Here is a 56,446-nt window from a genome sequence, read left to right as displayed (position 1 = left end):
AAGGGGGCATGGACAGCGCGACGGGGCGCGGGCTTCAACTCCGTACTCCCTGACTTGAAGCCCGCGCCCCGTGCTGGGTACGTCGGTCAACTCGCCTCGGGGGCGGGCTCCTTGGCCAACCGCGCGGGTACGTCGGCCTCGACCGGCACGGACTGTGCGGGTACGTCGGCCTTGGCCGCCTCCGCCTCGGACCGGGATGGCAGTTCGGCCTTGGCCGGCCCAGGCCGCGCGGGCCCTGCGCCCTGCGGCTCGTCGTCCTCCTCCACGAACGCGATCTCCCCGTCCAGCACCTTCTTCGCCCGCTCCATGTCGAGCGCGCCCTCCCAGCGGGACACCGCGAAGACCGCGACGCAGTTTCCGAGGAGGTTCGTCGCGACGCGCATCGAGTCCATGATGCGGTCCACGCCGAGGAGGAGGGCGACGGCGCCGGCGGGGATGACGCCGAGGGAGGAGGCCGTCGCCGACAGGGCGAGGAAGGCCGAACCCGGCACGCCCGCCATGCCCTTGCTGGTCAGCATGAGCACCAGGATCACGGTGATCTGCTGGCTCAGGCTGAGGTCCACGCCCACGGCCTGAGCGATGAAGAGCGTGCCGATGGAGAGGTAGATCGAGGCGCCGTCGAGGTTGAAGGAGTACCCGGTCGGCAGGACCAGCCCCACTGCGTCGTCACGGCAGCCCGCCTGGCGCAGTTTCTGCATCATGCGGGGCATCACGGTCTCGCTTGAGGCGGTGCCGAGCGCGAGCAGCATCTCCTCGCGGGTGTACCGGACGAACTTCCAGAGGCTGAGCCCGGTGACCGCCTTGAGGGCGATGGCGAGCAGAGCGAGGAACAGCAGTGCGACCGCGTAGCACAGGATGATCAGCTTGCCGTACGTCGTGATGACGCCGAGCCCGTACTCCCCCACCAGGTGCACCATCGCGCCGAACACCGCGAGCGGGGCGAGCTTCATGATGAAACCGACAATCGCGAAGACGACGTCCTGGACCTGCTCGATGGCCGGCAGGATCTTCGGCACCTTGGTGGTGCCGAGGTGCAGTAGCGCCGCGCCCACCAGGCAGGCGAGGACGAGGACTTGGAGCAGTGAGTTCTCGGCGAAGGCACCGACCGCGCTCTGTGGCAGCGCCTCCAGGATGAACTCACTGGTCGAGGGCAGCGAGCCGCCCCCGGTCTTGCCGTCGACCGCCGAGGCGTCCAGCGTCGACGGGTCGACGTTCATGCCGGAGCCGGGGCTGACAACGTTGGCGGCGATCAGGCCGAGCAGCAACGCGGCCGTGGTCGCGACCTCGAACCAGATCAGGGCCTTGAGCCCGATCCGGCCGAAGGCTTTCAGGTCACCGGCCTTGGTGATGCCGACGACGACCACGCAGAACACGAGCGGTGAGATCACCGCCTTGATGAGACGCACGAAACCGTCGCCGAGCGGCTGGAAGGTCGTGGCCGTGTCCGGCCACAACCTTCCGACGACGATTCCGAGCACGAGCGCGCAGAGGACCTGCGCGAACAGTGAGGTACGCAGTATGCGTGCGACGCGTCGCGGGGACGGTACGGACGGCGGCACGGGGCACTCCTCCGTGGGGGGCTTCCAGAGCGGATTCCAGAGGGGACTTCTGGTATGCGGAAAAGTACTTCCGCGTCGATCACTATTGAGGAGTTCCTTATGCCACCGGATACTTCTGTGTCACGTCCATGTAAATCATGGAACTGACGTGCCGTTCCGCATCGATGGACTCGGAGGGCTCAGCAGCCGCCACGGTCCTGCGTCAGCACACCCTGCGCAGTGACCAGCTCCCGGTCGTAGCAGCCGTCCGAGCCGTACAGGCGGTAGCGCTCGCTGGTCGTGCCGACGGCGTGCCGCTGATCGCGCGGCACGTTCGCCGTATACGTCGCGTCGCCGACGTATGTGTCGTCGAGCCGTGACCACGCGGTACGCCGCCCGCCGCGCGTCTCGTCGACCGCCGTCAGGTCGCCGAGCGTCAGCACGGTCCGCAGCCGGTCGCCCGCGCCGAGCGTCGTCGTGCCGTCCATCGTGTACGTGTGACGAGTACGTGTCGCCCTGGCCGGTCCACGCCCGTCGACGGTGACCGTCTCGTCGTCGGTCCAGGTGGCCTTGAGCCCGTCCGTGTTCTCACCGTCGGTCCAGCGATGCACGGAGGCGTTGGTGAGCGTTCGCCCGACGGTGGTCGTCACTCGTCCGTGCGAGGTGTCGACGTACCCGGCGACCGTCAGTCGGTGACCGCCCTCGGTGTCGAGGCGGTGTTCCGAACCGGGTGTGTACGTCGCTGAGTTGGCGAGGTCACCCGTCTCGACCCGGGTGACCTCGCCCGTGACGTGAGCGCGCCGCGCGTCCTGCCAGACGAGGACGTTGACCGGCGCACTCCAGCCCGTCTGCCCCTCGGGGACGCCCACGACGGATACGTCGACCCGGTGCGGGCGGCCGTCGTTGAGGAGCCCGGCGAAGGGCGTGAGGTCGTACTCGATCGGCTTGATGTCGAAGGCGCGCGGGCCCGGAATCACGTACCAGAGGAAGGGGTTGGACCAGCCGCCGGTCCACACGGTCGGGAACGGCTCAGCGATGCCCGCGAGTTGGCCGTCGACCTTGATCTGCACTTCGCGGTAGGGGCCGCCCGCGGCCTTGCAGGAGTACGGGGCGGAGTCCGGCACCGTCAGATACCAGTACTCCTCACAGCCGCCGCCGGACCCGGTCGCGTACACCTCGGCGACGATGCGCTCGCTGTTGCGCGGGGTGGTGAGGGTGCCGTTCTGGAGGGTGAGGACGCGGCCCGGGGGCGTCGCGGCGGCCGGCTTGGCGGTCTTCTCGGCGGCGTAGAAGGTGAGCGTGACCTTCACATCGAGGACTCCGGTGTACGTGTCGTCGACGACGTTCCCGATGAGCATCTCGACGTCGCGGCCGCCGCGGAACGTGTCGCTGTAGCGCGTCACGTCCTTCTCCACGGACCACTCGATTCCGTCGGGCGAGGGCTGCGGGGTGGACGTGCGGAAGATCTCCACGCCGCCGACGTGCACATAGCCGAGCCGGTCGAACTGCCGTCCCTTGACCTTGCCGTCGAGCCGCAGGACGACCTTGCTCCAGCGGTCGCCGCAGCCGCTGGGCGGTGCGTATGTGCCCCGGTACGGCGTGAAGTCACGGAACTGCGCCTCGGCGACCGTCACTTCGCAGGACTTGGTGGCGGGCTTCTCGATGGGCGGGGCGGCGATCAGGGGGTCGTGCCAGTCGGTGCCGAACTCGGCGGGCGCGTCCGCGGTCACCGCTGCGACCGGTAGCTGTGCCGCCGAGGCCTGGACCGGGCCCGCGCCGAGGAAGGTGCTCGCCACGAGGGTCGCCCCGGCGAGCATGGACATGATGATCGGTCTTCTCATGTGCGGTGTTCTACGGGGGAGTCGGCCCGCCCCGCAATGGGCACTCGGGATCCCCGCGTCGTGGTGCACCCCGGTCGGCCACGACGACTACGCCTTCAGATTCTCCCTGTCCCCCATCACCATCACAGGGTGCTGATCCGGGTCGAGCGTCTGCAGCAGATACTCCATGGCCTCCCTGGACACGCTCACACACGCCAACGTCCCGCTCCCGTGGTCCACGTGCAGCCAGATGCCGCCGCCCTTCGACTGACCGAGGGGGCGGATCGGGTCGTCCGGCGGGGTACCCGCGCGGCGGTTGTAGTTGATGGCGATGACGTAGTCGAAGTCGTGCCAGTGCGACTCGTCCCAGTAGTAAGGGGATTGATAGGACTCCGACTGGTCGTACGGGAACCGGGTGCCCGGGTCGTCGAGCAAACCGCCGGCGTCGCTGAGCGTGAACACCCCTACAGGACTGCGCTTGTCGTCCTCTTGATGGTCCGTGGTCCACCCCCTCTTCCCGTTGTGCGCCGGCCATTTGGCGGTCTCGACCCAGGTGGAGCCAGACTTCACATACAGGACGGCCATGGAGTCGGCGGAGTCCTTGCCGTCTCCGTACACCGCCAGAACTTGGCGGGAACGGGACGGGATTCGCGCCTGCATCCGGTCCCCGATGCCCGGGATCCGTGGGCGCTCGACCGCGGGCGCCGGAGGGACCGCGGCCTTGCTGCCGGCCCCGCCGCGCCCCTTCACGACCTCATTCCCTCCTTCCGGACCACCGCAGGCCGACAGGAGCACAGCAAGGACAGCGCACGCTGCCGTGACAAGCCCCCAACGCATCGCACCGTCTTTTCGCATGCGGCCCATCGTTTCACCACATATCGGATAAACACACTTTTCCTTACGCCGCTCGGGCCAGTGCCCGCTCCGGGCACGTGGCGGGCAATCGGGCATGGGCGCGTGGCTGGGTATGCGGTGCGTGCCTGAGCATCTGACGGAGTGCCGGGAACTGACGGGGTGCCGGGCAGCCGGCAGGCGGTCGGGCATGCCGGGGTACTGATCACGTGCGGGCGTCCCGCAGCGCCCCAGGCATGTTGCGGGCTTCCCCGAGCTGGGTCGCCGGCAACGGACCCCCGGTTAGGGACCCCCGGTTACGGGCGTAGCCGCAGCCAGGGCCGAATCCTTGCCCTGGGGAGAAAACCGCTTGCTTTCGGCTACGTCGTGACGCGACCCTTTCACGGTTTGTTGGCGACCTCCGCGGGCGGCCGGTCGCCGGAATTCCACGGTCGCCCTCCCCCCTGACACGAGCCACTGGGACGTCATGCAGATTCAAGACCTTCCGTATCCCGACCCAGGTGTGCCGGACGCCCGCTCGGGTCCCCGATTCCTGTGGTGGCTCGGCCGGAATCAGCTCGGCGGGCAGTTCAAGTCCCTCGCCTGGGGGCTGCTGCACTTCGTAGCCGTCTCCGCGCTGCCGTTCTGCGTCGGTCTCGGCGTCCAGGCCGTCGTCGACCGCTCCGGCGCGCGACTCGCTCTGACCGGCGGGCTGATGGTGCTGTGCGGCGTCGGCGTCGCGCTGGGCGAAACCATGCTGCACCGCGCCGCGGTCACCAACTGGATCACCGCCGCCGCGCGCGTCCAGCAGTTGCTGGCCCGCAAGACCGCTCAGCTGGGCGCCGCGCTGACCCGGCGTGTCGCGGCGGGCGAGGTCGTCGCCGTGTCCACCGGCGACGTCGAGAAGATCGGCTGGTTCGTGGAGGCCCTGTCGCGGTTCGCGGCGGCCGCGCTGACCGTCGTGCTGGTCTGTGTCGGCCTGGTCGTCTACCAGCCGGCGCTCGGCGTGATCGTCGCCGTGGGCGTGCCCGCCCTGGCCCTCGCCGTACTGCCGCTGCTGCCCCGCGCCACCCGGCGTGCCGACTTCCAGCGCGAGAAGGCCGGACGCGCCACGGAGCTGGCCTCGGACACCGTCGCGGGCCTGCGGGTGCTGCGCGGCATCGGCGGCGAGGAACTGTTCCTCGACCGCTACCGCCGCGCCTCCCAGGAGGTCCGCCGGGCCGCCGTGCGCAGTGCCCGGATGTGGTCGCTGATCTCGGCCATTCAGGTGCTGTTGCCCGGACTACTACTGATCGCTGTCATCTGGCACGGCGTGCACCTGGCCCGCGACGGCCGGATCACGGTCGGGGAACTGGTCACCGTGTACAGCGCGGTCATGCTGCTCACCTACCCGCTACGGCACTTCACCGAGATCGCCATGGCGTATTCCTTCTCGCGCCCGTCCGCCAAGCGAGCCGCCCGGGTGCTGTCCCTCGAACGGGCCATGGACAGCGGCGGATCTCGCTCGGCCGAGGTGCCGCAGGGCGATCTGTACGACCCGGCGACCGGACTGCTCGCACCCGCCGGACGGCTCACCGCCGTGGTGTGCGGCGATCCGGACGCGGCGGGTCTGCTCGCCGAACGGCTGGGCGGCCACCCCGCCGAAGAGGGCACCTCGGTGCTCCTCGGGGGCGTACCGCTCGACGAGTTGCCGCTCGGTTCCGCGCGCACGGCCGTCCTCGTCCAGGACAAGGATCCGGTGCTGCTGTCCGGCTCGCTGCGCGAACTGCTCGACGTGCCCTCCTCGGGTGCGGTGAGCGCCGCCGAGGCGCTGGCCGCCGCGCAGTGCGGCGACGTCCTGGACGCACTCGCCCAGGGGTCGCTGGACGCCGAGGACCCGATGGACGCCGGCATCACGGAACGCGGACGGTCCCTGTCGGGTGGCCAGCGCCAGCGGCTGGCACTGGCCCGATCGCTGATCACGGATCCCGGGGTGCTCGTCCTGGACGAGCCGACGTCCGCCGTCGACTCGCACACCGAGGCACGTATCGCCGACGGCATCCGCTCCCTGCGCGCCGGGCGTACGACGGTCGTCTTCACCTCCTCGCCCCTGCTCCTGGACCACGCGGACCGGGTCGTACTGGTGCACGAGGGTGAGGTCGCGGCGGTCGGCGTACACCGCGAGCTGGTGCACAGCGAGCCCCGGTACCGGGCCGTGGTCACCCGGGAGACCGAGGACGAGCCCGCTCCGGGCGGCGCGCTGGAAAAACTGGAAAGCCTGGAAGCCCTGGAAAAACTGGAAGAAATCGAGGAGACCGCATGATCGGCGTGGCGCCACCGACGTACGACCCGGCGGCCCCGACGACGGCGAACACCCTGCCCGTCGGTGCCCCCGCGACCGTACGCGCCTACGTGGCCGAACTGTTCCAACGGCACCGCCGGGCCTTCGTGCTGCTCATCACCGTCAACACGGTGGCCGTGGTGGCCTCGATGGCCGGGCCCTATCTGCTGGGCTCCGTCGTCGAGCGGGTCTCCGACCATGCTCGGGAGCTCCATCTGGAGCGCACCGTCGCCCTGTTCGTTGTCGCGCTCGTCGTCCAGGCCGTGTTCGTACGAGAGGTGCAGCTGCGCGGCGCCGTGCTCGGCGAGCGGATGCTGGCCGATCTGCGCGAGGACTTCCTCGTACGGTCGGTGGGGCTGCCGCCCGGCGTCCTGGAGCGGGCCGGGACGGGCGACCTGCTGTCCCGCATCACCACGGACATCGACCGGCTCGCCAACGCGATGCGCGAAGCCGTGCCGCAGCTCGCCATCGGCGTGGTGTGGGCGGCACTGCTGCTCGGCGGACTCGCCGTGACCGCGCCGCCCCTCGCCCCCGCTGTACTGATCGCCGTACCGATCCTGGTGGTCGGCTGTCGCTGGTACTTCAAGCGGGCGCCGTCCGCCTATCGGTCGGAGGCCGCCGGCTACGCCGCCGTCGCCGCCGCCCTCGCGGAGACCGTGGACGCCGGACGCACCGTCGAGGCCCACCGCCTGGACGCGCGCCGCATCGACCTGTCGGAGCGCCGGATCAAGGAATGGACGGCCTGGGAGCGCTACACCCTCTGGTTGCGCTCGGTGCTCTTCCCGGTCGTCAACGTCACGCACGTGACCGTCCTCTGCTCGGTCCTCGTGATCGGTGGCGTCTTCGTCCTGCAGGGCTGGATCAGTGTGGGTCAGCTGACAACGGGCGCGCTCATCGCGCAGATGCTCGTCGACCCGGTGGGCCTGATTCTGCGCTGGTACGACGAGCTGCAGGTGGCCCAGGTCTCGCTGGCCCGGCTGGTCGGTGTCCGGGACATCGAGCCGGCCGCGGGCGACCCGTCGGTGGCCCCGGACGGACGTGACGTGCGCGCGGACCAGGTGCACTTCGGCTACCGCGCGGGTGTGGACGTGCTGCGCGAGGTCTCCCTGGAGGTCGCGCCCGGCACCCGGCTCGCCCTGGTCGGCCCGTCCGGAGCGGGCAAGTCCACACTGGGCAGGCTGCTCGCCGGGATCTACGCGCCCCGCGACGGCCGCATCACGCTCGGCGGGGCCGAACTGTCCCGGATGCCCGCCGAAGAGGTCCGCTCCCACGTGGCCCTGGTCAACCAGGAGCACCACGTCTTCGTGGGCCCCCTGCGCGACAACCTGCTGCTGGCCCGGACCGGAGCGGTCGACGCCGAGCTGTGGGCGGCGCTCGGCGCGGTCGACGCCGACGGCTGGGCCCAGGCCCTCGACGGCGGCCTGGACACCGAGGTCGGCTCGGGCGGGCTCGCGCTCACCCCGGCCCAGGCCCAGCAGATCGCGCTGGCCCGGCTGGTGCTGGCCGATCCGCACACACTGGTCCTGGACGAGGCGACCTCGCTCCTGGACCCGCGCGCGGCCCGTCACCTGGAACGCTCGCTGGCCCGCGTTCTCGACGGCCGCACCGTCGTCGCCATCGCGCACCGGCTGCACACCGCCCACGACGCGGATGTCATCGCCGTCGTGGAGAACGGCAGGATCAGCGAGCTGGGCAGCCACGACCAGCTGGTCGCCGCGGACGGTGCCTATGCGGCGCTGTGGCGGTCCTGGCACGGCTGAGCAAGCCGTACGTTCCCTCGGCTGAGGGGCGGGTGCCGGCGCCCCGGCCGTCGCCCCGGCCGCCTTCTGCCCGTCCCCTCCGACCGGCCCTCCGGTCGTCCCTCCGTGGGCGGACGGGTGCCATGGTCCGACCGTGTGGCGTTGCGCGGTGCCGAAGGGGGGTGGAAGGCTGGATGTGGCACCGGCTCGGGGCACGCCTGGGAACCACCCGGTTCGCGAGGGGCGCGGCCTGCGCACAGTGGCCCGCGCGCCTGCCGTGGAGCGCGGCGGGACCGGGTTCGCCCGCATCACCTGGAGGTACCCGTGGACAGCGCCGACGGATGGGGAGACGACGTCTACCAGCCCGACGGATCCGAGGTACAGGACGACGCGGGTCTGCTCGATGCCGAGGACACTCTGCTCACCGACGGCGTCGGTGACCCCCTCGACCGGGGCTGGTCCCCGCCGGAGCGGCCGTGGGCGGTGGAGGGGTACGGGGTGACCGCCACGGAACGTCGACAGGGCGAGACCCTGGACCAGCGCCTCGCGGAAGAACTTCCCGATATCGCCGAACCCGGCGGTGACGGCATCGGCGACTGCCAGGGCACCGACGGCGAGCCCCTGGACAACGAGGTCGGCGCCACCCGCTCCGGCCGTCTCGTCGCCCCCGATGAAGGGGCGCACGAGGACGAGGAGAGCGGGCTGATCGCCACCGACGTGGGCATCGACGGCGCCGCGGCCTCGGCCGAGGAGGCCGCGATGCACATCGTCGACGAGGAAGAGGAGGAAGGGCAGGGAGGGCAGGAAGAGGAGGAAGAGGACACCCTGTCCGGCTGACCGGCCCCCGCACCCTCTAGGAGCATCCATGCAGCAGGACAAGCAGCCCGACTACCACCCCGTCGTCTTCCGCGACCGTGCCGCCGGCTACGCCTTCCTCACCCGCTCCACCGCGACGAGCGACCGGACCATCGAGTGGGACGACGGCGAGACGTACCCGGTCGTCGACGTCGAGATCTCCTCGGAGAGCCACCCGTTCTACACGGGCAAGGCCCGGACCGTGGACTCGGAGGGCCGCATCGCCCAGTTCGAGAGGCGCTACGGGGGTGCGGGGCAGGAAGCCCCCGGAGACAAACCGGCGTAAGGGACCACGCCCATCACGTCCGTAGCCGAGCAGCGCGGCGCGGCGCGGCGCGGCGGGCGGCGATCGGCAACGGATGAGCCACGATCCGCGCCCCGTAACCGTCCTGTCCGACGCAGACGCCGTCGCCATGTCATCCGATCGTGTGATGCCCTCGGCGTGATCGGTCTGGCACACAGCGCCCATGGGGACCCGCCGCGTGGAACGATGAGCAGGGAGGTGTACGTGGTGGACTGGCAGCCCCAGGAGATGCTCCAGGAGTGGCTGGAGACAAGTACCTATCCGGCGCGTGTTCGTGAGAACTACCGTCGTTCCGCCGCACGTTGGTTGGCCCACTGCGTCGAACAGGGCCTCGGGTGGGACAGGGTCGCCCCGCAGCACATCGCGCTGTGGGCCCACGAGCCCGGAGCGCCCCATAGGTCAACCGCGCAGAGCATCTCCGCAGTTCGCTCGTTCTACGCTTACGCGGTACGCCAGAACGCGATCCCGTACAACCCGGCTGCACACGGCCCCCGGTTGACCAGTGCCGCGCAACTCACCCCGTCCCGTCTGGACCCCTGGCAGGCCGCGGTCCTCCTCGCCGCCTTCGACGAGCGCGGCCGGACCGACTCACCACAGCCTCACCTGGACCGCGTCTGCGGCTACCTCCAGGTCGGCCTCGGGCTTCGGTCCGCCGAGATCTTGCGGTTCACTCTCGACGACCTCGCCACGACCCGCGACATCGGCGGCGGCCCCGACACCCTGCGGCTGTACGACTCCGGCGGCCACCAGCGTTTCCTACGGCTCCCTGAACTGATCCGTGGCGCCATCGACGCATATCTCCCCCATCGGCGTCCTCCCCGCGAGGCCGCGCATGGTGGTCCGCTCCTCACCAGCCGGGCAGGAATCAAGATCCCGCATCACTATCCGATCGACCTGCTCCGTAACGTGGCCAAGGCGAGCGGGCTGCTGCGGATGTCTGACTCCCCCGTCGGCACGAGCACCCCACAAGTCAGTCACCACTGAGCGGACCATCAGCCGCACAGCAGGGGGCGCCCGCACGGGCACAGATCCGCGAATCGCCGCGACGCACGCAGGGTCAGGCGTCCGCCACGAACCGCGACCACCCCACACGCGCAACCGCGAAGTGAAGCTGCGTCACATCTTCGGAGTCCCGTACGTGGACGGCCTGTTCGGCGACCGCGACCTCCACGCAGTCGTCGCCCTGGCGCCGCTGCAGCTGGACTTGAACCAGACGAGTTCCGTCGCGCTCGTAGCCCTCCTCGCAGTCTGTCCCACAGGCCCGAGATTCTTGGTGGTTGAGGGCCTGCGAGCGCAATGCGTCATAGCACCGGCAGCGGAGGCTCACCTCTTTCGCGTCGCTGATCAGGCGGCCGTTCTGCTGCCGTTCCGCGCACGGGAACCTCCGACGTTCCGCCCCGCCACCCTCCTCCGCCCCCTCCTTCGCCGCCCTGCAGCTTCGTCAGGCTCACGAACTGCTGCAGAGCCTGCATGTTGCCGTCCGGCAGCCGAGCAGCCAGGTCGAACTCCGTCGGTGCCGCCCGCAGCCGGGCCGCCGTGCGTGGACCACTCGATGACTATGCAAGCCGCCGGGCGGAGGGGTACGACCGCTTCCGCGAGTTCTGTCTCACTCCGCCCAGGGCGCCTACACGGTCTCCGCCCATCAGGTGGCCCTCCGGGAGTCCGACTCCGTCAGCGGCAACGCGAAGATGCGCGCCGAGCGCGAGCTGCCCGTCCCGGTGTCGGTGAGCACGAGGCGAGGTGATCTTCATGGGTGCCCACATCAAACTGGATCACCGAGGCACCGTCTCCCCTCGGCTGCACTTCCACGACGACACCGGCGGCGGTTCGCGGAAGATCTGGATCGGATACCTGGGCCGACACCTGACGACCACGTTGTCGAACTGGGGGGCGCCGCAGACCGAGTCAGATGACGTTGAGCGCCGCCGCGCAGCCCACCCCGCCCAGCAGCATGAACACCGGCATCAGGACCTTGAGCTCGACCCAGCTGCCGGCCCGGAAGCGCATCGCCTTGGGCGGGCCGATCGGGTACCAGCGCTTGCGGCCGATGGGGATCGGCCACAGGACCGGGCACCCGGACACTGTCAGCGCGTCCCCGATGTCGTGTACCAGGGCGCCCAGGACGATCGGGAGCCCGAGCCACAGGTACTCCTGGCCCGGCGCGGTGAACAGCCAGTCCGAGCCATTGCCCGACTTGTCCAGGACTCCGGCGAGGATCCAGGCGCTGGTCGCGGCCAGCAGCCAGACCAGGATGTCGCTGCTGGAACCACGGGCGGCCCGCCACAGCAGCCCCTCGATGGCCAGCACCATGTGCACAAAGAGGATGGCCAGGACCGCCCAGCGTCCGCCGGTGATCGCCAGGACCGAGGTGCCCGCGCCTATCAGCACCGCCCACAGCCAGGTGTGCGTCAGCGTACGGTGGCCGCCCGAACGCCGTGGGTCGCCGGGCTTGCGGGTCGACTTGTAGACAGCGTACGAGAGCTTGTCGACGATCTCGCACAAACCCCGTGAGACCGGTCCGAATGCCCGCGAGATGGTCGCCGCCTTGTGGTCCAGGTCGGGGGCGAGCGCGGCACCGGCGCAGATCAGGGCGCCGACGAGGAGAACCGGCCAGGGCATGGTGTGACCGGCTGCGGCCGCCGCCGCACCGACGCCGAGCCAGGCCGCGGCTCCCGAGAGTGAGTGTGCTGGTCCCATCATGGCCGTTCCCCGCCCCATTCCTCTTGTGCCGCTGTCCAGTTGCCCACGTACGTTGACGTTTCGCCGGTGCCACAGCGTAGCGTTCGTGATCTTCGGACAAGCATCCGATTCCCCCATCGAGACGGTTGGCAGGCAAGATGGGGGCGTGACCCTTATCGATCAGCTGCCGCAGACCGCAGATCCCGACGCCCTCTACGAAGCCTTCGAGTCGTGGGCCGGGGAACGCGGTCTCACGCTCTACCCCCACCAGGAGGAGGCGCTGATCGAGGTGGTCTCGGGTGCCAACGTGATCGTCTCGACGCCCACCGGCTCGGGCAAGAGCATGATCGCCGCGGGTGCGCACTTCGCGGCGCTCGCCCGTGACGAGGTCACTTTCTACACGGCACCGATCAAGGCGCTCGTCTCGGAGAAGTTCTTCGAGCTGTGCAAGATCTTCGGCACCGAGAACGTCGGCATGCTGACCGGCGACGCCTCCGTGAACGCCGACGCCCCCGTCATCTGCTGCACCGCCGAGGTGCTGGCGTCCATCGCGCTGCGCGACGGCAAGCACGCCGACGTCGGCCAGGTCGTGATGGACGAGTTCCACTTCTACGCGGAGGCCGACCGCGGCTGGGCGTGGCAGATCCCGATCCTGGAACTGCCGCAGGCGCAGTTCATCCTGATGTCGGCGACGCTCGGTGATGTCTCGATGTTCGAGAAGGACCTCACCCGGCGCACCGGCCGCCCCACGTCGGTGGTCCGCTCGGCAACCCGGCCGGTGCCCCTCTCCTACGAGTACGTGCTGACTCCGCTGACGGAGACGCTCACCGAGCTGCTCGCGACCAAGCAGGCTCCGGTCTACATCGTCCACTTCACCCAGGCGCAGGCCGTGGAGCGGGCGCAGGCTCTGATGAGCATCAACATGTGCACGCGGGAGGAGAAGGACCGGATCGCCGAGCTGATCGGCAACTTCCGCTTCACCACCAAGTTCGGCCAGAACCTCTCCCGGTACGTACGCCACGGCATCGGCGTGCACCACGCGGGCATGCTGCCGAAGTACCGACGGCTGGTGGAGAAGCTGGCCCAGGCCGGTCTCCTGAAGGTCATCTGCGGTACGGACACCCTCGGTGTCGGTGTCAACGTCCCCATCCGCACCGTGCTGTTCACGGCGCTGACGAAATACGACGGCAACCGGGTACGAACGCTCCGCGCGCGCGAATTCCACCAGATCGCCGGCCGCGCCGGGCGTGCGGGTTTCGATACTGCGGGCTTCGTCGTGGCGCAGGCGCCCGAGCACGTCATCGAGAACGAGAAGTCGCTCGCCAAGGCGGGCGACGACCCGAAGAAGCGCCGCAAGGTGGTACGCAAGAAGGCTCCCGAGGGCTTCGTCGGCTGGACGGAGAACACCTTCGAGAAGCTCATCGCCTCCGAGCCCGAGCCGCTCACCTCCCGCTTCCGGGTCACCCACACCATGCTCCTTTCGGTGATCGCCCGACCGGGGAACGCCTTCGAGGCGATGCGGCATCTGCTGGAGGACAACCACGAGCCGCGCAGGCAACAGCTGCGGCACATCCGGCGGACGATCGCGATCTACCGCTCGCTCCTCGACGGCGGCATCGTCGAGAAGCTCAACGAGCCGGACGCCACGGGCCGCGTCGTGCGACTCACCGTCGATCTGCAGCAGGACTTCGCGCTCAACCAGCCACTGTCCACCTTCGCGCTGGCCGCGTTCGAGCTTTTGGACCCCGAGTCCCCCTCGTACGCCCTGGACATGGTGTCCGTCGTGGAGTCCACGCTGGACGATCCACGGCAGATCCTCGCGGCCCAGCAGAACAAGGCGCGTGGCGAGGCTGTTGCCGCGATGAAGGCGGACGGCGTGGAGTACGAGGAGCGCATGGAGCGGCTCCAGGACGTGTCGTACCCCAAGCCGATGGAGGAACTGCTCTTCCACGCCTACAACACCTACCGCAAGAGCCATCCGTGGGTCGGCGACCATCCGTTGTCGCCGAAGTCCGTGATCCGTGACATGTACGAACGCGCCATGTCCTTCACCGAGTTCGTCTCCTTCTACGAGCTCGCCCGCACTGAGGGCATTGTCCTGCGCTACCTCGCCAGTGCCTACAAGGCCCTCGAGCACACCGTCCCGGACGACCTCAAGTCCGAGGACCTGGAGGACCTGATCGCCTGGCTCGGCGAAATGGTGCGCCAGGTCGACTCCAGCCTCCTCGACGAGTGGGAGCAGCTCGCCAACCCCGAGGAGATGACAGCCGAGGAGGCGCAGGAGAAGGCCGACCAGGTCAAGCCGGTCACCTCGAACGCACGCGCCTTCCGCGTCCTGGTCCGCAACGCGATGTTCCGCCGGGTCGAGCTCGCCGCGCTCGACCACGTCGACGAGCTCGGCGAGATGGACGCCGACTCCGGCTGGGACGCCGATGCCTGGGGCGAGGCAATGGACAAGTACTGGGACGAGTACGAAGACCTCGGCACCGGTCCCGACGCCCGTGGTCCCAAGCTGCTGTCGATCGTGGAGGAGCCGCAGAACGGCCTGTGGCGCGTCCGTCAGACCTTCGCCGACCCGAACGGCGACCATGACTGGGGCATCAGCGCGGATGTCGATCTCACGGCCTCCGACGCGGAGGGCCGTGCCGTCGTCAAGGTCACCGACGTCGGCCAGTTGTAAGCACAGGAGAATCCCACCCATGACGAACCCAGCCGAGAGGCTCGTCGATCTGCTCGACCTGGAGCAGATCGAGGTCAACATCTTCCGAGGCCGCAGCCCGCAGGAGTCCCTGCAGCGCGTGTTCGGCGGCCAGGTGGCCGGCCAGGCCATGGTCGCCGCCGGGCGCACCACGGAGGGCGACCGGCCGGTGCACTCACTGCACGCGTACTTCCTGCGCCCGGGCATCCCGGGCGTGCCGATCGTGTACCAGGTCGAGCGGGTCCGTGATGGCAGGTCGTTCACGACCCGTCGTGTCACGGCCGTGCAGCAGGGCCGCACGATCTTCAATCTGACCGCCTCCTTTCACAAGCCTGAGGAAGGGAGCTTCGAGCACCAGCTGCCGCCGGCCCGCGAGGTCCCTGATCCTGAGTCGCTGCCGACGGTGACGCAGGAGATCAAGGAGCATCTGGGCGCGCTCCCAGAGGCGCTGGAGCGTATGGCACGGCGCCAGCCGTTCGACATCCGGTATGTGGACGGGTTGCGCTGGACCCCCGAGGAGATCAAGGACGCCGAGCCGCGCAGCGCGGTATGGATGCGTGCCGTGGGGCCACTGGGTGATGACCCGCTCGTGCACACCTGCGCGCTCACCTACGCGAGCGACATGACCCTCCTTGACGCCGCCCGCATCCCGGTGGAACCGCTGTGGGGTCCGCGTGGCTTCGACATGGCCTCGCTGGACCACGCCATGTGGTTCCATCGGCCGTTCCGCGCCGACGAGTGGTTCCTGTACGACCAGGAGTCGCCCATCGCGACGGGCGGACGCGGACTGGCCCGCGGGCGCATCTACGACGTGGAGGGACGCCTACTCGTCTCGGTCGTTCAGGAGGGGCTGTTTCGGGCGCTGTAGGGCCAGCCCGGCAGTCAGGCGTTTCTGCGGCGGCTCAGCCACCCGAGCAGCCTCCGCGGGCGCTCGGGCCGCTCGGTCACGGGCCGAGCCTCCGGGACTTCTGGCCCCGGCCGTGAGGGCACCGGCGGTGAGACCACCAGTCGTGATGTCTCGGATGGTGACGCCTTCGGTGCCGGGCGCGGAGCAGGGCGGAATTCCCTGGCTTCGGCGACTGCTTGGCCCAAGTCGGCCCGGAGCCAGCTGATCTCGTCGGGGTCCTCCGCCGTCATGATCCGCGAGGCGAGGTGCGCGGCGGGAGAGTCCGGCGTGCCGTGGGAGGCTCGCTCGGGCCGGAAGCGGTTCAGATAGGCGCGTTCGTACGGATCCCTGACGATCTCCGCCACCTGAAGGGCGTCGAGCAGGGAGGCCACGGCCGCGGCCCGTGCCCAGGGGTCCTCCGTCTGCCGCAGCAGGAAACCCATGTGCCGTCCCCGCCAGTTGCGGGGGCGGAGGTCCAGGCCGGCCTCCAGTTGATCGCGGAGTCCCTCAGGCGTACGGCCGCTCAGCACCGCGACGTTCCGCTCGTCGGCCGCGAACTGGCGTAGCTCCTCGGCCAGATACAGCCAGACCACGGCCCTATAGCGATTCAAATAGAAGGTCACAGGAACCACCAGACCCAAGCGCGCGAGCCGCGTGAACCGGGCAGTCGTCACGTCCATGAGCGCGGCGCCCTGCGTGGTACCGACGGCCTTGACACGCTCCCGCAGTGCCTCGGGAAAGCCGTCCTCGGACCGCACCCGGTCGATCTCCGCACGGGCGACCCGGCGTCCTCCACCCCCTTCATCGGGCACCGTACGGATGCACCCGAGCTGCACAGCGAGGTCGAACTCCCGGCGCTTGAGCTCGAGTTCTCGCGCGGCACGGCTGAGCGACGACGTGGCGGACTGCGTGATGGTGTTGCCGGACATGGCGGCTCTCCCCCGTGGAGTGAGGTGCTCGCGCTGGCATGCGCTTGCTTCGAGAAAAACCGTAGCCGGTTCGGCGGATCTCGCGGCGAGCCTGTGGATAACTCCGACCGTGACGAGATATCAGCAGGTCAGAGATCTACAGTGGGTGTGCGATCGGGCTGCCGCGCGTCCACGCCGAGGTGCTCGCCGACTCGATTCACGAGCAAAGTCATCTCGTAGGCGACCTGGCCGATGTCGGCTTCCGCGGCGCTGAGGACGCACAGACAGCTGCCGGCGCCCGCCGCGGTGACGAAGAGCACCGCGTCGTCGAACTCGATCATCGTCTGGCGCACTTGGCCCGCGCCGAAGTGGCGTCCGGAGCCCTTGGCCAGACTGTGCAGACCCGCCGAGACCGCGGCGAGGTGTTCGGCGTCCTCACGCCGAAGTCCTGTGCTCACGCCCGTCACCAGCCCGTCGTTGGACAGCACCAAGGCGTGCCGGACGTGTTCGACGCGCTCGGTGAGGTCGTCCAGTAGCCAGCCGAGTCCCGTGTTCTGCGCCATGGTCCGTCTCCCCGTGTCGTCACTCCCCCCGGCCGGAGGATTCGACCAGCCAGCCTTCCCCACAGCTGCCGCCCGGGCAAGGAGGATGGGGGCATGGCACAGAAGATGACCGACGAGCAATGGCGGGCCTTCATCTCGCACGGCACCCGCACCGGAAAGTTGTCGACCGTTCGGGCCGACGGGCGTCCGCACGTGACGCCGATCTGGTTTCTGGTGGACGGGGACGACGTGGTTTTCAACACCGCGAAGGAGAGTGTCAAGGGACGGAATCTGGCCCGCGACGGCCGAGTCGCCCTCTGCGTGGACGAGGACCGGCCGCCGTTCGATTTCGTGGTACTGGAGGGCCGGGCCGAACTGTCGGAGGGACTTGACGAGTTGCGTCACTGGGCCGCTCGGATCGGCGCACGCTACATGGGTGAGGACCGCGCCGAGGAGTTCGGGGAACGCAACGGGGTTCCTGGCGAACTTCTCGTCCGCGTAAGGATCGAGAAGGTTCTGGCCTACTCCGCGGTGGCGGATTAGATCCCTGTCTCGGCGGCCTCAGCCGACGGAGTCGAGCAGCCGGGCGGTGTGCACCCGCCCGGCATACTCCACGAGCCGGATCAGCACCTCCTTGCCGGAGTCGCGGTCACGGGCGTCGCAGAGGACCACGGGTGTCCCTTGGTCGAGGTCGAGTGCGCGGGACACGTCCTGGGCACCGTAGGCGCGGGCGCCCGTGAAGCAGTTGACGGCCACCACGAACGGGATGTGCCGGTGCTCGAAATAGTCCACCGCTGGGAAGCAGTCCTCGAGACGCCGGGTGTCCGCAAGGACGACGGCGCCGAGCGCGCCTTGCGACAGCTCGTCCCACAGGAACCAGAACCGGTCCTGGCCCGGCGTGCCGAAGAGGTAGAGGGAAAGCCCGGACCGGATGGTGATGCGTCCGAAGTCCATGGCGACGGTCGTCGTGACCTTCTGATCCACGCCGTCGGTGTCGTCCACCGTCTGGCCCGCCTCGCTCAGCAGTTCCTCGGTGCGCAGCGGCCTGATCTCGCTGACCGCGCCCACCAGGGTGGTCTTGCCCACGCCGAACCCGCCGGCGACCAGTATCTTCAACGCCAGGGCGGTCGTCTCGCCATCCGCGGCGTCGGAGTTTTCGGAGACCATCGATCACTTCTCTCGGGTGAACGGAATGGTGCGGATGCTCGGAGTCAGCATCATGGCAACTGCGGCTCCTGTTCGAGGCATTGGACTACTATTTGACCGTTGTGATCGACTCGCGCCCGTTCGATGCCTGGATATATCCACGACGAGGCGCAGGACGAGCCGACGTGGTTCATCTAGAGCGCCCTCAATCCCTCGATCACCTCGCGGAGGATGCGCTCGTCGGGCAACTGCGCGGGCGGCACCGGGAGGCTGACGGTGACGCAGCCCAGTTCCAGAAGGTCGCCGAGCAGCACTCTGACCACACCCACCGGCAGATCCGCGCCCGCGGCGAGTTCGGCCAGTGATTGTGTCTCTATACGGCACAGGTCGATGAGGGTCCGGTGTTCCGGCCCGAGCAAGGTGTCGTCGTCGACTCCGGGTGCGCCCTTGTCGAGGGTGACCAGCGCGATCAGGTCGAAGCGCACTCCGGTGGGGCCTGGTTTGGTGCGGCCGCCCGTCATCGCGTAGGGGCGGACGAGCGGTCCCGCCTCGCTGTCGTACCACTGGCTGCCCGGCATGTCCTCGGTCATCTGCACCGACCGCCCGCAGTCATCCGGCGGCGGGCGGCTGCGCGGCTGCGCGCGGCGCCGCGTAGAGGTGCTCGCCGACACGTTTGACCAGCCGTGCCATCTCGTACGCCACCAGGCCGATGTCGGCCGTGACGCCGGTGAGGACGGCAAGGCACGAGCCATCGCCCGCGGCTGCCACGAACAGAAAGCCGTCGTCCATCTCCACCATCGTCTGGCGCACGCCTCCGGCACCGAAGTGGCGACCGGCACCCTTGGCCAGGCTGTGGAAGCCGGAGGCGACGGCGGCCAGGTGTTCGGCGTCCTCTCGCCTCAGGCCGGTTGACGCGCCCACCGCGAGTCCATCGTTGGACAGCACCACCGCGTGCCGCACTTCGGCGACGCGCAGCACCAATTCGTCCAGCAGCCAGTCGAGTTCGCCGGACCGCTGGTCGGCCCTCGTGCTCGGGTCCTGGATCATGCGGGGTCTCCTTCGCTGCTGTCGCGGCCCGCCTCGGGACCGGGGGTGGCGCCGAGACCGGGTGTTCTGCCGCCGCCGCGTGTCCAGCCGGCGCGGTAGGCCGCCATACGGTCCCGTACGAGTTCGGGGGTGCGCTCGTCGTCGCCTTGGGGGCCCGCGGCTTGTGCCGGCTCCTCGGGCCGCTGTTCTCGCAGTTGGGGTGCGAGGTTCGCCTGCCGCACGCGCCGTGGGAGGTCGTCGGACTCTTCGGAGTCGTCCGCAGGCCGGTGCAGCCGCAAGGTGGTGACTCCAGGTGGCGGGGGTTCGGGTGAGCCGTTCGCTGAGGATTCGACAGCGGTGTGCAGGGGAGGCACCAGTGCGGGTCGCTCGGTGGGTGCCTGGACGGAGTCCTGTTCCGTGGCGGCCGACACGCGCGCGTACTCGCGTTCCGTGGGCCTGCCGTTGTCGTTCCTCTGGGGGGAACGTTCCGCCGCACCCCCGTGCAGCAGCGCCGTGGGCAGCAGGACGACCGCGGTGGTGCCGCCGTAGGGCGAGGTCCGCAAGTGCACCTTGATGCCGTGCCGGGCCGCGAGCCTGCTGACCACGAAGAGGCCGAGCCGGTCGCTGTCGAACAGGTCGAGCGCCTCGGACTGTTCGATGCGCCGGTTCGCCTCGTCGAGTGTCTCCTTGCCCATGCCGAGCCCTCGGTCCTCGACCTCCACGGCGTAGCCGTTGCCGACCGGCTCGCCGGAGATCCGCACGCGGGTGTGCGGCGGCGAGAACTGTGCGGCGTTCTCGACGATTTCGGCGAGGAGGTGAGTCAGGTCGGCCACCGCGGCACCCACGACAGACGCCTCGGGGAGCTGTCGTACCTCCACGCGCGCGTAGTCCTCGACTTCGGACACGGCAGCGCGGACCACGTTCGTCAGGGAGACAGGCATGCGCCAGGCCCGGCCGGGTGCGGCGCCGGAGAGGATGATGAGACTCTCCGCATGGCGCCGCATCCGGGTGGTGAGGTGGTCGAGCCGGAAGAGGTCGCTCAGCTCGTTCGGGTCCTCGGACCGGCGCTCCATGCTGTCCAACAGGTTCAGTTGTCGGTGTACGAGCACCTGGCTGCGTCGGGCGAGGTTGACGAAGACCCCGGAGATTCCGCTGGCGAGCTCCGCGCGTTCGACGGCGGCGCGCAGGGCGGCCCGGTGCACGGTGCCCAGGGCCTCTGCGACCTGTCCGGCCTCGTCCTCCGAGGGCGGCCCGGGCGGGGCCTCGGCACGGACGTCGATCTCCTCTCCCGCGCGCAGCTTGCGCATGGCTTCGGGGAGTTTGCGTCGGGCGATCTCGAGGGCGCTGTTGCGCAGGCTCACCAGCTCGACGACGAGGCCGCGTCCAATGCGTACGGAGATGACGAGCGACGCGGCGACGGCGGCGAGACCGAGCAGCACGGCGGCGCCGGCGGGTGTCAGCAGACCGCGGGTCAACGGGTCGGCCCGGTCCGCGACTCCGCGGCCCGCCTGCGCCTCGATCGTGCGCATTTCGTCCTGCACACGCGCGTGGGCCGTGCTCCAGTCGGCTTCCGGTGCGGCGTCGATCGCCTTGGCGCCGGGCTGGGACGCGAGCACCTTGTCCTCGACAGCGCGTACGTCGGCGTACGCATTCCCCTCCACGAGGTGGCGCCAGGCGTCTCGTTCGGGGCCGCGCAGGTCCGCGGCGGCGGCGTCGGTCAGGGTGCGCCGGGTGTTGACCGCCCCGGTGAACAGCCGCAGTCGCTCTCCGTCGAGGGTGTGCGCGAGGCGGGCGCCGGCCAGTACCGCGTCCTCCTGGGCGAGTGCCTCCCCCGCCCGGGAGAATTCGAGTAGCACGCGCGCGTCGGAGCCCAGATCGGCGTCCTGGATGCCGGTGAGCGCGCCGCCCACCGCGAAGGCCGTCGAAATGGTCTTGGTGTACTGCCCGTACGCCACGTCCCATCCGGTGCGGCGGTCCAGGACAGCGGTTCGTAGGGTCCGTAGTTGCTCGGCGCCGGTGACGAAGGCGCCCAGACGCCCGGCCACTCCGGCGGGCAGGTCGGCGCCGTCGGCAACGGTGTTGTTGCGGTCGCCCAGTCGCAGCTTCGCCACCGCGCGGTCGGTGCGCTCCGCCAGCGTCTTCAAGTCGCTCTGTTGCCCGGCGGCCGGGTCGGTCGCATAGCGGACGGCTGCCGCACGTTCGGTCTGCAGCGCGGCGACGGCGGCGTCGACCGGGGCACGGACCGTGGAGTCCACGCGCTGCAGTTGCCGCAGCCGCGCGACGTCCTGGGCGGTGGTCACCGTGGCGTACGCCCACAGGGCGAGCAGGGAGACGACCGGCACCATCAGAAGGCAGACGATCTTGGCCCGCACGGTGCGGGGGCGGATGCGCCATCGTCCCGCGCGCGTGGGAGTCTGCGGCATCTCCGTGGCGTACTCGTCGGGGTCGGCGTGCTCGTCGGCAGGCGGGCCCGCGTGTGCGCGGCGACCGCGCACGGGGGGCTGGGGCGGCGGCTCGGCGCCGACTCTGGGGGTCCTACGGGGTGTACGCATGGCCTCCTCGCTCGGAATGGATCGGGGGCGTGCCTTCCGGGCCGTCGTGGCTCCCGGCCCGCCGCTAGCGAGCGACGCTCTCGACCGGCCGCTGGGCCGATGCGGATGCCTCGCGCTCGCCGGCTGTCGGCGACAGCGCGACGAACGCCGATGTCAGGAAGAGATAGGACCCGAGGCCGACGGCGAGGGGGAAGATGAACTGCATCGCCGTGGCCCCGGGCAGGGCCTCGCCGGAGGGGCTGACGCGCACGCTCACCGCCATCATTCCGGTGTAGTGCATGCTGCTCACGGCTCCTCCCATGACGAGGGAGGCGAGGGCGACCGCCACAGGTGACTTGATGTTGAGTGCCGCCCACAGGGCCGCGGTCGCCGCGACCACGGCGATCACGACAGAGAGCCCGACAAGCATCGGGTCGTATCGCACGCCGCCGTGCAGCCGCAGCGCGGCCATGCCCAGATAGTGCATGCTCGCGACGCCGAGCCCGGTGGTGAGTCCCCCGAGGACGAGCGCGCGGCCCCGGTCGCGGCCGTAGCCGACGGCGAAGACACCCGCGCCGACGACGACCATGGCGACGAGCAGACTGAGGATGGTCAGCGGCACGTTGTAGCGCATTTCCGTACCGCCGACACTGAAGCCGAGCATCGCCACGAAGTGCATCGTCCAGATACCGGTGCCGATCGCAGAGGCGGCGGTGAGGAGCCAGTTGCGACGCGAGCGTCCTGTGGCGCCGAGGGCGCGGACGGTGCAGCGCAGCCCCAGGGCGGCGCCTATACAGGCCATCACGTACGACAGCACGGGTGTCAGCCAGCCGAAGGCGGCGTGGTCCAGGTGTCCCATGGCTCAGGGACGCTAGTCCGGGCAGGGGCGCACAAAGAGGGCGCATTTCGAAAGGTGTTGAAATATGACACAGAGAGGTACATGAACGATCGCGTCACGCTCGAACATGTGCACCGCGTCGCACTTCGTGTCCGGTGAGGGATCATGCGGAACATGAGCGACGACCACACACACGTCCAGGAGTTCTTCGCGGCGCGCGCGGCCGGCTGGGACACCCGGTTCCCCGACGACGGCCCGGCCTACGCGGCCGCGATCGCCGAACTCGGCCTGCGCGAGGGCGACCGCGTGCTCGACGCCGGCTGCGGCACCGGGCGCGCCCTCCCGCCGCTGCGCGCAGCCGTGGGGCTCTCCGGAGTGGTCATCGGGGTCGATCTGACCCCGGCCATGCTGGAGGCCGCTGTACGGGCCGGCCGGAACCGCGACGGGCAGTTGCTGCTCGCCGACGTCACCCGGCTGCCGCTCCGCACGGAGTCACTGAACGCCGTCTTCGGAGCGGGCCTGATCGCACATCTGCCCCACCCCGCCGCGAATCTGCGGGAGTTGGCACGGGTGGTGCGGCCCGGTGGCACGCTGGCGCTGTTCCATCCGATCGGCCGAGCTGCGCTCGCGGCACGTCAGGGCCGCCGGATCACGCCGGACGATCTGCGCGCAGAGGCCAGCCTCGGTCCCCTGCTGGCCGGTTCCGGTTGGGACATGACGTCGTACGTCGACGAGGACGCCCGCTTCCTGGCGCTGGCCCTACGCCGAGACTGAAGCCGAGGCCTCAGACCTCGCCCGCGACCTCGGCCGCGAAGGCATCGGGGTTGTCGAACATGACGTTGTGGCCCGCACCGGGCACGATCACCATCCGCACCCCGGCGGCCTCCAGCCCCTCTCTGCCTGCGGGCTCCCCGCTCAGCTCCCCCTGGAGGTACACGCGGTCCATCGTCAGCTCCTCGAGCATGTGGCGCATCGTCGGGTACGTGCCGCGTGCGAGTCCGGTCGCGGTGCGGTGCAGCGCGCGTGGATCGGCGAGTCGCATGGTGGCCGCCCAGGAGGGGCCGACCTTGTCGAGCACGCGCGCGTGGCCGCCGTTTTCGACGTAGTCCTCCTCCTCGTACGAGGCGATGCCGCCGCTTCCCGCCGTGACCGGAGGGTGCGGGTCGAGATTCGCTTCCGTGAGGACCAGCCTGGACACGAGGTCGGGCCGCCGGTGGGCGAGCACGATGGCGACGGCGCCTCCCATGCTGTGCGCGACGAGCTCCGCCCCCGTGACCTCGGCCTCGTCCAGCGCGGCCGCCAGTGCGTCGGCGTGCTCCTCCAGGGAGTAGCCGAAATTCTCGGGCCGGTCGCTGATGCCGTGACCGGGCAGGTCGACGAACAAGGTGCGGCGGCCGACCAGTTCGGGCCGGGCCGCGATGTGGGCGTGGTAGACCGTCGACACCGACCCCAAGCCATGCACAAATACCCGCGCGGGTTCGGCACCCGCCGCCTCCGTCCAGCGGATGCAGCTTCCCTCTTCGTCGAACTCGGCCTGCTTCATGGCGCTCCCCCTTCGTGTCACTTCATCGCCTCTCATGCCAGGATACATCGACAACGAGGTATAGAGGAAAGGAGGTATAGAGGAAGTGATGTACAGCGGCATGCGGCAGAATGCGAAGCATGTTGGAACTGGCCATCCTCGGTTTCCTGTACGACTCGCCTCTGCACGGCTATGAGCTGCGCAAGCGCATCACCGCACTGGCCGGGCATGTGAAGCCCGTCGCCGAGAGCACGCTGTATCCCGCGATCAAGCGGCTGGAGAAGGCGGACCTGCTGGCGCGGGAGACGCAGCCCGGCTCCGTGGCCGCCCCTCGCCATGTCCTCTCACTCACCGAGGAAGGCAGGCGCGAGTTGCTCCGCCGGCTCACGGAGCCTGCGCAGCGCGACATCACCGACGAGAACCGCTGGTTCACGGTGCTCGCCTTCCTCAGACACCTGGATGATCCGGCAGCGCAGGCCGCGGTACTGCGCCGCCGGCTCGCCTTCCTCGAGGAACCCGCGAGCTTCTTCTACGAAGGTGACCGGCCGCTGCGCGCCGAGGAGTTGGACGATCCCTTCCGGCGCGGCATCCTCACCATCGCGCGGGCCACAAGCCGAGCCGAACTGTCCTGGCTGCGGGACACCATCGACTCACTCGACGGGAGCGGCCGGTGAGACCGCGTTCGACTCGCTCGCAAGGCTTCACCGCGCGGTCCCTCTTCTACCGCCGCAGCTTCAACTCTACGTTGAGTAGGAACAGATGAACGGTCAGCGATGGCAACCGCGCAGGGGGAAGGTGGCCCAATGTCCGGCATGTTCGGCAGACTCCGCAAAATGTGGCTCCAGAGAACAGCCGAGCGGTTCGAGGCGCAGCGGACCGCGAAGCAACGCCCGGAGAAACGTGCGCACAACCTGTTCGAGGCGGCTGCGGCGTATGTGTCGGCGTGCGCGGAGGACGATCAGGAGCAGATCGACGAGGCCGCGGCCTGGGTGTCGCCGGAGGCGTTGTCGTTCGGGGTGAACGAGTTGGCCTGCCGTGCCGTCATCGCCCTGGCGCGAGAGCGCGACGAGTCGCCCCGGACGGTGGCGCGGACGCTGCTCGGACTGCCCGCCGCCTGACCCCGGTGGGCCGTGGTGGTCGTTTCGTCCCTGTCCAGCCCGACAACTACGGCTCCGCGTGCGCTTGGGGCTCGTGACAAGCGCCTTCCGGTCGCATTAAGGTGCGCCGACGAACGTAGCGATGGGGAGGCTGGGATGGCCGGGACGGACGATGACGCCGTCGCCACCGGGGACGACGACGCACTGTATGTGCTGACGGCGGTGCTGCTGACGCCCGCGAAGTTCCCCAGCGTGCTGGGAGACGACTACCCGGAGGCCTGCGCGGCGCTCGACCTGGCGCCCCTGGCCGACGGGTACGGTCTCGTGCTCGGCCAGGACGGCGACGGTGCTCGGTGGACGGTCGTCGTCGACGACGTCTCGCTGGTCGCCGTCGCCATCGCCTCCTGGGACTGCGGCATGGAGCACGAGCTGTCGCCCGACGAGCGCTCGGTCGTCTCCGCGCTGCCCGGCTGGCCCTTGGCGGTCGCCGTCGCCGCTCCCGGGGTGCCGGCCCCGCACGACCCCGGACCCGAGCTCATGGAGCGGCCCCCGCTCAGCCCTCCGGACACCACCACCTGGGGACCGGCCCAACGGCGCCTCGGTGCCGACGAGATCGCACTGCAGTGGGCGACCTGGCGGGAGCAGATCGACAACGCAGACTTCGTCAGGTCGGATGACAAGGTTCAGGCCGAGGACGCCCCTCAGGACGACACCGGGAGCGGCGACGAGCCCCTGATCGGTGTCCGCCGGGTGCTCGCGGAGGCTCAGTCCTACGTGGACACGCCACCGCCGCTCGGCCGGGTCCGCTCGTCCTTCGCCACGGGCGACGCTCGGACCCTGCGCGCAGACGGCCCCGGCTGGTCCATGGTCGCCCGGACAGACGACATTGCGTTCGTCCTCCTCGACGAGGAACCCGGAGAGGTCCTGCCCGTCGGCCGGGGACCCGCACTGCCAGGCCTCCTGGAGGCCCTCGACAAGATGGCCGTACGCCCCAGCTGAGCGACCGCGCCACGCCGGCTACCGGTGGCTCGGGCCACTGTCAGAGGCTCGCGTACGGGTCGATGAGGAGGGCGTCTGTTGCCGGTCGTCGTTGCGGACCGGCGCTCCGCCGCGCAGAGGATTTCCGCGGGGCGCGGCAGCCGCCCGCGGACCGTACCGTCGGCAGGCCCGCGAACGGCGATGTGGCCGTCTCCTGTACGCCGATCGGAGACGCACCGGCTCGGCTACGCCTCAGCGGCCTATTTCCTTGCGGGTGACGCGGCGCAGCCTGCGCCGCTGCGAGGGGTCCAGCGCCAGATACGCGGCCGCCGGGACTCCCAGCACAATCAGGAAGGCGGCCCACCAGGGCAGCCAGTACAACAGGACGAGGCCGACCGCCACACCTCCTGCGGCGATCTTCGCATTCTTCGACATGTGTCGCCTCCTTCGCGGCTGCTGCCGCTCTCTGTCCTGAAAACGGGTCCGCGCTCCGCACGGTTCCGGAGCGCGACCCTGAGTCATCCCTGAGACGCGCCCCCTACTTACCCCTGAGAGCCATCGTGGCTACTCGGCCCTGAGGGGCTCGCCGACCTCGTACATGTGGCGCAGGGCCTGCCGGTAGGAGTCGACGAGCCCGGTTTCCGCGTAGGGGATACCCAATTCTTGGCAGTGTGCGCGCACCAAGGGCTGGGCCAGTTTCAGATGGGGTCGGGGCATGCTCGGGAACAAATGGTGCTCGATCTGGTAGTTGAGGCCGCCGAGGAACCAGTCGGTGAGCACGGCACCGCGAATGTTGCGCGACGTGAGCACCTGGCGGTGCAGATGCCCCCAACGCTCGCCGTCCGGGTCGGGCATCTCCATGCCCTTGTGGTTCGGTGCGAAGGCCATGCCCAGGTGCAGGCCGAACAGTGCTTGGTGCACCGCGGCGAAGGCGAGGGCCCTGCCGGGAGACAGGGAGGTGAGCAGCAAAGTCGCGTACGCAACGACGTGGGCCACCAAAAGCAGGGCCTCCACCACCCGCTCTCGGGGCGCCTGCCGACGCAGGTCCTGGAAGCCGTGGAACTTCAGCGCCACGCCTTCCAGGAGGGTGAGCGGGAAGAACAGCCAGGCCTGGTTGCGGGTGAGCCAGCGCCGGAAGCCGACCCGGTCCCTGGCCTGCTCGCCGGTGAAGACCAGGACGTCGGCGACGACGTCGGGATCCTTGTCGATGTGGTTCGGATTGGCGTGGTGGCGGTTGTGCTTGTCGTTCCACCAGGCGTAGCTCATTCCCAGGAGCAGGTTGCCGTGGATCAGGCCGATCACGCGGCCGATCGCCTTGGTGCCGGTGATCTGGGAGTGGCCGGCATCGTGGCCTATGAAGGCCGTCCGGGCCGAGAACACGGCGAGCAGGGGGGCGAGGAGCAGGGCCCACCAGGAGTTGCCGATCAGGACGACGCCCGTCACGACAGCGGCCAGGGCCAGCGCGTTCATGCTGATCGCGAGCGCGTACCAGCCGCGGCGCCGGTCCAGTAGACCCTGACTCCTGACGGTGCGCAGGAGAGGTGCGAACTCGCTTCCGGGGGTCTGCCCCACGATCGTCCCTGGCGGGTGTTCCGCGACGGCTGCGGTGGTCTGGGGCATGGCGGGTCTCCGGTCTCTCAAGGAACGGGCTGACCCGATGAAACGTACGAATCAGTGACCCTCGGCGACCATGACGCCACCACCCGTGTGCGCACTGAGGCACTCCCCGCCCCTCAAGGGGGGCTACGTACACCCCTGAATCGAGGTGATTCACCTCACGGCACGGGCATCCCTGCCAGTCCCGCGGAGTGCTGTACCCTCGACCACCCCGACCGCCGGTAGTCAAATTTGAGGAATGCGCCATCGTCGTGCAGAGAATTCCTGCGGCAACGCCCGCCGAGATCTCCGAACTGGCCCGCTGCTGTGCCGTGTTCGTACCGGCAGATCCGTCTCGCACCGGCAGTGTCGCCTTCTGGCAGCCCGACGGCGATGTCCCTCCCACGGTGGCGTCCGGTTCCGTCGAGGACCTGACCGTGGTCCTGCCCGCAGGCGACGGTGTCGTGCTCGTGACCGTGCCTGCCGTCCTCCTCCCTGTGCGCGCCGCTCTGCCGGTCCTCACACGCGCGCGCGGCGCCGCGCAGGCGCACCGGGCGACCGCTTTCTGGGGCGCGGCCGCCGTGCTCGCCCTCCAACTCGCCGCGCGTGGACTGCTGCTGCCGGGACTGACCGCCGGCGACCACGACGCCTGGCGGGCGGGTCCGCTGCGCGCCGACGACCTGGAGCGGATCCGCGAGTTCGCCGCCGCGATGCCGCCCGAGGCACACGCGGTACCGGTGGACGGCGCGGAACCGCTGCGCATGCCCGAGCCGGAGCGACTGCTGCGCGCCTTCCTCGACGCGGTCGCCGACGCGTTGCCCCGCTCCCCCGCCGCCTCGCTCGCCGCGGCAGGTCCGGCCTTCGCGGCGCAGGAACCGCAGTATGTGCCCGAGCAGCGTGCCTGGGCCGCCGATGTCGCCGCGGGGCACGACACGGGCGTACGGATCTCGCTGCGCGTCGAGGTGCCGGGGCTGGCGTCGGTCCTGCCGGATGAGACGCGGCTGCCGTTTCGCGGGGTGCTGCAGGTGCACAGCGTGAGCGATCCGGGTCTTGTCGCGGATGCCTCCGCCGTTTGGGCCGGTTCGGCCGCCTTCGGCCCGCGCGCGCGGATGGACGTTCTGCTGGCCCTGCGCCGCGCGGCCCGCGTCTGGCCCCCGCTCACGCCGCTGCTCTCGGCGACGGTGCCGGATGCCGTCGAACTCGCCGACGAGGAGGTCACCGAACTCCTCGGCGAAGGCGCCCGCCAGCTGGCGTCCGCCGGCGTCGACGTGCACTGGCCGAAGGAGTTGGCGCGCAAGGTGACCGCCCGGGCCGTCATCGGCCCGCCGGACGGCGAGCGGGGGCCGGACAAGGTCGCGTCGGACACGCCGTCGTTCCTGTCGGCGGACGCGCTGCTGTCCTTCAACTGGCGGTTCGCGCTGGGCGATCAGCAGCTCACGCGCCAGGAGCTGGACCAACTCGCCGAGGCGAACCGCCCCATGGTGCGGCTGCGCGACCAATGGGTCCTCGTCGACGCGCAGGAGGTGCGCCGCGCCAGGGCGCAACAGGACCGCAAGGTCACGCCCATCGACGCGCTGAGCGCCGCCCTGACGGGCTCCACGGAGGTCGACGGCCGCCGGGTCGACGTACAGCCCACGGGGTGGCTGGCGACGCTGCGGGAGCGCCTCGCGGACCCGGAGGGACAGGAGCCGGTCGGGCAGCCCGCCGCGCTCACCGCGACGCTGCGGGACTACCAGGTGCGTGGCCTCGACTGGCTGGCCCGGATGACCTCCTTGGGACTGGGCGGCTGTCTGGCCGACGACATGGGACTGGGCAAAACGATCACTCTGATCGCCCTGCATCTGCACCGACAGACCGATGAGTCGGCCGCGGGTCCCACGCTCGTGGTCTGTCCGGCCTCTTTGATGGGCAACTGGCAGCGGGAGATCGAGAAGTTCGCGCCCGGCACGCCGGTGCGCCGTTTCCATGGCAGTCGGCGCAGTCTGGGGGGCCTGGCGGACGGGGAGTTCGTGCTCACCACGTACGGCACGATGCGGCTCGACGCGCCGCGGCTCGGCGAAGTGCCGTGGGGCTTGGTCGTCGCGGACGAGGCCCAGCATGTGAAGAACCCCTACTCGGCGACGGCACGAGCCCTACGCACCGTCGGTGCACGCGCGCGCGTGGCGCTCACCGGCACCCCGGTGGAGAACAGCCTCTCGGAACTGTGGGCGATCCTCGACTGGACGACGCCGGGCCTGCTCGGGAGTCTCGGCGCCTTCCGGACGCGGTATGCGCAGGCCGTCGAGGGTGGTCAGGATCCCGCGGCGGCCGAGCGGCTCACCCGGCTGGTGCGACCGTTCCTGCTGCGGCGCCGCAAGTCGGATCCCGGGATCGCACCCGAACTGCCGCCGAAGACCGAGACCGACCGAGCCGTGTCGCTCACCAAGGAGCAGACGGGTCTGTACGAGGCGATGGTGCGCGAGACCCTCGCGGAGATCTCGGGCGCGGACAGCATGGCGCGGCGCGGCCTGATCGTGAAGCTGCTCACCGGGCTGAAGCAGATCTGCAACCACCCGGCACAGTTCCTCAAGGAGGACCAGCCGAAGATCCCGGGCAGGTCCGGGAAGCTGGAACTGCTGGACGAACTGCTCGACACCATCCTCTCCGAGGGAGCGAGCGTTCTGGTTTTCACCCAGTACGTGCGGATGGCGCGCCTCATCGAGCGCCACCTGGCGGCGCGCGGCGTGTCGACGCAGTTCCTGCACGGAGGGACGCCCGTCAGCGAGCGCGAGGCGATGGTGGAGCGCTTCCAGGAGGGCGAAATGCCCGTCTTCTTGTTGTCGTTGAAGGCCGCGGGCACGGGGCTGAACCTGACGCGGGCCGAGCATGTCGTGCACTACGACCGCTGGTGGAACCCCGCGGTCGAGGCGCAGGCCACGGACCGCGCGTATCGCATCGGGCAGAGCCGGCCCGTGCAGGTGCACCGGCTGATCGCCGAGGGAACCATCGAGGACCGCATCGCGGAGATGCTGCGGCGCAAGCAGCAGTTGGCCGACGCGGTCCTCGGCGCCGGTGAGGCGGCGCTCACGGAGCTGACCGATGCCGAACTGGCCGACCTGGTGGAGCTGCGAGGGAGCGCACGATGACGAATCGGAACGAGGAGTACACGTTCGCGGCGCTGCCGCCCGCGCACGGTCGGGGCTTCGCGCGGACGTGGTGGGGCCAGGCTTGGTTGAAGGCGCTGGAGGACGCGGCGCTGGACTCGGAACAGGTGCGGACGGGACGCCGACTCGCGCGCGCGGGGGCGGTCGGAGCCGTGTCGGTGCGTCCGGGGCGCATCACGGCAGTCGTCCAGAACCGCGACCGCACCGCGCACCGTGCGGACGTACTGCTTCAGGAGCTGTCCGAGGAGCAGTGGGACCGCTTCTTGGACATGGCCGTCGAGCGGGCCGGGCACGTCGCGGCGTTGCTCGACCGCGAGATGCCGCCGCATCTGGTCGAGGACGCGGCGGCTGCGGGTGTCGAACTACTGCCGGGTCTTGGGGACTTGGAAGCCGAGTGCGACTGCGGGGCCTGGGACCACTGCGGGCACACCGCCGCGCTCTGTTATCAGATGGCTCGGCTGCTGGACCAGGATCCGTTCGCCCTGCTGCTGATGCGCGGGCGAGCCGAGCGCGCGCTGCTGGACGAGCTGCACCTGCGCAGCACCGCGACCGCGCAGGACTCGCTGGGAGCGCCGGAACCCCCTCAGGAAGGCGTGGATGCCGCCGAGGCGTACGCGGTCGGAGACATCCTGCCGCCCCTGCCCTCCCTTCCGGCACTGCCCGCGGGCCCCGGCCTGCCGCCCTCCCTTGACACCGAGGCCGCGCCCGCGCCCGGCGTCGACCCGTCCGCCGTGGAGTTCCTGGCCGCCGCGGCTGCGACAGCGGCGTACCGGCTGCTCGCCGGGGCACTCCAGCCCGGTCATGGACAGCACACGGTGGAGGCGGAGTTGACGCTCGCACAGGACGCGGTCCGGCTTGCGGCGGCGGGTCCGGAGCGTGCGATAGCCGAGCGGCTCGCCGACGGGTCCGGGCGCGACCGGCAGGAACTGGCGCTCGCCGTGCGCGCCTGGCACCACGGGGGTGCGGTCGCGCTGTCCGTCCTCGAGGACGAGTGGACCGTGCAGGCCGAAGCACTGGCACGCGCGCGTGCCGCCCTGAAGTCGGCCTGGGAGGAGGACGAGCGGCCGCGACTGCGCGCCGCCCGCAACCGCTGGACCGCGGTCGACAAGCCGACCCAGCTGCGTCTGGGGCGGGACGGCCAATGGTGGCCGTACCGCAAGGAACGGGGCCGTTGGACGCCCGCGGGACCGGCGGTCGGGGATCCGGCCACGGCTCTCGCTACAGCGGAGGGAGACCCGAGCGGCGACCTCAATGGCTGACGCCTCAGGTTCACCTTGAGGTCGGGCGACGTTCGACGCAGGGGCTGACTCTGACCGCTGTCAATGAACTTGTAGCCCAGGAGGCCCGATGTCCCCGCACGCCCTCGGCAGGCGCCGCATCCATCGATCCGTCGCCGCGGGCGTACCGCTCGCGATGCTGGCCGCCTTCGGGGCGGTCGGCGACGCGAACGCACAGGGCGACCCGTCGCTGCCGCGGGTGACGCGCACCGCGACACTCGGAGACATCCCTCTGGGCACGTTCAGCAACACCCTGCTGTCCGGCACGGTGGCCGACGACCGAGGCGTGGACCTCGGTGGGATCGGCAGCGACATCTACCCGGCCGAGCGCAAGGGCGAGTTCTGGACGGTCACCGACCGGGGGCCCAACGGGCAGATCAAGGTGGACGGCACCAAGCGCCGTACGTTTCCGGTGCCAGGCTTCGACCCGGCGATCGTGAAGATCCGGGTGTCCGGTGACACGGTGAAGGTACTGGACGCGATCCCCATCACCACGTCCGCCGGGAAGCCGGTCACCGGGCTGTCCAACCAGGCGGGGCGCGACGAGGCGCCGTACTCCTATGACGCGCAGACCCCGCTCACGTACAACCCGAACGGTGTGGACACCGAGGGCATCGTGCGGTCCGCGGACGGCAGTTTCTGGCTCGTCGACGAGTACGGGCCCTCGCTGATCCATGTCTCCGCGCGCGGGAAGGTCCTCACGCGTTATGTGCCCAAGGGGCTGAACCTGACCGGGGCGGACTACCCCGTGGTCGAGGCGCTGCCCGCCGTCCTGCTGCACCGGAAGATCAATCGCGGCTTCGAAGGGCTCGCCCAACTGCCGGGTGGCGAACTGGTGTTGGCCGTTCAGAGCCCGCTCTCCCTGCCGGACGGCGACGCAGGAGATGCCTCGCGCACGACGCGGCTGCTGCGCTTCTCGCCGAAGAAGCGGGCCGTCACCGCCGAGTACGCCTACCGGTTCGACCCGGTGAACGTGGTCGACCCGAGCGAGGACGACACGTCCGAACTGAAGATCTCCTCCGTGGTGGCCGTCGGCCGTGACCGGCTGCTCGTGGAGGAACGCACGGACAAAGCGGCCCGGGTGCACCTGGTGAAGCTCACACGGAGCGCGGACATACTCGGCGGCCCGTGGGACACCGACACGACGTCTCCCTCCCTGGAACAGCTCGACGATCCGGCGGCCTCCGGCGTCCCGGTGCTGGGCAAGCGCCTGGTCGTGGACCTGGGGACGGTCGCGGGGGTGCCGGGCAAGATCGAGGGCATCGCGCGCGTGGACCACGACACGCTCGCCCTCATCAACGACAACGACTTCGGGATGACCGACGGGACGGGCGCGTTCGACGCACAGGGCCGGCTGGTGGACAGCGGTATCGAGACGACGGTCACGTACGTGCGGCTGCCGCGCGGCATCTGACTTCGGAGCCCTTTTCGTACGGCACGCGTGCGTGAGCTGCGAACGGCGGCCACGCGCGCGTGCCGGTCACGTCAGGGGCTGGGTGAGCTCGTGGGTGCCATCGCCGATGTCCGCGGCCAGGCTGCAGGCGACTTTGTCGATGCCTGTCTCGTAGCCGCCGGGATCCGGGTACTGCACCAGGGTGCCGCGCACGGTGCCCGCGGACTGGTGGGCGGCCTTGCGCTCGAGGGGCGCTTTGCACAGAGCCGACGCGGCAGTCCTGAGAGCGGCGTCCGTCGTGTAACCGCCGTTGAGTTCCGCAACCTTCACGACTTCGGCGTCGTGCGGCGCGCCGCACGACCGCTTGGCCACCTGCCCGGGCCGACCGGCACTGGTGTTGAAACAATCGCCCGTCTTCAGCATGTAGTACGGCACTTCGTCGTTCGCCAGGGTCGGAATGAGCGACTCCAAATCGCTCGGCAGGCTGCTGGGAAAGCCGCTCGGCAGCTCCGAGGGCAACTCCGAGGGGAAGGATGAGGGTAGTTCGGTGGGCAGCTCGGACGGGATGCTCAGCGATGGGGCGGGCGTACCAGGCGTGCCCTGACCGCCACTCTCGGTGGGCGCCTTCTTTTCGGGCGTGTCGCTGCTGCCGCGTGCCATCAGAACCACCGCGACGACGACTCCGAGGGCCACGATCACGGCAAGCACGAGGAACAGGCGGTTGCGGCGCCGTCCTCCACGATGGCCCCCAGGGCCGCCCGGCGACGGGGGCGGCTGCGGTGGCTGCCCGCCACCACCACCCTGCCCGGGCGGCCAATCGCCGCCCCACGACGGGGGATCGTAACCACCGGGAGGGGGGCCATAGCCTCCCGAAGGAGGACCGTAGCCTCCGGGCGGCGGGCCGAAGCCACCGCCGTCTGGCGGCGGCGTGTTTCCCGGCGGCCGGGGCGGCAAGGGCGGTAAGGGCGGCGTGGCCATACCGTCAAGAGTCGCCTCGAACCGGTCATGAGGCGACCCCTGTGCGGAAGTTGATACGGACTCATGCCATGGATCGCACGATTCCGGAAAATTCCAGATAGAGATCGCAGAGATCCCAGAGATCTACGGCAAGAGACGTGGGCCCGAACCCAGCAGGAAACGAGCCGCACGCCTCTTAGCGGCCACGATCAGCCGCGCGCGCCGAGCAGGTGGTCCATGGCGAGCTGGTCCAGACGCTCGAAGGCCATCCCGCGCGCGGCGGCCGCCTCCGCGTCGAACTCCTCGAAGGCTGCACGGTCCGCGAGCAGCCCCTTCAGGCCGTCCGCCGCGGTGGGCTGCGCCAGCTCGTCGAGCCGGGACGCGCGCAGTGCCTCCAGCACCTCCGGGTCGGCGCGGAAGGCCGTCGCCCGCTCACGCAGGATCAGATAGTTGCGCATGCATCCTGCCGCCGAGGCCCACACCCCGTCGAAGTCCTCGGTCCGCGGAGGCTTGAAGTCGAAGTGCTTCGGCCCCGCGTACCCGGCGGTCTCCAGGAGGTCGACCAGCCAGAACGCGGAGCGCAGATCGCCGGCCCCGAAGCGCAGGTCCTGGTCGTACTTGATGCCGGACTGGCCGTTGAGGTCGATGTGGAAGAGCTTGCCCGCCCACAGGGCCTGCGCGATGCCGTGCGGGAAGTTCAGCCCGGCCATCTGCTCGTGACCGACCTCGGGGTTGACGCCGTACAGCTCGGGGCGCTCCAGCCGCTCGATGAAGGCGAGCGCGTGGCCGACGGTGGGCAGCAGGATGTCGCCGCGCGGCTCGTTCGGCTTCGGCTCGATCGCGAACTTCAGGTCGTAGCCCTGGGAGGTCACGTACTCGCCGAGGAGGTCGAAGGCCTCCTTCATGCGGTCGAGGGCGACACGTACGTCCTTGGCGGCGCCGGACTCGGCGCCTTCACGGCCGCCCCAGGCCACGTACGTCTGCGCGCCCAGCTCGACCGCGAGGTCGATGTTGCGGATCGTCTTGCGCAGCGCGTAGCGGCGCACGTCCCGGTCGTTCGCGGTGAACGCGCCGTCCTTGAAGACGGGGTGCGTGAAGAGGTTGGTGGTGGCCATCGGCACCCGCATGCCGGTCGCGTCCAGGGCCTGGCGGAATCGCTTGATGTGCGACTCACGCTCGCTGTCCGAGGACCCGAAGGGGATCAGGTCGTCGTCGTGGAAGGTCACGCCGTAGGCGCCGAGCTCGGCCAGGCGCTGCACCGACTCGACCGGGTCCAGGGCGGGCCGGGTGGCGTCGCCGAACGGGTCCCTTCCCTGCCAGCCGACGGTCCACAGGCCGAAGGTGAACCTGTCCTCGGGGGTGGGCTGGTAGTTCATGCCGCGGCTCCTTGCTAGCTCCGACTATTTCGTCATGGCGCTTTACAAATTAGTATGCGAAGGCGTCTCTGGGAAGAGACGAAGTACGAAACCTGGGCCGTGCCGGTCCGGGGAGCCCCCCAACCAGGACAGATCCCGCGGAGCCGCGGAAGAGGGAGAGCCCGATGTCAGCAGCCGAGGGTCCGCTCGTCGTCGGGGTGGACACATCCACCCAGTCCACCAAGGCCCTGGTCGTCGACGCATCGACCGGACGGGTGGTGGCAAGCGGGCAGGCCCCGCATACCGTCTCCACGGGGGCGGGCCGCGAGAGCGACCCGCGGCAGTGGTGGGACGCGCTCCGCGAGGCGCTGCACCAGTGCGGGGACGCGGCCCACGAGGCCGCGGCCGTGTCGATCGGCGGTCAGCAGCACGGGCTCGTCACACTCGACGCCCAGGGCAACCCCGTACGCCCGGCCCTGCTGTGGAACGACGTGCGCTCGGCGCCGCAGGCGCGTCGGCTGGGCAAGGAGCTGGGCGGCCCGAAGGTCTGGGCCGAGCGGACCGGTCTTGTGCCGGGCACGTCCTTCACGGTCACAAAGTGGGCTTGGCTGGCCGAGAACGAACCGGACGCCGTCCGCGCCACCGCTGCCGTTCGGCTACCCCACGACTACCTCACCGAACGCCTCACGGGAGAGGGCACGACCGACCGCGGCGATGCCTCCGGCACCGGCTGGTGGGCATCCGGGACCGAGCGCTACGACGACGAGATCCTCGCCCACGTCGGCCTCGACCCGGCCCTGCTCCCCCGTGTCGTCCGGCCCGGCGAGGTGGCCGGCACCGTGCACGCCCGCGATGAGCTGCCCTTCTCCAAGGGCACGCTGGTCGCCGCCGGCACCGGCGACAACGCGGCCGCCGCCCTCGGCCTAGGGCTGCGCCCCGGCACCGCGGTGCTGAGCCTCGGCACCTCCGGCACGGTGTACGCCGTCTCGACGCGACGCCCCGCCGACCCGACCGGCACCGTGGCGGGCTTCGCCGACGCGCGCGGCGACTGGCTTCCGTTGGCCTGCACGCTGAACTGCACGCTCGCCGTCGACCGCGTCGCAGCGCTGCTGGGCCTGGACCGAGAGGCCGTCGAACCCGGCACGGGCGTGACCCTGCTCCCCTACCTGGACGGCGAGCGCACCCCGGACCTGCCGCACGCCTCCGGGCTGCTGCATGGTCTGAGGCACGACACGACGGGCGGGCAGTTGCTGCAGGCGGCGTACGACGGCGCGGTTCACTCACTGCTGGGCGCCCTCGATCTGGTGCTCGACGTGGACGCCGACCGCTCCGCTCCGCTGCTGCTGATCGGCGGCGGCGCCCGGGGAACGGCCTGGCAGCAGACCGTACGTCGACTGTCGGGGCGTCCGGTTCAGGTGCCCGAGGCCAAAGAACTCGTCGCGCTGGGCGCCGCCGCGCAGGCCGCGGGCCTGCTGACCGGCGAGGACCCGGCCGCGGTCGCGCGTCGCTGGGACACGGCCCGCGGGCCCGTGCTCGACGCCGTGGACCGGGACGAGGAGACGCTCGCGAGGATCACCGGGGTACTCTCCGACGCAGCCCCGCTGCTGGAGCGGGAGCCGAAGAGGAACTGACCGGCGCTGACGGGACAGCCCCGAGGGGACCGGCCGGACGAGGACTGACGGAGGCATGACCGCACCGCTGCACGAGGCCCATCCGACCGGTTCCGGCCGTCGGCTGCCCGACACCCAACAGGGCATGCGCCGCCGCAACCTCTCCCGCGTCATGCACACCGTGAACGCGGAGGGACCGCTGTCGCGTGCCGCCGTCGCCTCACGCATAGGTCTGACGCGAGCGGCCATCTCGACGCTGGTGGACGAGCTGATCCGCTCGGGGCTCCTCGAAGAGCTGGGCCCCGAGCGGCCCGGCCGGGTGGGACGGCCGGGCTCGGCACTCGCCGTCAGCGGGCGCGGTCCCGCCGGTATCGGCGCGGAGGTGGGCGTCGACCATCTCGCCGTGTGCGCCGTCGATCTGCGCGGTGCGGTGCGGGGGCGGGCGGTGCGACACGGCACGAACCGCGGTCGGCCGCCGGGGCCGGTAATCGAGGAGCTGACCACGCTGGTGCGTCAGGTCATCGCCGAGGCCGAGCGTGAAGGGCTCTGGCCGGCGGGCCTCGCGATCGCCGTGCCCGGTCTGGTGGCACGCGACGCCCGGACCGTGGTCCGCGCCCCCAACCTCGACTGGCACGACACGGACCTCGGCGCGCTGCTCCCCGGAGAGCTTCCCCTGACCGTGGACAACGAGGCGAACTTCGGCGGCCTCGCGGAACTCTGGCTCGGCGATGCGACGCCGCCCGACTTCCTGCATGTGTCGGCGGAGATCGGCATCGGTGCGGCGGTGCTCGTGGACGGGCGGCTGCTGCGCGGAACGCGCGGTTTCGCGGGCGAGTTGGGGCATGTGCCGGTACGTCCGGAGGGGCCGGAGTGCCCGTGCGGCGGACGCGGATGCCTCGAGCAGTACGCGGGCGAGGAGGCCGTCCTGCGCAGGGCCGGTCTGGAGCCGGGCGAGGACCGCGTCGGACTGCTGGCCGAGCGCGCCGCCGAGGGTGACGCGGAGGTACGACGTGCCCTGCGCGACGCCGGAACCGCGCTCGGCATCGCACTGACCGGGGCGGTCAATCTGCTCGACCCGCAGGCCGTCGTACTGGGTGGAGCACTGTCTGGCCTCTCGCCGTGGCTGCTTCCGTCGCTGGAAAGCGAGTTGGCGCGGCGTACGGCCGGTCCTGCCTGCACCGTGTCCGTCTCGAAGCTGGGGCCGGAGGGGCCGCTGTTGGGTGCGGCGCACTCGGTGGTGCGTGCGGTGCTCGACGATCCGTCGGCGGTCGCGGGGCGGTCGTAGCGGACCGTCGGCACGGCATTCGGGGCGCTCTCTCGCCCTCACGGGTGACCGAGTTGTCCACAGTCCTCGGTTTGTCCACCAACGCACGCCCTGCTTCTCCTGCCCAACCGGCAAGCGTCGTACCGTAATTCACGCGAGGCGCAGCCGTCGACCGACGGCTGGGATCCGGGCGGATCGGGGGTTCACATGGTGGGGTGGGGAGTCTGGATGATGGCCGAGATCGTGGTACTGATCGTCCTGATGCGCCGCCACCCCGGGCGCATAGCCGCGACCGCCCGTGTCCACCTCGACGAGACCTCATACCCCGACCTTCGGCAGAGCGGAGCCGTGCAACCATGAGTGACCCCCGGATCCTGACCGTGCGCCCCGAGCCGGGCGAGTACGCCTGGACGTTCGGCGGCGTGCCGCCCGTGGCGCGCATCGCGCCGGGCACGGTCCTCGATCTGTACACGGAGGACTGCTTCGCCGGGCGGGTGCGCTCCGAGAAGGACCTGGTGTCCGAGGTGTGCGAGTTCCCGTTCCTCAATCCGCAGACGGGCCCCTTCCACGTGGAGGGCGCGGAGCCGGGCGATACGGTCGCGGTGCACTTCGTGTCGATCGAGCCGGCCCGCGACTGGGCGGCGTCGACGACGGTCCCGCTGTTCGGCGCGCTCACCTCCACACACACCACGGCCACGCTCCAGCCGCCGCTGCCGGAGACGGTGTGGATCTGGCAGCTCGACCGGGAGCGGCGCACGGCCCTGTTCCACGCGCGGGACAGTGATATCCAGGTCGAACTGCCCATGGATCCGATGCACGGCACCGTGGGTGTGGCGCCGGCGAATCTGGAGGTGCGCTCCGCGCTGGTGCCGGACGCGCACGGCGGGAACATGGACACTCCGGAGATGCGGGCCGGCGTCACCTGTTTCCTCGGAGTGAATGTCGAGGGGGCCCTGCTGAGCCTCGGTGACGGACATGCGCGGCAGGGTGAGGGCGAGACCTGTGGAGTGGCCGTCGAGTGCGCGATGAACACGGTGGTGATCGTCGAGCTGCTCAAGGGGGTCGCCACACCTTGGCCTCGCATCGAGTCCGACACGCACATCATCTCGACCGGCTCGGCACGCCCGTTGGAGGACGCGTTCCGTATATCCCAACTCGATCTGGTGCAGTGGTTGGTGCGCGACTACGGGTTCAGCGAACTGGACGCCTACCAGTTCGCGACCCAGACGGTCGAGTCGCCGCTCGCCAACGTCTGCGACACCAACTACACCTGCGTCGCCAAGCTCCGCAAGGAATGGCTGCCCCCGCGCGAGACACATCGCGGTCTGCACGCACGGCTGCGCGAGACAGCCGCGGCACTCCGCCGCTGAGAAGGCGACGCTCCGACTCCCGGTCCGGCACGTTCCGCCCCCGCCAAGTCCGGAACATCAACCGTCAACCCACTCTCAACCCACCACTGTCGAAAGGCAGATACTCCATGGAACGCGCCAGATCGTTCCCGAGTCGGCGACGGCTGCTCAAGGGCACCGCCCTCGCCGCCCTCCCCTATGCGTTACTTCCCGGCCCACAAGCCACGGCAGGGACCACGGCCGTCGACTATCCGCTCGCCGAATGGGCACCGGCGAGCACCTCCAACTACACGGCGTCCAGCCGGCCGACGGCCTACCCGCTCGACTGCATCATCATTCACGTCACGCAGGAGAACTACCCCGACACCGTTTCGATCTTCCAGAACCCCAAGAAGGCTGTGTCCGCGCACTACCTCGTACGATCGGCCGACGGACATGTCGCGCAGTGCGTCAGGGAACACGACATCGGCTGGCACGCGGGGAACTGGGACTACAACACCCGCAGCATCGGCATCGAACACGAGGGCTGGGTGGAGGAGCCCGCTTATTTCACCAACGCCCTGTACGAGGAGTCGGCCAAGCTGACCGCCTCGATCTGCACGAAGTACGGCATCCCCAAAGACCGCGCGCACATCATCGGCCACTACGAGGTGCCGGGCACCGACCACACGGATCCGGGGCCCAACTGGGACTGGACCCGCTACATAAGGCTCGTCAACTTCGCCTGAGCGGAAGACCGCCGCCACAGAGCTTGTCCGGACCCGCACCGGAAGTGACGATGGTCCCCAGCCGGCATCTCCTTCCGGGAGGTTCAGTTGACCGACACGTGGGTGGCACTGGAACCGGGGGCCGATCCCGCCGAGCGGGTGCGGACACTGCGCCGCGCCCACGAGGCGTTCATCGCGGCGGGCACGGTGCCGCGACCGGTGCGCTCCGTGGTGGCCGATTCATGGCGGCGTTCGGCGCGGGCCGGTGTCGTGCCGGACGGGACCGCGAGGGTGGAGATCACGGACGACGACCTCGGCTCCTACCGGGCGGAGCATCCACTGGCACAGGTGATGCCGCTCTTCCGTGAGCTCATGGGGACGTTCGCGGCGGACGGCGAACACCTCCTGGCGGTGTGCGACGCGCAAAGCAGGCTGCTGTGGGTCGAGGGAGATCCGGCGACCCGGCGGCAGGCCGGGCGGATGAACTTCGTGCCGGGCGCGAGGTGGTCGGAGACGTCGGTCGGCACGAACGCGCCGGGGACGGCGGTCGCCGTCGACCGGCCTGTGCAGGTGTTCGCAGCCGAGCACTTCATCCGCCGGGTCCAGCCCTGGACGTGCGCGGCGGCGCCGGTCCATGATCCGCGCACCGGGCGGGTGCTCGGCGCGGTGGACATCACCGGCGGCGACGGGCTCGCCCATCCCCACAGCCTCGGTTTCGTCCAGGCGGTGGCGCGTGCCGCCGAGTCCCAGTTGGCGTTGCTCGCACCGGTGACCACGACGGCCGACGCGGTCGAGCTGCGTGCGTTGGGCCGCGACGAGGCCGAACTGCTCATGGATGGGCGGAAGGCCAGGCTCAGCCGCAGGCACAGCGAGATCCTGGTGTTGCTGGCCGCGCACCCGGAGGGACTGTCGGGCGACGAATTGCTGTGCGCGCTGTACGAGGACGAGTTGGTGACGCCGGTGACGATTCGGGCCGAACTGACCCGCCTGCGGCGCCTCCTCGGCCCGGGCCTGCTGGGCTCGCGCCCCTACCGGTTCACGGCGCCGGTCGAGTCCGACGTCGCTGTCGTGGAGCGGCGGCTCGGCACGGGCGCGGTCACGGCGGCCGCGGCGGCGTACGTCGGTCCGCTGTTGCCGGGTTCACAGGCCCCGGCGGTGGTGCGGCTGCGGCGTCGGCTCGCCGACGGGCTGCGTACGGCGCTCATCGCGCGCCGCGATCCCGACCTGCTGACGGATTGGGCGCACTCCTCGTGGGGCGAGGACGACCTCGACGTATGGAGGGCGCTGGCCGCGGTGCGCCCGACGGCGGCGGTGCGGGCGCGCCTGGACGAGCTGGAGTCCGAGCAAGCCGCACCTTTGGGCTGGACCCATCCGACGCCCTGGAGGCGGGGCCGAATGCCCGTGCCCGCAACGTCGTTGCAACGTCCCCGCTCCTAGCCTCGCGGCGAGAGCTGCCCAACGGCGGGCAGCGCTTCTCCGGGAGGCAGACCAGCATGACCCGTTACGCGGCGCCCGGCACCGAGGGCGCGATCGTCTCCTACCAGGCGCGTTACGACCACTTCATCGGCGGCGAGTACGTGCCGCCGGCTCGCGGGCAGTACTTCGAGAACCCGAGTCCGGTGAACGGGCAGCCGTTCACGGAGGTCGCGCGGGGCACCGCCGAGGACGTGGAGCGCGCGCTGGACGCGGCCCACGCGGCGGCGCCCGGCTGGGGCCGCACCTCAGCCACCGCGCGCGGCGACATCCTGCTCAAGATCGCCGACCGGATGGAGGCGAACCTGGAGAAGCTGGCCGTCGCCGAGAGCTGGGAGAACGGCAAGCCGATACGTGAGACGCTGGCCGCCGACATGCCGCTCGCCATCGACCACTTCCGCTACTTCGCGGGGGCGATCCGCGCCCAGGAGGGATCGCTCGGCGAGGTCGACGACGACACCGTGGCGTACCACTTCCACGAGCCGCTGGGCGTCGTCGCACAGATCATTCCGTGGAACTTCCCCCTCCTGATGGCGGTCTGGAAGCTCGCGCCGGCACTGGCAGCGGGGAACGCGGTCGTCATCAAGCCCGCCGAGCAGACCCCGGCGTCCATCCACTACTGGATGAGCCTTGTCGCGGATCTGCTGCCGCCCGGCGTCGTCAATATCGTCAACGGCTTCGGCGAAGAGGCGGGCAAGCCGCTCGCGTCCAGCCCGCGCGTGGCGAAGGTGGCGTTCACGGGTGAGACCTCGACGGGGCGGCTGATCATGCAGTACGCCTCGGAGAACCTCAAGCCGGTCACGCTGGAACTCGGTGGCAAGTCCCCGAACATCTTCTTCGACGACGTCTGGGCCGCGGACGACGACTTCCGGGACAAGGCGCTCGAAGGCTTCACCATGTTCGCGCTCAACCAGGGCGAGGTGTGCACGTGTCCGTCGCGGGGGCTCGTCCAGCGCGGCCGCTACGGGGAGTTCCTGGAGGCGGCGGTCGCCCGCACCGAGCTGATCAAGCCGGGCCATCCGCTCGACACCGACACGATGATCGGCGCACAGGCCTCCACCGACCAACTGGAGAAGATCCTCTCCTACCTCGACATCGGCCGACAGGAGGGCGCCAGGATCCTCACCGGCGGTGAACGCATCGATTACGACGGGGAGTTGAAGGGAGGCTACTACGTCCAGCCGACGATCTTCGAGGGCGACAACCGGATGCGCGTCTTCCAGGAGGAGATCTTCGGCCCGGTCGTCTCGGTCACGTCGTTCGACGACTTCAACGACGCCATCAAGATCGCCAACGACACACCGTACGGCCTCGGCGCCGGCGTATGGACGCGCGACATCAACACCGCCTACCGCGCGGGCCGTTCGATCCAGGCCGGCCGAGTGTGGACGAACTGCTACCACGCGTACCCCGCGCACGCCGCGTTCGGCGGCTACAAGCAGTCCGGCATCGGCCGCGAGACGCACAAGATGATGCTGGAGCACTACCAGCAGACCAAGAACCTGCTGGTGTCGTATTCGCCGAAGAAGCTGGGCTTCTTCTAGGCGCACGAAAAAAGGCGCCTGACCTGGGTTTTCACCCGTCAGGCGCCTTTCGCTCAGCCTGCTCTCGACCGAGCCCGGCTTGCGCGCTAACTCCCAGTTCCTCCCACAGCTGTACCCCTCCTGACCAGTGCTTCCGGACCAGTCACGGACCAAACCCCCGGTTCAGTCCTCGGGTGCTTCACCTTGGCTGACGCGCTGCCACTCGTTCATGGACTTCTCGATGAGGCGGTTCGCCTGCTCTCCAAGGCCGTCGAGGAACTTGGCGTAGTGGCGGAAGAGAACCTCGATGCTCTGGCCGGCGCGGCGGGCGCATTCGGCCGGGTCCACTCCGGAGTAGAGCCAGAACGAGATCCCGGCGTGCCGGAGATCGTAAGGTCGCTTGGCCAGGCGAGAAGTGCGCTCAGTACGAGTCAGGGCGTGCTCCCGGGCCCGCGCCCACGTGATGCCGTAGGCGGCAGCGTCCACGTAGTTGCCAGCCTGGTTCCGGAAGAGTCGGCCGTCAGGTGCCACATCGAACCGCTTCACATGGGCACGCAGCATGCGTACGAATTGCGGCGGGATGGGAACAGGCCGCGTCGCGTTTGCCGCGCGACGTTTGAGCGAGTGCACCTCGTGCACCTCACCGTCGTCGGCTCCTGGTCGCTGCGCAGCAACAACCAGGCCAACGCCACCATCCGGTCCATTGAGGAGCCGGCAGGCACGCTGTTCTTCGGGCACCGCGCGAACGAGTGCACCTGGGTCGCCGAGCCGGCCTCGCCGCAGACGGAAGATACGGCCGCCCCGGCGGCGCCGGAGCCGATCCGGATCACCGCCCGCGAGGCCGGCGTCCTGCAGACCTTCCCCGCCGACTATCCCTGGGCCGGGAACAAGGGCCAGGTTTTCGGCCAGATCGGCAACGCGGTCCCCCCGTTGCTCGCCGGCCACCTCCTCGCCCCGCACCTCGGCGTCACCCTCAACGCCGCCGACTTCACCCTGGCAGCCTGATGCCCCGCACCCCCGAGCCCGACGAGGACGACTACCTCGACACCGTTTCTCCGCCGCACCCGGTGTTCCACGTCGAGCAGGCCCTCCTCGGTGCCCTCCTTCTCGATCCGCACCGTCTCGGCGACGTGACCGGGGTCGCCGTCGGCTCGTTCTCCACCGCCGCGCACGCCGCCCTGTTCGCCGCAATCAACACGCTGCCCCCGCCCGACCCGGCCGAGCACGCGAAGAACACCAAGTGGCTCGACCAGGTACTGGTCACGGCCCCGTGAGCAGGCACGCGGACTGACCGCCTCCTACCTGCACACCCTGATCCAGGTCTGCCCCTGGCCCCGCCACGCGCCGGCGTACGCGCGGATGGTCGAGGCCGAGCACGCCCGCCGCCGTCTGCGGGCCGCCGCCGAGCATCTCGTCCAGACCGTCCACGATGTCTCCCTCCCGCACCCCGTCCAGACGGTGCTCGCCGAGACCGACGTACTCGCCGCGGTCGTGGACGACATCGCAGCACGCTTCCCGCCGCGCGCCGGCGTCCTGCCCCGCACCCCGGCGCCACCGCCGGCCCCCTCAGCCGACTTCGCCGAGGCGGTCGAGGAGGAGCAACTGCTGCTCGCGACTGCCACCGCCCACCCCGCGGACATCGAGTCGGTCCGGTGGCTGGTCCCCGAGGACTTCGCCCAGCCCCTGCACGCCGGACTGTGGCAGTGCCTCTCCACCCTCGCTCGCCGCCACGAGCCCGTCGACCCCGTCACCGTTCTGTGGGAAGCACAGCAGCGCGTTCTGCTGGACGACGGCAGCAAACCGGGCGAGGTGCTCCGCCTTCTCGCTGAACCGGCCGGTTCCGTGGAGCACTGGGGCGAGCGCACCCTGCAGCGTTCCCTCCTGGCCACCGCCGATCACGCCGGCCGCCGCATCGAGGCGTACGCCTGCGACCCGGCGAACACACCGTTCCAACTCGTCGTCGGCGCCCGCCGGGCCCTCGCCGACCTCGGCGCCATCCGGACTCGCTGGCAGCACGCCACCGGACGGGTCCCACCGCAGCGACCGCGCCCCGCGCTGGCCCGCCGACCACCACGGCCGACCGCACCGCCCGAGCAACCCGATAACGCCCCGAGTACGCCGGTGGCCGGACCCGAAGGTCCGGCCACCGGCAGAAGAGATCACACCCAACGTGCCCCCACGCCCTCCATCGACGCCCACGTCCGTCTCGATACCCACCCCACCCATCCCAGCGCCGTGACCGCCGTCCTGACCGGCTCCCAGGCCCACATCCCCCACGTGGGTCTGGAGGCAGCCGACTGGACCGTCGTGGCCAAGAACGTCTTGGTGCTGGTCCGCATCGATCACGAGGAGCCGTACTGGGCCGAGAAAGCAGCCCAGCACCTGGCGGCTGACGGGATCGCCGTCGAGATCACTCCCCGGCTCCGGGAAGCCATGGACGAGGAATGGACCTGGGCCAACTTTCCCTGTCAAGTTCTTCTGTTCAGCTCTGCAGGTTGCCGTGGGAGCCGGAACGGGACGCTCAACCTCACCCCACCCGGCCAAGCCCCTACCGCCCGGCTTGATCTGGAACCCCGCCTCCTGTTCGCTCCCACGGCCAACTGATCAAGGTCCGGGCAGTAAGGCAGCCCGGGCGCGGACCGGGCCGGCCCGCCGTTTCCGGGTGCCCACTGCATCGCGTCCCTGGGCCGTTTAAGGATTGGCTGCAGCCGCAGATTGCCCGCCTTTACTCTGTGACGGACGCGGGCCGGTCACACAAGCCCTTTGCTCCGCAGGTACGCTCCCGAGCGCGCTGCAGCCGCGGCGGCCTCTGCGGCCCGGTCCGCGGCGTCTTCGTCGAGGCGATCGCCACTGGTCAGCAGGCGGTAGTAGAGGGGGGCGGAGATAGCACGGATCACCTCATGGGTGTCGGTACCCTCGGGCACCTCGCCCCGGTCGATGGCCTGCTGGACGCAGGGTGCCCACTCCTTGACGCGGATGTCGTAGAAGTGGTGCAGGGCCTCGGCCGTCTTCGGCTCGCAGGTGGCGGCCGCGATCACCGCCTTGAACAGCGCCCCCTGCCGCGGATCGGCCAAGGTGCGCTGCACGAGCCGGGCGTTGGCCTTGAGGTCGCCGAGCAGCGAGCCGGTCTCGGTACGCGGCAGTGACTGCTCGGCCATGTCCATTAGCAGGTCGGCCACCAAGCTGGTCACCGTTCCCCAGCGGCGGTAGACGGTCGTCTTGCCCACCTCGGCACGACGCGCGATGTCGGCGAGGTCCAAGTGGGCAAAGCCCCGCTCGGCCAGGGAGTCCCCAGCCGCTTGAAGCACAGCCGCCCGCACCCGCGCCGTGCGCCCTCCCGGCCGCACGGTTCCCGGCTCCGCACCATCCGAATCCATAACGGGACTCCAGTTTCGTTAATCACTTACACCTGCTACCTTGAGGGCAACACTAACGGAACTCCAGGACCGTTAGATATGCCGACTGGGCAGTTGAGGAGTGGCCATGGAATACAAGCGGCTGGGTGCATCCGGGCTCAAGGTCCCCGCGCTGAGCTTCGGCGCGGGCACCTTCGGCGGCCAAGGACCGCTGTTCGGCGCCTGGGGCAACACCGATGCGCGAGAAGCACGCCGCCTCGTGGACATCTGTCTGGACGCCGGGGTCACGATGTTCGACACCGCCGACGTCTACTCCGGCGGCGCGTCCGAGGAGGTGCTGGGAGAAGCGATCAAAGGCCGCAGGGACCAGGTGATCGTATCCACCAAGACCAGCCTGCCGATGGGCGACGGCCCAGGTGATGCGGGCTCCTCCCGGTCGCGCCTGATCACCGCATGCGAGGACGCGCTGCGCCGGCTCGGCACCGACTACATCGACCTGTTCCAGCTGCACGCCTTTGACGCCGGCACACCAATCGAGGAAGTCCTGTCCACGCTCGACGATCTCGTTCGAGCAGGAAAGGTCCGCTACCTGGGAGTCTCCAACTTCTCCGGCTGGCAGGTGATGAAGTCCCTCGCCATCGCGGAGCGGTACGGCCACCCGCGCTACGTCGCCCATCAGGTCTACTACTCCCTCATCAGCCGCGACTACGAATGGGACCTGATGCCCCTCGGACTCGATCAGGGCCTCGGGGCACTCGTCTGGAGCCCGCTCGGCTGGGGACGGCTCACCGGCAAAGTCCGCCGCCACCAGCCGCTACCCGCCAGCAGCCGGCTCCACCACACCGCCGACTACGGCCCGCCGATCGAGGACGAGCACCTCTACCGCGTGGTCGACGCCCTCGACGAGATCGCGCAGGAGACCGGAAAAGCCATTCCGCAAATCGCCATCAACTGGCTGCTGCAGCGACCGACTGTCTCCTCCGTCATCATCGGCGCCCGCAACGAGGAGCAACTCCGTCAGAACCTCGGTGCCATCGGCTGGACGCTCACGCCCGACCAGATGGCGAAACTCAACGCGGCGAGCAGCAAGGCAGCGCCCTACCCACACTTCCCCTATCAGCGCCAGGAAGGCTTCGCCCGCCTCGCCCCGCCCGTGGGTGACCTCACACCGCCGACTGCTGCCTGACATCGGAGTCAAGCAGCTGGAGCGGACAAACGTGCGTCCCGGGTGCGGGCCGACGGGTGCGACGTCGCCCAGCGCCTGCCCGAACCTGGGACAGCTGCGTTGAAGACGCCTCGCTCCCGATATCCGCCAACGCGACCACAGACGGCGACAGCGATGCCTCACACACCGAGGAATGGGCGACAGGCGATTACGCGAGATCGCCAGTTCCGCCCCTGGGAACGGGCGGGCCGCGCCGTCGCGAACGACCGGCGCGGCCACTTCTCGCTCAATGGTCAGGTGGTGGGCGGACGGAGCTGAACGACGTTGCCGGGGGCTGGGGTGGTGGGCTCTGATCTGGTGTCCGTCCGGTGGATCAGAACGGCGCTCGCGAGGGTGAGGTTGGTAACCAGTCGGCGGAGCTCTTCGATCTCGGCTTTCTGGTTCGCGACGGTCTTCTTGAGTTTGGTGACGGTTTCCCGGAGTCGTTTCTCGGTTTCCGGGATTCCCTGGGTCTCTTTGCGGACCCGTTCGTAGAACTCGTTCTTCAGATCAGCGTGTCGCTTCATGAGGGCCATGCGGTGGACGCCGGCTTCAGCGGCCAGGGCAACGATGGTGAGGCTGCCGTTGGAGGCAGTGGCATGCCCGGCAAGGAGCCGGTCCATGGCCGCGCGGATGCGGACGCGCTCGTCCTGGTGCTGTTGGGTCATGCCAGTGCCTCAGCGGACTCAGCGGTGGCGTCGTGGGTGTCGACTGCGGCCCGGAGCTGGGCGGCGTTCGCTTTCAAGCGCTTGGCGACCGGCCCTGGTGCATGGGCGGCGAGGCTGTCGAGCTCGGTGGCTCGTTGCCGCAGCTTGTGTGCGTGGGTGTCGGTGCGGACGGTGTTGCCGCAGCCGGGGCGGCAGTCGTACTGCTCTTGGAGCGGTTGCGCCCGGGTCGGGTTCGCAGAGTGCGTTGTCCCGCTTGAACGCGCAGATCAAAAACGCGTCGGGGTTGTCATGGAGCGCGACGCCGTCGCGGGCGAGGAAGGCGGCGGCCTTGCGCGCGAACGTCCCGGGGACGATGCGGCCCTCGAAGCGGGGTGTCTGTGCGGCGGCGGACAGAGCCCGGCGGGCGGCGGGGCCGGAGATCTTCTCGCCGGCCGCGGCGCGGTCCCGGAGCCGGGAGGCGGTGTCGGCTGCCGCCAGGGCGGTCTCGATGTCGAGGACGCCGTGATTCCGTGGCGGCTGCGGGAGCCGTAGCCGCTGGACGTGCGGGCATCCAGGATCGTGCGCATGTGCCCGTACTGAATGGCGAGCGCGATCAGTCCACCGGGGCGGCGGGCTATGTGCCAGGCCAGAGTCCGTCTGAACCGGCTCGTGCCGATCGCGCCGTGCGGGTCCTCGGGGATGGTCTGCCTTGGCAGACCTTGCCTTTCGGCTTCCTGGTTCGCCCAGGCCACGAACTCCTCGATCCGCCTGTTCAGGGTGATGTTCTTCAGCGCGCCGGGAAAGCCGTGGAAGGCGGGGATGTCGTGATGTGCGGAGCTGAGGAGGAGCTCTCCCTCCGGGACCATGCGTTCCAGGACTCGAATGGCGCGGACGACGGGTGTGATGGCGACCCAGGGGACTTCGCGTACTTCGCCGGCGGAGACGTGGTTGCCGTCCTCGTCGGTCACGGTCTTGTAGTGGCGGCTGCGGATCAGATGCCGCCCCGGGTCCCCGGCGGAGTCGGGCTCGGGGGCAGGGCAGGGCAGCACGTCTCGCCCGGCCGCCACCGTCGTGGCAGCACCCTGGACGCCCACCACGCCTACCTGTCCCGCCGCATTGCCGAGACCCGCGGGCGGATCCCGCTCACCGCGCTCCACCGTGAACTCGCCGAACGCGGGTGGCAGGGCAGCTACTCCACCCTGCGCGACTGGGCCCGCCACCGCCTTGACCAGCCACGACGCACCCCTCAGCCGCCACCGGCCCCGCCCAGCGTCCGAAAGGCCACCGGCTGGCTCACTCACCGCCCCAGCTCCCTCACCGAGGACGAACACCAGCAGCTCAAGGCGATCCTCGACATCTGCCCCGAACTGGCCACCGCTCACGACCTGGTGCGCGACTTCGGCGACATGATCACCCCAGCAGACCGGCACCCTGCGCCCGCCTGGATCGACGAAACCCTGGCGGCCGAATTGCCTGGACTGAGCGGCTTCGCCCGCGGCCTGAACAACGACCTCGACGCGGTCACCGCCGGGCTCACCCTGCGCTGGAGCTCTGGCGGCACCGAGGGCGCCGTGAACCGCATCAAGAAGATCAAGAGGCAGCTCTACGGGCGTGCCGAATTCGAACTCTTACGGAAGATGATCCTGCTGGCGTGACCCACCGTCACGACTCCCCGTGACCGCTGCCAGACCCCACTGAACGCCGCCCTAGCCAGTGCAGGACGTCGATCAGGACGGCAACTGCACGTCCGGGATTGAGATTCGCCAGCATCTCGGCCGCTTCGACCCGCTCAAGAGGGTGGAAGCTGCTCACCATCCGCGCGAGCTGTTCCTCGGTGGCTGGCGGTCGAACTTGGCGAGGTCGCTTACTCGGTTGGCCAGACCGGCTCCCGAGAACCCCAGCGTGCGGAGTCTTATTAGGCCGACCTGCGTGCGTGCCACTGTGGGGTCGAGCCGGGCATGCAGTTCCAGGGTGCGAGGTCTCACAGGGCCGTAGGGGTCCGACCTGCTGTTCAGCGCCTCTATGGCCAGGCGTTTGTCGAACTCGGACAGGTGCTCCGCGGCTGCGGCCACGTCTTCATCCCACAGCAGCGAAATCCGTCGTGACCAGGGGTGGCGCCACGTACTGGGGCACATCCACACAGTCTCCAAGAGGCCGTCCACGGGCCACCGGGACCACCCGAAGAACTTCGGCTTGTGCGCGAGCCAGGCCAGCAGCTGCGTCCCGTGCTGCCGGTCGAGGTGGATCAAGGCCAGCGCGGCTACGATGCGTTCGGCACCGGTGGCGGTCGCGTCGCGCGCCCAGGCCGTCAACGCTGACGCGGGATCCCCGCATTCAGACTTGGCCAGGGCCAGGACCGGCTGGGGGTTGAGCGTGTGCAGGCTCATGGCCGCGTGCAGAGGCGTCTGTTGTGCCGAGGTGCCGGTGGGGTCCAGCTGCGCTTGTGCCAGCTTGTAGCGCAGCCGATGCCAGGCGGGCTGGCTGAGATCACCGACCAGCGTCCCCAGCGCTTCCTGCGCCGCTGGGAGACTGACCGTTGCCAGCACGTGGGCGGCTGCGATGCGGGAGCCGACGGCGGTGAGGGGGTCGGCCACGACTGGGTAGATGAAGGCTTCGTTTCCGTGCACTTGCCTCCAACGGACGACGTGCCTGGACAGCATCGGCCCGTCCAGTACGAAGGATGTCAGCAGGGGGATAGCCCGGACGCTGCCCTGGCGAGCCAGTGCTTCGGCCGCTGCCAAGCGCCGGTGCAGCGCCTGGTTGCGGTCGAAGGTGATCGCCTCCAGGAGTTTCAGCCCTTCGGCGCGGTCGTGTACGGCGATGGCCTCCGCGGCCCAGCTGCGGCCATCGCGCAGTGCGATGCGGCGCAGCCGCCGGAGTGCCAGAGACCGGGTGGATGCCGACAGCACGTCGCCGTCGGCCAAGAACAGGGCGACCAGGCCAGCTCCGATGCTGGGCCCCATCAGCCGAAGCCAGCGCAGCAACCTTCGGCCGCGTCTGGCCAGCCTGTCTGATACGTCGTCGGAGGGGCTGGTCCAGGGCGGGTTGAACAGTCCTCGTACCAGCCTTCGCGTGTCTTGTCCTTGCCGGGCCCATGCCGCGAAAAGGAACCGCAGGAAACTCTGATCATATGGCTGACCGTGCAGCGTTGAGGAGCGCCAGTCGAGCGGGCTGAGCTCCCGGGCCATGGCAGCTGCTGCGGCCCGCGTCGTCGGAGGGGCGGAGCGAGCCAGCGCGAAGGCGGCGAGGAACTCCTGCAGCGTGTGGTGCAGAAATGCCAGATCACTGCCCGACTCGGTCATGAGACCGCTCGAACTCAGCAACTCCCGCAGGATGTCGCGCCATTCGCCCCGGTCGAAGTGGTGCGGACGCAGCTCGGTGGTGTGCGCCTCCGCCAAATCGACAATGGCATCCTGTGATCGGTTGTGCCGTTGCAACGCGATGGATTCCAGGAGCCCGCGGACTTCTTCCACCAGCCGATTCACGGAAGCTCTGGCACCTGCTCCCCGCCCCTCCACACGCTGCTGCAGCTGTAGGAGAGCCGGCGTCGGACGGCGGAACATAGTGTCGAGCAGGTACTGTACAAACCGCTCATATAGTTCGCTGCGACTGTGGGGCAGGCCGCTTTGCGGATCCTCGGCATACAACAGGATGAGCATGGTGGCCAGAAGCGGGATATGGGCGAGATGCCCGGCCTCGCTTCGCGCGAGCGCCGCAATGAACTGATCGGCCCGGCTGTCCGGGCTTGCTTCCCCCAGCTGCACGAACCAGCGAGCGGCGAAGACCGGCAAGGTCTCTTCAGCGAGCGGCTGGATCTCGTAGACGGCCGCGTTGAGGCGGCGCAGTTCGGTGAGGTCCTGATCCGGCAGCGGACGCGTCAGGACCAACAGGCGGTGGCTCCGCTCGGGGGTAGACCACAGGGCAGTCACCATCGCCAGCAGAGCCCGGCGCAGCTGCTGGTCAAGTACTTCGTCCAGGCCGTCGACGAGCACCAGCCACGGCGTACCCGCCAGCGCAGGGGCACCGAAGAAGTCCGCCGGCAGAGAACGCCGCAGTGAGAACCGGGGATTGCTCTGCATGGCAGAGGCGAGCCGTTCCGCAACGCTGCCACCACCCACCAGCGCGGCAGCCGTCACGTACACAGGCACGACGTCAGGCGGATCCTCGCTGCCGAGCCACTGCTCGGCAAGTTCGGCGGTCAGATGACGTGCCAGACTCGACTTCCCCGCCCCGGGACCGCCGATGATCAGAGCGCTGTCGTCCCGCTGTACGACGGCTGCGGCTGGCAACGCGGCCTCCTGGCCCCCGTGTGCAGCCGTAACGTGCTGGTTGACGTACACGTTGGTCAGCGGGGGCGGACTCACACCAGGCAGCCGCACTGAATAGGGCAGGTCATCGGCCAGGGCGCGAGCCGCCCGCAGATAGTCCCGCAGCGCAGGGCCGGCATAACGCCAACCTCCTTGACGCAGTTGGTTGTCGTCGAGCAGGGACAGCCACGGCTGACGATAGCCGGTGACCAACTCGGGCTTGTCGAGGAAGGGAAAGGCAGCCCAGATGTCGTTTACGGGCACGAGGCGTGCTCCCGGCATGCCCTTCTGGAGCCCATAGGCCAGCCGCAGGACACCGCAGACCCCACCGGTACGCCAGCTGAGGACCGGTGCACCGCTGAATCCAGGGCCGGCTCTGCCCTGCGCCACATGGTGCAACGTCACCGTGCCGGAGGACACGTCTCCCGCAGCCGAGCGCGATGACGGCCCCTCAGCCCGGAACGACACCGATTCCCCTGCCCGGTAGCTGCCCTGCGGATGACCGAATCCCCACAGCTCGTCTCCGGGCACGATGTCTGACGCCAGACACACCGCTGGGTGCTCGAACCCTTCCGGCACCGTCAACAGCGCCAGATCGGGCCCATTGCCCGAGCCCTTCGGGCGATACCACTGCGGATCAGCGAACAGACTCAGGTCTCGACTGCCGCACCGTCCCGCTACCCAGTCTCCAGGACGCACCACGTGCGCACAGGTCACGACCAGCCCTGGCGCAACAAAGAAACCACTACCCACTGAGCCGTCCGGCGCCGTCAGCGCCAGCACGGCATCGGGAAGTGCGGATACCAGCCGCGACCTCGTCCCGTCCACCCGCCAATCTTGCCCCGAACCAGCCAGCAGGGACCTACCATCAGCCGAAATAGGGGTAGTTGACGAGAGGGCAGCGCATAGTGGACGGACAGATCTCGACTCCGATTCCGGTGGCAATGCCGGACGGCAGCATGCTCTACGTCAGGGGCGAGCACCTCGGACCAGCGCAAGTGCCCGGTACAGACGACGATGAACAAGAGATCGCGGGCCGACGGCCGTCTCTGGAGCAGATGGGAGCCGCTCTCAGCGGCTTCACTCGCCAGGTTGGCGAGGCTCTTAAAACGGCAGCCCCCACGCGCTACACCCTTGAGTTCGAGTGCGAGTTCGGCTTTGAGGCTGGAGGACTCGTAGCGCTGATTGGTAGAGGCACCGGCAAGTCAGCGTTCCGCGTCACGATGGAATGGGACCGAACAACCACGAGTCCGACTGAAGGACCTGACGTCTGTGATGCTGCGCCTGTCTGAACTGACGTTCCGAGCAGGCCTTTTGATCAACGCCACTCGAAGAACCCGCCTGCTGACCCACCCCGCCACCACCCTGGGCGCGGAACGGGGAACACCGGCACCATCCGCACCAGCCTGCTGCTGACCGCCGCCGTGACCGGCGACCAAACCACCGCGCTGAACCTCGCCGACGAAGCCGACCAGAGCGCCCAACGCCTGCCCGCTGGCCCCCAGCAGTGCGCGCTGTACCGCATCGGCATCCGCAACGCCCTCGGCACCCCGGCCGAAGGCATCAGCTACGCCGACTCGATCACCCCCGCACAACTGCCCACCGCCGAACGCAGGGTGCGCTTCTGCACTGACGCCGTTCGTATGTGGCACCAACTCGACAATCCAAGGGCGACCTACGCCGCACTGCGCGGCATCAGTCCGGTGACGGGGTGCACGGGGAAACATGGCGCTGACCTGGTCATTCCTCCGTCGTGTGCAGGCCAGCCCGGTCCCGCCTCGGGCAACGCAGTGCGGACGGCGGACTCCAGCGCGGTCAGTGTCTTCGGCCGCGACTTGCCGGAGCTCCGCCGTGAACAGACGCGGTCCGCGAGGGAACGCCCCCCAGACGCGCCGCGGCCGCCTCGGCGTCGATGAGGGCCTGGGCCCCTCTCAGGCGGTGAAGCGGCTCTGGATGTCCGGGCGCTCGGCGAGGTGCTGGGGATAGCCAGGGCCGAGGCGTGGGTGGGTGTCGTCGGCTGTCATCGGTTCCTTGCAGGAGGCGCAAACGACCTCGGCGTCGCTCTGGTGACCGCAGCGGTCGTGGTGGAAGACCACCGGCGGTCCCTGCTCGCCGCTGAGCCAGCGGTTGCCCCAGGTGTTCATGGCAGCCAACACGCCGAAGAAGTCGCGCCCCTTCTCCGTGAGCACGTAGTCGTAGCGCACCGGCTCGTGCTGGTAGGCCTTCTTCTCCATGAGGCCCTCATCGACCAGACGGCGGAGACGGTCGGTCAAGGTGTTGCGAGCGATGCCGAGCTCCTGCTGGAACGCGTCGAACCGCTTGATCCCGTAGAAGGCCTCCCGCAGGACCAGCGGCGTCCACCAGTCCCCGAGCATGTCCATGGTGCGCGCGACTGAGCACGGCCAGTTCGCGAAAGAGGTCCGCCTCATGACCTCAGCATATAGGTCTCACCATAGGACTCAGCATTTCGGACCTGTGGATCCGCAAGCCGAGCGGTGGGTAGCCGCAGGGCTGGTCGCCACCGCGGCGACACGCAACGGGGGTCGTGCTTCCGGTACCCGCGTCGGTGGTCATCCCGCGTGCCCCAGGCCGGGGATGCGGATACCGGACCTTGTGCCGCTTGTCGATGCTGATCAGCACGGTGGTGAGTGGTTCCAGCTTCCGGGCCAGCCGAAGCGCGCCAGCGTCGATGCCATCGCGACCGGTGATCGAGCGCCAGATCGATGGCGACGGTCTTCGCCGGCACGTCGTCGCTGCAGACCAGGACGTCTTCGTGGTCGAGCAGCTCCATCTCGCTCCAGACTGACGGCGGACAGGTGGTTAACGCCCCCACCGGTCGGGCACCGGGCACCATCCATTGCGTCTTCTCGGCAGCGCTGCCATCGCCGACGTTCAGGCTGTAGGGACCCCGCTTGTCGAAGCCGAGCGGGGTCACGCAGCTAACTGATCGTTTCAGAATGAAATGTGTTGTGGGGCTTGGCAGTTGGGTGTTGTGTCGGCAGGATCTGTTGGATGCCTGCTGATCTT

General features: G+C 69.7%; 50 protein-coding genes and 3 pseudogenes. 31 read left to right on the top strand and 22 right to left on the bottom strand.

The genetic code is table 11. The annotated features are described in order from the left end of the window. Positions 1–86: 86 nt before the first annotated feature. The 3 genes from ACX28W_RS34785 to ACX28W_RS34775 all read right to left on the bottom strand — a co-directional run bounded on the left by ACX28W_RS34785 (position 87) and on the right by ACX28W_RS34775 (position 4,213). A complete protein-coding gene (locus ACX28W_RS34785) occupies positions 87–1,559 on the bottom strand; it encodes a cation:dicarboxylate symporter family transporter (protein ID WP_459003992.1) in 1,473 nt (490 codons plus the stop codon). 179 nt (positions 1,560–1,738) lie between these two features. Then, a complete protein-coding gene (locus ACX28W_RS34780) occupies positions 1,739–3,379 on the bottom strand; it encodes a peptide-N4-asparagine amidase (RefSeq protein WP_459003991.1) in 1,641 nt (546 codons plus the stop codon). An 87-nt stretch (positions 3,380–3,466) separates the two neighbouring features. After that, positions 3,467–4,213 (bottom strand): L,D-transpeptidase family protein, encoded by a 747-nt coding sequence (locus tag ACX28W_RS34775; RefSeq protein ID WP_459003990.1) that lies wholly within the window; start codon positions 4,211–4,213, stop codon positions 3,467–3,469. Between the two features lie 463 nt (positions 4,214–4,676). On the opposite strand from ACX28W_RS34775, the gene ACX28W_RS34770 reads away from it, so the two are divergent. The 5 genes from ACX28W_RS34770 to ACX28W_RS34750 all read left to right on the top strand — a co-directional run bounded on the left by ACX28W_RS34770 (position 4,677) and on the right by ACX28W_RS34750 (position 10,391). After that, the gene (locus ACX28W_RS34770; RefSeq protein ID WP_459003989.1) at positions 4,677–6,491 is read left to right on the top strand and encodes an ABC transporter transmembrane domain-containing protein; all 1,815 of its coding nucleotides are present in this window, start codon (positions 4,677–4,679) and stop codon (positions 6,489–6,491) included. Then, on the top strand, positions 6,488–8,269 hold the full coding sequence (locus tag ACX28W_RS34765) for an ABC transporter ATP-binding protein (protein WP_459003988.1): 1,782 nt from the start codon (positions 6,488–6,490) through the stop codon (positions 8,267–8,269). The genes ACX28W_RS34770 and ACX28W_RS34765 overlap by 4 nt, the downstream gene beginning before the upstream one ends. A 303-nt stretch (positions 8,270–8,572) precedes the next feature. Beyond that, the gene (locus ACX28W_RS34760) at positions 8,573–9,085 is read left to right on the top strand and encodes a DUF5709 domain-containing protein (RefSeq protein ID WP_459003987.1); all 513 of its coding nucleotides are present in this window, start codon (positions 8,573–8,575) and stop codon (positions 9,083–9,085) included. A 28-nt stretch (positions 9,086–9,113) separates the two neighbouring features. After that, positions 9,114–9,389, top strand: coding sequence for a type B 50S ribosomal protein L31 (locus ACX28W_RS34755; RefSeq protein ID WP_362086893.1), 276 nt, complete (start codon positions 9,114–9,116; stop codon positions 9,387–9,389). A 204-nt stretch (positions 9,390–9,593) separates the two neighbouring features. Further along, positions 9,594–10,391, top strand: coding sequence for a tyrosine-type recombinase/integrase (locus tag ACX28W_RS34750; protein WP_459003986.1), 798 nt, complete (start codon positions 9,594–9,596; stop codon positions 10,389–10,391). Positions 10,392–10,464: 73 nt separating this feature from the next. On the opposite strand, the pseudogene ACX28W_RS34745 reads toward ACX28W_RS34750, so the two are convergent. Together ACX28W_RS34745 and ACX28W_RS34740 are read right to left on the bottom strand one after the other, a co-directional pair. Further along, a pseudogene (locus tag ACX28W_RS34745) lies at positions 10,465–10,664 on the bottom strand (DUF397 domain-containing protein). A gap of 648 nt (positions 10,665–11,312) precedes the next feature. After that, on the bottom strand, positions 11,313–12,107 hold the full coding sequence (locus ACX28W_RS34740) for a metal-dependent hydrolase (RefSeq protein WP_459003985.1): 795 nt from the start codon (positions 12,105–12,107) through the stop codon (positions 11,313–11,315). A 145-nt stretch (positions 12,108–12,252) separates the two neighbouring features. On the opposite strand from ACX28W_RS34740, the gene ACX28W_RS34735 reads away from it, so the two are divergent. Both ACX28W_RS34735 and ACX28W_RS34730 read left to right on the top strand, forming a co-directional pair. Further along, positions 12,253–14,766, top strand: coding sequence for a DEAD/DEAH box helicase (locus tag ACX28W_RS34735; RefSeq protein ID WP_459003984.1), 2,514 nt, complete (start codon positions 12,253–12,255; stop codon positions 14,764–14,766). Between the two features lie 19 nt (positions 14,767–14,785). Next, complete coding sequence (locus ACX28W_RS34730; RefSeq protein ID WP_459003983.1) at positions 14,786–15,652, top strand: acyl-CoA thioesterase; 867 nt, start codon at positions 14,786–14,788, stop codon at positions 15,650–15,652. Positions 15,653–15,666: 14 nt separating this feature from the next. Here the strand turns inward: ACX28W_RS34730 and ACX28W_RS34725 are convergent, their stop codons facing one another. Together ACX28W_RS34725 and ACX28W_RS34720 are read right to left on the bottom strand one after the other, a co-directional pair. Further along, on the bottom strand, positions 15,667–16,599 hold the full coding sequence (locus ACX28W_RS34725; RefSeq protein WP_459003982.1) for a DUF6397 family protein: 933 nt from the start codon (positions 16,597–16,599) through the stop codon (positions 15,667–15,669). 128 nt (positions 16,600–16,727) lie between these two features. Next, on the bottom strand, positions 16,728–17,141 hold the full coding sequence (locus ACX28W_RS34720) for a roadblock/LC7 domain-containing protein (protein ID WP_459003981.1): 414 nt from the start codon (positions 17,139–17,141) through the stop codon (positions 16,728–16,730). 93 nt (positions 17,142–17,234) lie between these two features. Here ACX28W_RS34720 and ACX28W_RS34715 point away from each other — a divergent pair, with 93 nt between their 5' ends. After that, positions 17,235–17,663 (top strand): PPOX class F420-dependent oxidoreductase, encoded by a 429-nt coding sequence (locus ACX28W_RS34715; RefSeq protein WP_459003980.1) that lies wholly within the window; start codon positions 17,235–17,237, stop codon positions 17,661–17,663. Between the two features lie 18 nt (positions 17,664–17,681). Here the strand turns inward: ACX28W_RS34715 and ACX28W_RS34710 are convergent, their stop codons facing one another. From ACX28W_RS34710 to ACX28W_RS34690, 5 genes are all read right to left on the bottom strand, one after another. Next, a complete protein-coding gene (locus tag ACX28W_RS34710; RefSeq protein WP_362086867.1) occupies positions 17,682–18,287 on the bottom strand; it encodes a GTP-binding protein in 606 nt (201 codons plus the stop codon). Between the two features lie 173 nt (positions 18,288–18,460). Next, the gene (locus ACX28W_RS34705; protein ID WP_362086864.1) at positions 18,461–18,856 is read right to left on the bottom strand and encodes a DUF742 domain-containing protein; all 396 of its coding nucleotides are present in this window, start codon (positions 18,854–18,856) and stop codon (positions 18,461–18,463) included. A gap of 19 nt (positions 18,857–18,875) precedes the next feature. Continuing rightward, complete coding sequence (locus tag ACX28W_RS34700; protein ID WP_459003979.1) at positions 18,876–19,313, bottom strand: roadblock/LC7 domain-containing protein; 438 nt, start codon at positions 19,311–19,313, stop codon at positions 18,876–18,878. Beyond that, positions 19,310–21,844 (bottom strand): sensor histidine kinase, encoded by a 2,535-nt coding sequence (locus ACX28W_RS34695; protein WP_459003978.1) that lies wholly within the window; start codon positions 21,842–21,844, stop codon positions 19,310–19,312. Before ACX28W_RS34695 ends, ACX28W_RS34700 begins: the two co-directional genes overlap by 4 nt. 64 nt (positions 21,845–21,908) lie before the next feature. Beyond that, entirely contained in the window at positions 21,909–22,682 is a 774-nt protein-coding gene (locus ACX28W_RS34690; protein WP_459003977.1) for an MHYT domain-containing protein, read from the bottom strand. A gap of 144 nt (positions 22,683–22,826) precedes the next feature. On the opposite strand from ACX28W_RS34690, the gene ACX28W_RS34685 reads away from it, so the two are divergent. Continuing rightward, positions 22,827–23,435 (top strand): class I SAM-dependent methyltransferase, encoded by a 609-nt coding sequence (locus tag ACX28W_RS34685; RefSeq protein WP_459003976.1) that lies wholly within the window; start codon positions 22,827–22,829, stop codon positions 23,433–23,435. 10 nt (positions 23,436–23,445) lie between these two features. Here ACX28W_RS34685 and ACX28W_RS34680 read toward each other — a convergent pair whose 3' ends face one another. After that, positions 23,446–24,204, bottom strand: coding sequence for an alpha/beta fold hydrolase (locus tag ACX28W_RS34680; RefSeq protein ID WP_459003975.1), 759 nt, complete (start codon positions 24,202–24,204; stop codon positions 23,446–23,448). 119 nt (positions 24,205–24,323) lie between these two features. On the opposite strand from ACX28W_RS34680, the gene ACX28W_RS34675 reads away from it, so the two are divergent. The 3 genes from ACX28W_RS34675 to ACX28W_RS34665 all read left to right on the top strand — a co-directional run bounded on the left by ACX28W_RS34675 (position 24,324) and on the right by ACX28W_RS34665 (position 26,279). Further along, the gene (locus ACX28W_RS34675) at positions 24,324–24,857 is read left to right on the top strand and encodes a PadR family transcriptional regulator (RefSeq protein ID WP_459003974.1); all 534 of its coding nucleotides are present in this window, start codon (positions 24,324–24,326) and stop codon (positions 24,855–24,857) included. A 159-nt stretch (positions 24,858–25,016) separates the two neighbouring features. Next, positions 25,017–25,301: a hypothetical protein gene (locus ACX28W_RS34670; protein ID WP_459003973.1), complete on the top strand. Its 285-nt coding sequence runs from the start codon at positions 25,017–25,019 to the stop codon at positions 25,299–25,301. Between the two features lie 135 nt (positions 25,302–25,436). Then, positions 25,437–26,279 carry a hypothetical protein gene (locus tag ACX28W_RS34665; RefSeq protein WP_459003972.1) on the top strand — a complete coding sequence of 281 codons (843 nt, stop codon included), beginning with the start codon at positions 25,437–25,439 and terminating at the stop codon, positions 26,277–26,279. A gap of 231 nt (positions 26,280–26,510) precedes the next feature. Here the strand turns inward: ACX28W_RS34665 and ACX28W_RS34660 are convergent, their stop codons facing one another. Both ACX28W_RS34660 and ACX28W_RS34655 read right to left on the bottom strand, forming a co-directional pair. Further along, the gene (locus ACX28W_RS34660; protein ID WP_362086837.1) at positions 26,511–26,693 is read right to left on the bottom strand and encodes a hypothetical protein; all 183 of its coding nucleotides are present in this window, start codon (positions 26,691–26,693) and stop codon (positions 26,511–26,513) included. Between the two features lie 129 nt (positions 26,694–26,822). Beyond that, positions 26,823–27,878, bottom strand: a complete 1,056-nt coding sequence (locus tag ACX28W_RS34655; RefSeq protein WP_459003971.1) for a fatty acid desaturase family protein — start codon at positions 27,876–27,878, stop codon at positions 26,823–26,825. Between the two features lie 248 nt (positions 27,879–28,126). Here ACX28W_RS34655 and ACX28W_RS34650 point away from each other — a divergent pair, with 248 nt between their 5' ends. The 3 genes from ACX28W_RS34650 (at position 28,127) to ACX28W_RS34640 (ending at position 33,688) form a co-directional block, all read left to right on the top strand. Then, positions 28,127–30,979, top strand: a complete 2,853-nt coding sequence (locus ACX28W_RS34650; protein WP_459003970.1) for a DEAD/DEAH box helicase — start codon at positions 28,127–28,129, stop codon at positions 30,977–30,979. Beyond that, entirely contained in the window at positions 30,976–32,256 is a 1,281-nt protein-coding gene (locus ACX28W_RS34645) for an SWIM zinc finger family protein (RefSeq protein ID WP_459003969.1), read from the top strand. Before ACX28W_RS34650 ends, ACX28W_RS34645 begins: the two co-directional genes overlap by 4 nt. An 88-nt stretch (positions 32,257–32,344) precedes the next feature. Next, positions 32,345–33,688, top strand: a complete 1,344-nt coding sequence (locus tag ACX28W_RS34640) for an esterase-like activity of phytase family protein (RefSeq protein WP_459003968.1) — start codon at positions 32,345–32,347, stop codon at positions 33,686–33,688. Positions 33,689–33,754: 66 nt separating this feature from the next. On the opposite strand, the gene ACX28W_RS34635 is transcribed toward ACX28W_RS34640, so the two are convergent. Together ACX28W_RS34635 and xylA are read right to left on the bottom strand one after the other, a co-directional pair. Then, positions 33,755–34,375, bottom strand: a complete 621-nt coding sequence (locus tag ACX28W_RS34635) for a hypothetical protein (RefSeq protein WP_459003967.1) — start codon at positions 34,373–34,375, stop codon at positions 33,755–33,757. A 458-nt stretch (positions 34,376–34,833) separates the two neighbouring features. Beyond that, complete coding sequence (gene xylA, locus ACX28W_RS34630; RefSeq protein ID WP_459003966.1) at positions 34,834–36,000, bottom strand: xylose isomerase; 1,167 nt, start codon at positions 35,998–36,000, stop codon at positions 34,834–34,836. A 164-nt stretch (positions 36,001–36,164) separates the two neighbouring features. Here xylA and xylB point away from each other — a divergent pair, with 164 nt between their 5' ends. The 7 genes from xylB to exaC all read left to right on the top strand — a co-directional run bounded on the left by xylB (position 36,165) and on the right by exaC (position 43,926). Continuing rightward, positions 36,165–37,610 (top strand): xylulokinase, encoded by a 1,446-nt coding sequence (gene xylB / locus ACX28W_RS34625; RefSeq protein ID WP_459003965.1) that lies wholly within the window; start codon positions 36,165–36,167, stop codon positions 37,608–37,610. Positions 37,611–37,665: 55 nt separating this feature from the next. Beyond that, positions 37,666–38,874, top strand: a complete 1,209-nt coding sequence (locus ACX28W_RS34620; RefSeq protein ID WP_459003964.1) for an ROK family protein — start codon at positions 37,666–37,668, stop codon at positions 38,872–38,874. A gap of 207 nt (positions 38,875–39,081) precedes the next feature. Continuing rightward, entirely contained in the window at positions 39,082–39,213 is a 132-nt protein-coding gene (locus tag ACX28W_RS34615) for a hypothetical protein (protein ID WP_459003963.1), read from the top strand. Then, the gene (locus ACX28W_RS34610; RefSeq protein ID WP_459003962.1) at positions 39,210–40,223 is read left to right on the top strand and encodes an acetamidase/formamidase family protein; all 1,014 of its coding nucleotides are present in this window, start codon (positions 39,210–39,212) and stop codon (positions 40,221–40,223) included. Before ACX28W_RS34615 ends, ACX28W_RS34610 begins: the two co-directional genes overlap by 4 nt. A 107-nt stretch (positions 40,224–40,330) precedes the next feature. Further along, positions 40,331–40,930: an N-acetylmuramoyl-L-alanine amidase gene (locus ACX28W_RS34605; protein ID WP_459003961.1), complete on the top strand. Its 600-nt coding sequence runs from the start codon at positions 40,331–40,333 to the stop codon at positions 40,928–40,930. Positions 40,931–41,017: 87 nt separating this feature from the next. After that, on the top strand, positions 41,018–42,346 hold the full coding sequence (locus ACX28W_RS34600) for a GAF domain-containing protein (RefSeq protein WP_459003960.1): 1,329 nt from the start codon (positions 41,018–41,020) through the stop codon (positions 42,344–42,346). Between the two features lie 56 nt (positions 42,347–42,402). Continuing rightward, positions 42,403–43,926 (top strand): acetaldehyde dehydrogenase ExaC, encoded by a 1,524-nt coding sequence (exaC, locus tag ACX28W_RS34595; RefSeq protein WP_459003959.1) that lies wholly within the window; start codon positions 42,403–42,405, stop codon positions 43,924–43,926. Positions 43,927–44,088: 162 nt separating this feature from the next. On the opposite strand, the gene ACX28W_RS34590 is transcribed toward exaC, so the two are convergent. Continuing rightward, positions 44,089–44,544, bottom strand: a complete 456-nt coding sequence (locus ACX28W_RS34590) for a hypothetical protein (protein WP_459003958.1) — start codon at positions 44,542–44,544, stop codon at positions 44,089–44,091. Positions 44,545–44,559: 15 nt separating this feature from the next. Here ACX28W_RS34590 and ACX28W_RS34585 point away from each other — a divergent pair. The 3 genes and pseudogenes from ACX28W_RS34585 to ACX28W_RS34575 all read left to right on the top strand — a co-directional run. After that, a pseudogene (locus ACX28W_RS34585) lies at positions 44,560–44,910 on the top strand (DNA cytosine methyltransferase); the annotation flags it as partial. Then, positions 44,910–46,010, top strand: a pseudogene (locus ACX28W_RS34580) (DnaB-like helicase N-terminal domain-containing protein). The pseudogenes ACX28W_RS34585 and ACX28W_RS34580, both read left to right, overlap by 1 nt. A gap of 130 nt (positions 46,011–46,140) precedes the next feature. After that, on the top strand, positions 46,141–46,509 hold the full coding sequence (locus ACX28W_RS34575) for a hypothetical protein (RefSeq protein ID WP_459003957.1): 369 nt from the start codon (positions 46,141–46,143) through the stop codon (positions 46,507–46,509). Positions 46,510–46,655: 146 nt separating this feature from the next. Here ACX28W_RS34575 and ACX28W_RS34570 read toward each other — a convergent pair whose 3' ends face one another. Further along, positions 46,656–47,282 (bottom strand): TetR/AcrR family transcriptional regulator, encoded by a 627-nt coding sequence (locus tag ACX28W_RS34570; RefSeq protein WP_459003956.1) that lies wholly within the window; start codon positions 47,280–47,282, stop codon positions 46,656–46,658. A gap of 106 nt (positions 47,283–47,388) precedes the next feature. On the opposite strand from ACX28W_RS34570, the gene ACX28W_RS34565 reads away from it, so the two are divergent. Beyond that, complete coding sequence (locus ACX28W_RS34565; RefSeq protein WP_459003955.1) at positions 47,389–48,447, top strand: aldo/keto reductase; 1,059 nt, start codon at positions 47,389–47,391, stop codon at positions 48,445–48,447. A gap of 272 nt (positions 48,448–48,719) precedes the next feature. Here the strand turns inward: ACX28W_RS34565 and ACX28W_RS34560 are convergent, their stop codons facing one another. Beyond that, positions 48,720–49,133 carry a hypothetical protein gene (locus ACX28W_RS34560; RefSeq protein ID WP_459003954.1) on the bottom strand — a complete coding sequence of 138 codons (414 nt, stop codon included), beginning with the start codon at positions 49,131–49,133 and terminating at the stop codon, positions 48,720–48,722. A gap of 288 nt (positions 49,134–49,421) precedes the next feature. Here ACX28W_RS34560 and ACX28W_RS34555 point away from each other — a divergent pair, with 288 nt between their 5' ends. Next, positions 49,422–49,664 (top strand): hypothetical protein, encoded by a 243-nt coding sequence (locus tag ACX28W_RS34555; RefSeq protein ID WP_459003953.1) that lies wholly within the window; start codon positions 49,422–49,424, stop codon positions 49,662–49,664. A 275-nt stretch (positions 49,665–49,939) separates the two neighbouring features. Beyond that, positions 49,940–50,767 carry an ISL3 family transposase gene (locus ACX28W_RS34550; protein WP_459003952.1) on the top strand — a complete coding sequence of 276 codons (828 nt, stop codon included), beginning with the start codon at positions 49,940–49,942 and terminating at the stop codon, positions 50,765–50,767. A 153-nt stretch (positions 50,768–50,920) separates the two neighbouring features. Here ACX28W_RS34550 and ACX28W_RS34545 read toward each other — a convergent pair whose 3' ends face one another. Next, on the bottom strand, positions 50,921–54,247 hold the full coding sequence (locus ACX28W_RS34545; protein ID WP_459003951.1) for a trypsin-like peptidase domain-containing protein: 3,327 nt from the start codon (positions 54,245–54,247) through the stop codon (positions 50,921–50,923). 116 nt (positions 54,248–54,363) lie between these two features. On the opposite strand from ACX28W_RS34545, the gene ACX28W_RS34540 reads away from it, so the two are divergent. Both ACX28W_RS34540 and ACX28W_RS34535 read left to right on the top strand, forming a co-directional pair. Then, positions 54,364–54,711, top strand: a complete 348-nt coding sequence (locus ACX28W_RS34540; RefSeq protein WP_459003998.1) for a CU044_2847 family protein — start codon at positions 54,364–54,366, stop codon at positions 54,709–54,711. A gap of 132 nt (positions 54,712–54,843) precedes the next feature. After that, the gene (locus ACX28W_RS34535; RefSeq protein WP_459003950.1) at positions 54,844–55,335 is read left to right on the top strand and encodes a hypothetical protein; all 492 of its coding nucleotides are present in this window, start codon (positions 54,844–54,846) and stop codon (positions 55,333–55,335) included. A 15-nt stretch (positions 55,336–55,350) separates the two neighbouring features. On the opposite strand, the gene ACX28W_RS34530 is transcribed toward ACX28W_RS34535, so the two are convergent. Continuing rightward, entirely contained in the window at positions 55,351–55,848 is a 498-nt protein-coding gene (locus tag ACX28W_RS34530) for a winged helix-turn-helix transcriptional regulator (RefSeq protein ID WP_054228522.1), read from the bottom strand. A gap of 191 nt (positions 55,849–56,039) precedes the next feature. Between ACX28W_RS34530 and ACX28W_RS34525 the strand changes: the two genes are divergently transcribed. Further along, the gene (locus tag ACX28W_RS34525; protein ID WP_459003949.1) at positions 56,040–56,225 is read left to right on the top strand and encodes a hypothetical protein; all 186 of its coding nucleotides are present in this window, start codon (positions 56,040–56,042) and stop codon (positions 56,223–56,225) included. Positions 56,226–56,446 lie beyond the last annotated feature (221 nt).

The organism is Streptomyces sp. SD15 (assembly GCF_054462255.1).
Note: the sequence above shows the minus strand (reverse complement) of the source record. Positions and strands in the feature narration are given on the sequence as shown.

Bases quoted from the DNA above. Each gene is read 5' to 3' on its own strand.
- ACX28W_RS34780 (WP_459003991.1), bottom strand. From the start codon at position 3,379: ATGAGAAGACCGATCATCATGTCCATGCTCGCCGGGGCGACCCTCGTG.
- ACX28W_RS34775 (WP_459003990.1), bottom strand. From the start codon at position 4,213: ATGCGAAAAGACGGTGCGATGCGTTGGGGGCTTGTCACGGCAGCGTGC.
- ACX28W_RS34770 (WP_459003989.1), top strand. From the start codon at position 4,677: ATGCAGATTCAAGACCTTCCGTATCCCGACCCAGGTGTGCCGGACGCC.
- ACX28W_RS34765 (WP_459003988.1), top strand. From the start codon at position 6,488: ATGATCGGCGTGGCGCCACCGACGTACGACCCGGCGGCCCCGACGACG.
- ACX28W_RS34755 (WP_362086893.1), top strand. From the start codon at position 9,114: ATGCAGCAGGACAAGCAGCCCGACTACCACCCCGTCGTCTTCCGCGAC.
- ACX28W_RS34750 (WP_459003986.1), top strand. From the start codon at position 9,594: ATGAGCAGGGAGGTGTACGTGGTGGACTGGCAGCCCCAGGAGATGCTC.
- ACX28W_RS34740 (WP_459003985.1), bottom strand. From the start codon at position 12,107: ATGATGGGACCAGCACACTCACTCTCGGGAGCCGCGGCCTGGCTCGGC.
- ACX28W_RS34730 (WP_459003983.1), top strand. From the start codon at position 14,786: ATGACGAACCCAGCCGAGAGGCTCGTCGATCTGCTCGACCTGGAGCAG.
- ACX28W_RS34725 (WP_459003982.1), bottom strand. From the start codon at position 16,599: ATGTCCGGCAACACCATCACGCAGTCCGCCACGTCGTCGCTCAGCCGT.
- ACX28W_RS34720 (WP_459003981.1), bottom strand. From the start codon at position 17,141: ATGGCGCAGAACACGGGACTCGGCTGGCTACTGGACGACCTCACCGAG.
- ACX28W_RS34715 (WP_459003980.1), top strand. From the start codon at position 17,235: ATGGCACAGAAGATGACCGACGAGCAATGGCGGGCCTTCATCTCGCAC.
- ACX28W_RS34710 (WP_362086867.1), bottom strand. From the start codon at position 18,287: ATGGTCTCCGAAAACTCCGACGCCGCGGATGGCGAGACGACCGCCCTG.
- ACX28W_RS34705 (WP_362086864.1), bottom strand. From the start codon at position 18,856: ATGACCGAGGACATGCCGGGCAGCCAGTGGTACGACAGCGAGGCGGGA.
- ACX28W_RS34700 (WP_459003979.1), bottom strand. From the start codon at position 19,313: ATGATCCAGGACCCGAGCACGAGGGCCGACCAGCGGTCCGGCGAACTC.
- ACX28W_RS34695 (WP_459003978.1), bottom strand. From the start codon at position 21,844: ATGCGTACACCCCGTAGGACCCCCAGAGTCGGCGCCGAGCCGCCGCCC.
- ACX28W_RS34690 (WP_459003977.1), bottom strand. From the start codon at position 22,682: ATGGGACACCTGGACCACGCCGCCTTCGGCTGGCTGACACCCGTGCTG.
- ACX28W_RS34685 (WP_459003976.1), top strand. From the start codon at position 22,827: ATGCGGAACATGAGCGACGACCACACACACGTCCAGGAGTTCTTCGCG.
- ACX28W_RS34680 (WP_459003975.1), bottom strand. From the start codon at position 24,204: ATGAAGCAGGCCGAGTTCGACGAAGAGGGAAGCTGCATCCGCTGGACG.
- ACX28W_RS34675 (WP_459003974.1), top strand. From the start codon at position 24,324: ATGTTGGAACTGGCCATCCTCGGTTTCCTGTACGACTCGCCTCTGCAC.
- ACX28W_RS34670 (WP_459003973.1), top strand. From the start codon at position 25,017: ATGTGGCTCCAGAGAACAGCCGAGCGGTTCGAGGCGCAGCGGACCGCG.
- ACX28W_RS34665 (WP_459003972.1), top strand. From the start codon at position 25,437: ATGGCCGGGACGGACGATGACGCCGTCGCCACCGGGGACGACGACGCA.
- ACX28W_RS34660 (WP_362086837.1), bottom strand. From the start codon at position 26,693: ATGTCGAAGAATGCGAAGATCGCCGCAGGAGGTGTGGCGGTCGGCCTC.
- ACX28W_RS34655 (WP_459003971.1), bottom strand. From the start codon at position 27,878: ATGCCCCAGACCACCGCAGCCGTCGCGGAACACCCGCCAGGGACGATC.
- ACX28W_RS34645 (WP_459003969.1), top strand. From the start codon at position 30,976: ATGACGAATCGGAACGAGGAGTACACGTTCGCGGCGCTGCCGCCCGCG.
- ACX28W_RS34640 (WP_459003968.1), top strand. From the start codon at position 32,345: ATGTCCCCGCACGCCCTCGGCAGGCGCCGCATCCATCGATCCGTCGCC.
- xylA (WP_459003966.1), bottom strand. From the start codon at position 36,000: ATGAACTACCAGCCCACCCCCGAGGACAGGTTCACCTTCGGCCTGTGG.
- xylB (WP_459003965.1), top strand. From the start codon at position 36,165: ATGTCAGCAGCCGAGGGTCCGCTCGTCGTCGGGGTGGACACATCCACC.
- ACX28W_RS34620 (WP_459003964.1), top strand. From the start codon at position 37,666: ATGACCGCACCGCTGCACGAGGCCCATCCGACCGGTTCCGGCCGTCGG.
- ACX28W_RS34615 (WP_459003963.1), top strand. From the start codon at position 39,082: ATGATGGCCGAGATCGTGGTACTGATCGTCCTGATGCGCCGCCACCCC.
- ACX28W_RS34610 (WP_459003962.1), top strand. From the start codon at position 39,210: ATGAGTGACCCCCGGATCCTGACCGTGCGCCCCGAGCCGGGCGAGTAC.
- ACX28W_RS34605 (WP_459003961.1), top strand. From the start codon at position 40,331: ATGGAACGCGCCAGATCGTTCCCGAGTCGGCGACGGCTGCTCAAGGGC.
- exaC (WP_459003959.1), top strand. From the start codon at position 42,403: ATGACCCGTTACGCGGCGCCCGGCACCGAGGGCGCGATCGTCTCCTAC.
- ACX28W_RS34570 (WP_459003956.1), bottom strand. From the start codon at position 47,282: ATGGATTCGGATGGTGCGGAGCCGGGAACCGTGCGGCCGGGAGGGCGC.
- ACX28W_RS34565 (WP_459003955.1), top strand. From the start codon at position 47,389: ATGGAATACAAGCGGCTGGGTGCATCCGGGCTCAAGGTCCCCGCGCTG.
- ACX28W_RS34560 (WP_459003954.1), bottom strand. From the start codon at position 49,133: ATGACCCAACAGCACCAGGACGAGCGCGTCCGCATCCGCGCGGCCATG.
- ACX28W_RS34555 (WP_459003953.1), top strand. From the start codon at position 49,422: ATGGAGCGCGACGCCGTCGCGGGCGAGGAAGGCGGCGGCCTTGCGCGC.
- ACX28W_RS34550 (WP_459003952.1), top strand. From the start codon at position 49,940: ATGTGCGGAGCTGAGGAGGAGCTCTCCCTCCGGGACCATGCGTTCCAG.
- ACX28W_RS34540 (WP_459003998.1), top strand. From the start codon at position 54,364: ATGCCGGACGGCAGCATGCTCTACGTCAGGGGCGAGCACCTCGGACCA.
- ACX28W_RS34530 (WP_054228522.1), bottom strand. From the start codon at position 55,848: ATGAGGCGGACCTCTTTCGCGAACTGGCCGTGCTCAGTCGCGCGCACC.